Below are 57,671 nucleotides of genomic sequence, written 5' to 3' on the forward strand. Positions count from 1 at the left end.
TTGCTGGGCATAGACTTGGCTGAAGATAATTTAAGTGAGGCGATTAATGCGGAAATGGCGACAGCTACAGCCTACTTAGCCAACCAAGAAATTGCTTCATTAATTCATGCCGAAAAGATGAAAGACCCAGCTCAACTAATGGCTATGAAATTATTGGGCAACATGGGCCCACTAACGTTCTTTTCATCTCAAGAACTGTGGAAGTTGACTGTGATTAAAGCGATTAATCTTTCTCTCAAGTACGGTTTTGTAGCGGAAGGGTCTTACTGCTATTCGTGTTATGGAATTATCCTAAATTCAATTTTAGGGGATTACCAATCTGCTTATGAGTTTGGCAGGCTGGCTCTGACTCTGAGCGAAAATTCAAATAATTTGTCTCAAAATTGCCAAGATAGTGTGATTTTTGCTAATTACTTAAACTGCTGGGTGAGACCTCTCAAAACTACGGCCCAAATTAATAATGAAGGTTATAAAGTTGGCTTGCAATCGGGCAATTTGCAATGGACGGGTTATAACCGGATGTTTCAAACTATTACTTATTTCTTCCAGGGCATGAATTTGAATAGCCTCTGGGAAGATATTGACAAGTCGCTCCATTTCTGCAATCACACTAAAAATTTCTGGGCGATTGATATTATTGTTGCTAATAAGATAGCAATTTTGAATTTGATGGGGGAAGAGGATGAAGTTAGCGAAGAACAGCATTTAGAAAATTTTCATAACCGTAAAAGTATGGCAGCGCTGTGCGAGTTTTATGTTTTAAAGGCGCAGACTTTCTATCTTTACGAACAGTACAGTGAGGCGCTAGAAGCATCTGAACGGGCGGCAGGGCTGATCGATTATTTGATGGGTCATATTTCTAGTGCTCACCATTATTTTTACCGTTGTCTGATTTTAACGGCTCTGTATTCCGAGGTTTCAGAATCGGAGCGACAAGATTACTGGCTGCAATTAGAAGCTAATCAGAAGCAAATTAAAGTTTGGGCGGATAATTGCTCGGAAAGTTTTGCACATAAGTTCTCGCTGGTGGCGGCAGAAATGGCGAGAATTTCAGGTTTTGATTTGTCGGCGATGGATTTGTACGATCGCGCGATTGCTGAGGCTAGAGAGCATGATTTTATTCAGAATGAAGCGCTGGCGGCGGAATTGGCTGCTAAGTTCTGGTTGGGGAAGGAGAAAGAAGAATTTGCCCACATCTACCTGACTAAAGCCCACTATGGCTATCAATACTGGGGGGCTAAACGTAAAGTTGAGAGTTTGGAGGAAAAATATCCCCAATTAATAGTGAGAACTTCAGGGAAGACAACTACTCAAACAAAAAACCGAACAACGACGGCGACTACTAGCAGCAATTTGGGTGAGACGCTAGATTTAACTACGGTGATGAAAGCTTCTTTCGCGATTTCGGGTGAAATTGTTTTGAGTAGGTTGCTGGAAAGATTGATGAAAATTGCGATCGAGAATGCGGGGGCGCAAAAGGGTTTTTTGATTTTAGAAAAAGCGGGAAACTGGGCGATTGAGGCGGAAGGTTCGGTGCAGGAGGATGAGGTTAGTGTGCTGCAATCGCTTCCTCTCAATCCGATAGCAGCTTCTGGGGGAACTCCTTTGCTGGCTTGTGCGATCGCTAATTATGTGATTCGCACTCAGGAAAATGTGGTGTTAAATAATGCGGCTCAAGAGGGACAATTTACTCGCGATCCTTATATTGCAGCTACTCAACCGAAGTCTATTCTTTGCACTCCTCTGCTGCACCAAGGTAAGTTGACTGGCCTTCTTTATTTGGAAAATAATCTGACTGAAGGGGCTTTTACTACGGATCGGCTTGAGTTGTTAAAACTTTTATCTTCCCAAATTGCTATTTCCATTGAGAATGCTCAGCTTTACGATCGATTAGGGGACTACTCGCGAACGCTGGAACGTAAGGTTATAGAAAGAACCCAAGAACTGCAACAGGAAATTGCTGTCAGAATGCAGACAGAAGTAGCCTTGGGCAAGTCTGAGGAAAAGTTTTCTAAAGCCTTTCGTTCCAGTCCTAACCCGATCGCGATCGCCCGATTTGCAGATGGACGCTACATCGAAGTGAACGACAGTTTCCTCCGCACTTTTAGCTACTCTCGCGAACAGGTAATTGGTTTTACAGCAATTGATTTGAATTTTTGGGGTAATTTAGAAGAATGTGACAGATACAGACAGCTCTTGCAAGAATCAGGAGTGGTTCGCAATCAGGAATTCGATTGTCGTACTTCATCAGGCGAGGTGAGAAAGATGCTGGTATCAGCAGATATTATTGAGCTGGGTGGAGAAGCGTGTATTCTGTTAGTCACTAACGACATTACCGAGCGTCAAAGGGTAGAAGAAGCGCTCAAAGAAAGCGAGGCTAAATACCGTGACTTAGTTGAAACATCGCAGGATATGATTTGGTCACTTGATATCGAAGGGCGTTATACCTTCGTCAACGCTGCTGTAAAACATATATTTGGCTACTTGCCTAAAGAAATGATAGGGCGAAAATTTAGTGATTTTCAGCTACCTGAACAACTTCCAAAAGATAAAAAGATATTCCAACGTATGCTGAATGGAGAGTCTGTATTTCAGTATGAAACTATACAATTAGCTAAAGATAGTAGACCTATCAATCTCCGGTTTAATTCACTTGTATTGCGGGATTCCGAGGGAAAAATTCTCGGAATAACTGGCACAGCTAGCGATATTACGGAAAGTAAAAAAGCAGAGGCAGCCTTACAAAAATCCAAAGAAGTTGCAGATGCGGCTAACAAGGCTAAAAGCGAATTTTTATCAAAAATGAGTCACGAATTGCGAACTCCCCTCAATGCAATTCTCGGCTTTACCCAAGTGCTGGCGCGCGACTCATCCCTTTCTCAGATACAGCAGGGACAGATAGGCATCATTAGTCGTTCTGGCGAGCATTTGCTGACGCTGATTAATGACGTGCTGGAAATGTCTAAAATAGAGGCAGGTCGGATTACCTTAAATCCTACTAGCTTTGACCTGTATCATTTGCTCCATTCTCTCGAAGAAATGCTCAAAATTAAAGCGGATTCTAAAGATTTACAGCTCAGTTGGCACATCGATTCTAACATTCCTCAGTATGTAAAAACTGACGAAAGTAAATTGCGTCAAGTATTGATTAATCTGCTAGGAAATGCGATAAAGTTTACGAGCAAGGGAAGTGTGACGCTTAGGGTAGCAGCAATTAGTGCGAAACAAAAGTCCCCAACAGACAACGAACCACGGACTATTACGTTTGAAGTGGAAGACACTGGTTACGGCATTGCTCCTACTGAGCTAGATTCTTTATTTAAGGCTTTTGTGCAAACTGACGCAGGTCGGAAATCTCAAGAAGGAACAGGCTTGGGTTTACCAATCAGCCGACAATTCGTACAACTGATGGGAGGAGACATTACCGTCAGCAGTACCTTGCATCGAGGAACAATTTTTAGTTTTGATATCCAAATTAGTTCCCCAGAGATGGCTGAAGTTCAACCTCGACAATCAAGAAGGCGGGTAATTGGTTTACAACCCAACCAACCCTCATATCGCATCTTGGTGGTTGATGATAAATGGGAGAGCCGTTTGCTATTGGTTGATCTTCTCGAACCGCTTGGCTTGGAGGTGCGCGAAGCAGTAAATGGTCAAGAAGCTATTAGAATCTGGGAGACTTGGAAACCTCACCTAATTTGGATGGATATGCAAATGCCTGTGATAGACGGGTATGAGGCTACCAGACAAATTAAAGCCAAGATTCAAGATGAGGCTACCCCAATTGTTGCGTTGACCGCTAGCGCTTTTGAGGAAGAGCGAGCCATTGTTTTATCATCAGGCTGTGACGATTTTGTGAGCAAGCCTTTTCAAGAAGAAGTGATTTTTGCCAAAATGGCTGAACATTTAGGGGTACAGTATATTTATGAAGATTTACCGAACTTTACATTATCTCAGCTTGAGGGTCAAGACCTGAGTGTAAAAGCAGAGGAAAAAACTGAAAATTTAAGGACAACTTTGGCGAAAATGCCTGCTGAGTGGGTGATACAGTTACATCAAGCAGCTATCGATGCTGATGCCGACCTGATTTTAAGTTTAGTCGCCACAATCCCCGAATATAATAAGTCTTTCCCGGAGACCATCGCTGATTGGGCTAACAACTTTCGATTTGATAAAATTACTGACTTAACCGAACAAATTATCCCATGAACAGCCAGCCATTAGCATCTCATGTTGCCAATCTTTTAGTGGTTGACGATACCCCCGACAACCTGCGTCTTTTATCGACTATGCTGAGGGACAAAGGATATAAAGTTAGGGGCGTAATAAACGGGGAAATGGCATTAAAAGCAGCGCGTTCTACCCCACCAGATTTGATTTTGCTCGACATCTCTATGCCCCAGATGAACGGCTACGAAGTTTGCCAACATTTAAAAGCGGATGCCAGAACTTCGGGTATTCCAGTTATTTTCTTGAGCGCCCTAGATCGAGTGTTGGATAAAGTCAAAGCATTTGCTGTAGGAGGAGTAGACTACATCACCAAGCCATTTCATTTAGAAGAAGTTTTAGCTCGTGTCGAAAATCAACTAACTATTCAGCGTTTGCAAAAAAAAATGCACGAGCAAAATGCGCGATTGCAGGAGTCTGAGGCTAAAGAGCGGAATAAATCCCAACAACTAGAGCTGGCTCTACAACAGTTACAAAATGCACAAGCTCAGCTCATCCAAAGCGAGAAAATGTCAAGTTTAGGGAATGTCGTAGCGGGGGTAGCTCACGAAATTAACAATCCGATTAGTTTCATTAAAGGGAACCTCTCGCCCGTAAGGGAGTACACTGAAGATTTGCTGAGGCTGGTGCAACTTTACACAGAAGATTTCCCCAATCCCACAGCAGCTATCCAGGAACAACTGGAGGCAATCGATTTCGCTTTTCTCAGGAATGACTTGCCGAAGCTAATTGCTTCTATGAGCATAGGAGCTGATCGAATTGGAGAAATAGTGCAATCGCTGCGGAATTTTTCCCGACTCGATGAAGCTGAGTTAAAAGCGGTGGATATCCATGAAGGAATTGAGAGTACGCTGATGATTTTGCAGCATCGGCTGAAAGATGAAGCACAGCAAACGATAATTAAAGTGGTAAAAGAGTATGATAATCTGCCAAAGATAGAATGCTACGCGGGGCAAATGAATCAGGTTTTTATGAATGTTCTGACTAATGCGATTGAAGCGTTGCAATCCCCAAAACGTTGGGCAAATGATGTAGATGATAGCAGCTCGATCCCTACTATTACTATTTGCACGAAGTTACTCTCCGACTTTCAAGTGGGTATTTATATTACTGATAATGGCCCCGGCATAACCGAAGAGATTCAACAACGCATATTTGAGCCATTTTTTACAACGAAGACAGTGGGAACAGGGAAGGGTTTGGGGTTATCGATTAGCTATACTATTGTAGTGGACGACCACGGGGGACAACTGAGTTGTTTTTCGATACCGGATCAAGGGGCGACATTGGCAATCGAAATTCCGATTTACCACTCTAGAAAAGGTTTTTATAAAGAGGATTTGGTCGGGCTATAAGCCACACTAAACTTCAAGTATTCAAAAATGGTGTAAGATCGGGAATCGTGTTTATTTAGGAGTCATATCATGTTCGATCGATTAACCATACTATCCCGGTCGGGGCGGGTTTTTGAGATTGTCAATTATTGGCAGGTATTGTGGGTGAACCCGCCCCTACACAAATTGCGATCGAGGGGACATGATATCATTTGATTGGCAATTTTTACACAAATTTCCCTTAATGGCAAGTCGCCAACTTGCTTTTTTTTAGTAGCTGATGCACGCACTCTCAAACCCAAAATAATGATGAATTTAAACCATGATTTTTTTTCAGTAAAAACTCTAGCAATTATTTGTGTAATTGCTGCGTTTGTTGTCATTGGTGGCAAAGTTTTTGCGACAATAATCGATGATAGACCGCCATTTAAAGAGACTAGCTTTTACAGTACGACTATATCGGGTAATAACGATTTAGTTGATATTTATTATCCTAAACCATCCGATCTTAATTCTGGTAATTACTCTTTTCCCATTGTGCTTTTATTGCAAGGTGCGCTTGTAGATAAATCATTTTATTCAGATTACGCTAGCCATGTGGCACGGTACGGCTTTGTGGTGGTTGTTCCGAACCATTTGCGGCCTTCGCCCTTCAATCCCACTTCACCGCCTAATTTGGCGTCGGAAACTTCCCAAATTGGGGCGGTTTTGTCTCAAATGGCGATCGAAAATACAAAGCCCACATCTCCGATCGCGTCTGTTATCGATACGCAGCGCCTTGGTTTATTGGGTCATTCTTTTGGTGGTGCAGTGGGGTTATCGGTGATTGCTAACAAATGTCTCCCAGAATTGTATTTGTGTCAAGAGCCATTTACGCGCCCGAAAGAACTATTAGCTGCTGCATTTTTTGGAGCTAACTTGCGGAATCCTATTGCTAATGAATTTGTACCCATCGCTAATGATGGCATTGCAGTGGCGTTGATTCAAGGATCTATCGATGGTGTCGCCCTGCCCGATCGAGCTCACAGCACTTTTGACCAAATTCAAACACCACCCAAAGCTTTGATTACTGTTATGGGTGCAAATCACTTCGGCATTACCGATGTTAATAACCCCGCTGGTGCGATGCCCGATCGCAATACTGCTACCTTAGAGCGAGCCGTGGGTATTGAAACGATCGCCCGTTGGAGCGCCCTGTTTTTGCGGGCACATATGCTTAAAGATCGATCGGCATTTGATTATATTTACTCTCAAGGTGACGCCCTCGATCCGAATGTCCGTGTTACCACCGTTGCAGTTCCCAAACCATCTTCTAAGTAGCTACCTAAAAAACGTAAGATAGATTAAGGCTAATACATAGTGTGCCTAACTTTTTATTATTTGGGATCGCCGATCTGACAGACCGCGAGCACTATATTGTTTTAAGCATCTATGTACAGTAATTCTATGTACACCTAAACGTTCAGCTACATCTGTAAGGCTTTTAATCGCTCCAGTCTTTAACCAATAAAGTGCCTGAATTTTTTATTTATTAGGTAGAGTTCCCTGCTCTGACTAAATTATTTTTAACTCGTATGCTATTAAATCCATTCTTTCTTAGTAGTTTACTTTCATAAATTATTCCTCAAACTAGGTTCTTCATTTTAGGATTTTATTGGGTATAGCAAAACCATTTGATTTGTAAACAATTGATTCAATCATCACAAGCGTTTCAGGTTGTTCTACATTCACGACTCAAATAGACGTGCTATATAATATTATTATTAACTAAATTTCCATTTTCAGTAACCTCAGCCTGCCGCTTAAAGACTAGCAACGTAATATCATCAAACACTTTCTGCTTACCAATATGTTGCCGCACATCTACAATCACCGCATCCTTAACTCCTGCTGCAGACTTGTGCCAATTTTGACTAATTACTTGACACAATTGCTTTAGTCCATACTGCTTTTTGCGGATGTTATAGGCTTCTGGAATCCCATCAGTATAAAGCACCACGCCATCTCCAGGTTCTAGCTCAATCAGGACGTGACTGATGAAGTCTGCGATATCATCATCTAAAGCGATCGGGAAGCCTAACTCCATCGTGTCGATGCGCTCAACATCTCCATTTTTTCGCACCACTAGCGTTTCTTCATGCTGACCGCTGATGCTGATCCGTCCTTCGGAGTAGTTCAAAATCGCCAGCGTCAGACTTTTCTCAGAATTCATGCGCTGCACGTTTTTGTAGAGGGTACGGTTGAGTACATCCAGGAATCGAACTGGATCTAGTCCACGAATCTCTTGCAGGGTGCGAACTGAGGTTTGCGCCATCAGCATTAGAATGCCACTTTCCAGGCCATGTCCGGTGACATCACCGATCGCCAGTGTGACAACACCATCGATCTGTAGCACGTCGTAGTAGTCCCCTCCTACTTCATCGGCGGGTTCCATGTATCCGGCGATATCTAGTCCCTCAATTTCCAGTTCATGAGGGTTAGGCAAAATCATTTGCTGGATCTGACGCGCCACATTCACTTCTGCACCTAAACGGAGGTTGTCTACTTTGAGTTTTTCGTTGAGGGTCATGATTTCCTGATTAGCATTAGCGAGTTCTGATGTTCGTTCTTTAACTTTGTCTTCGAGGGTTTCAAATGATTCTTGAATTTGCCTCGCCATGCTGTTGAAGGATCGTGCTAGCAGACCAATTTCGTCTCGCGATCCCATCTTCACACGCATATCTAAGTGACCCGCCGTAAACTGGGCAACCGCTTGGGTGAGGTAAATCAGAGGCTTGGTTAATAGTTGTGCGATCGCCAAAGCGATGATAGTTACAATTGTGGCGATGATTGCTAATAAAAGAAGTGCATCCTGTATTTGTTTTTCTACAGGTGCTAGGGCAACGGCAATGGGTTGTGCGAAAAGAACTGACCAAGGTTGATATTGCAGGCGGGCGATCGCTAAGAGGCTTAACTCATTATTACCCGTAGCTGTCAATCGTGTGATTAGATAAGGCTGTTTAGTGTCTAAAGCCTGCTTGATGTCGGGCAAATTGATTGCAAGTTCTTCCGTTATATTTTTAGGCAAACGCCCTTCGCGTTGCAGTTTCACTACAACATTGGGTGACAAAGGTACAATTGATTTGAAAAGGAGTTCCGGTGTAGTGCTATGTGCCAGATGGATATAGTTCTCATCTAAAAGAACGGCTAACGATTTCGCACCTGCACGTTCAGTTTTCCGACTCACCAACTGCTGGACAGATGTGGCATTGTATGTCACCCGCAATACACCCAATATATTTCCCTTCGCATCGCGAACAGGACTGCTAAAGAAGAGCGTAACGAGGTTGGGAATTGTCGGCGATTGCCTAATGCTAGAAACAAAAGATAGTTGAGTTTTGAGCGGTTCTTGGAAGTAATCTTGACCGGATTCATCTCGTCCCACATCCAGTGTATTCGTATCGAGTACATTCCGTCCCTTTAAGTTGAGCAAGGCATAGGAGATAATATTAAGCGTATCTTTGCGACTGAGCCTGGTTAAGGTTTCAGTCGCTAACATCTCTTGGGGACTACCATTTCGCCGTTCTGGAGGTATGCCCAGATAGGCAGCCAAACCTGGTAAAATCGCTTCTACGCGCACGGCATTGAGATTCCCATCGATAAACCCATCTATTCTGTAAGCGGTTTCGTTAGCCGCCGCAGATAGCGCTTGTCGTGCGTTGTCGGTCAATGCCTTTTCAGTTGTCTGCTTGTTGACAAATGCTAGCAACAGCAACGGAATCAGAGCAACGACGAGAAACGACACGATTAACTTTGTACGAATGCTGTTGAAAAACAATCGCTTCATGGTTTGAGACTAGGAGGGGGGGGTTAAGAAAGAAGAATTGAACAAGGTTTCTAGATTGGGAAGGCGCGTCACATTGCCAGCGCGAATAAAAAAGTCCGTATATTTTTTGGCAGTTTTGTAGATATAATTATGACTGTTTGATTGAAATAAATTTTGATTGTCTGCAAAGTCAGTAAAGTCTATTCCGTCGAAAGAAATGGTATTGATGGGCATATTCAATGCTTTGCTGACGATCTCCTTTCCTTCGGTAATATTTGCTTCCCAATATGACAAGCCTTGAAGCCAGCCTCGCACAAAGGCGCGAATATCTTCGGGGCGATCGCGTATCACCTCACCCCGAAACGCGATTAAATCCAAAATTAAGCCTGGGGTTTGTTTGCTTGTAAACAGGATATGCGCCCCTAATTTTAATGCTTCAGAAAGATAGGGTTCCCAAGTGTGTCCTGCTTGGATAGCATTGTTTTGTAAGCGATTGGGAACTTCAAAAGTCTCGACTTTAACCAGTCTAACATCATCGCTTGTCAGCTTAGAGGTTTTCAACATCTCAGTAACGAAAACCTCGCTAAAGTCGCCTAGAGTTGCACCAAGCTTTTTTCCTTTCAAGTTAGGGATTGTTTTAATATCCGATTGCGCGACTACCACATCTGCCCCTGTCGATTCATCCACAACCATCACAGCTTGCATATCAGGATATGTGGCACTCAAAATCACAAAATCGCCCAAGGTCAATGCGATCGCATCATACTTCCCTGCACTGAAATCCGCGAAAAGCAATTGTGAGTGCTTTATATAGCTGAGTTCCACGTCTACCCCTTGCGCTTTGAAGAATCCTTTCTCTTGAGCAATGATCAGAGGTGTATAGCCAACAAAAGGAACACAAGATACTTTTAGGGCAGGAGGTTTTACTTTTAGAGGTGCCGAAGACTGACAAGCAAACAGCAGCCAGCAGGTAATAAATATACAGATGTAATTGAGTAATTTAGACATACTAGCTAGAGGATTCTTGGTGTAAAAAAGCCGACTCATATTTTCTTGATCCCGATCGACCTAAGTGCATCTTCCGCAATAGCCACTAAACTTGTTCCGGCGGCGATATCTAGAACAAGCTTGCCCGATCGCACTTTGACCAATTCTACTAACCGAGTTGCAGCTTGTTTGTGAAATTCATTTTCCTAGTCGGGGCGGTTGTTGAAGTCATTGATAATCTGCGGTTTGTAGGCACTTAGCGAGTCAGTCAATCGATTTTCGATTTTCGATTTTCGATTTTAGAATTGAAGCATTGACTTGTGCGAGATAAATTCGGGGGATCCTTTATCGGATACAGGTTTTTTATTTCTGGACGGATGAATCACGTGGCGGGTATCCTCGATGCTTTCAGTCATGGCGAATTATTGGTTTAACTTTCTACATTGTGGCAGTTATGGTCGATCGCGACTCTAGTCGCAGGTGACATCACTCAGCAATCTCTACAATGCCCGCCCATGTATGCAAAACCGCTACCGAGTATCAACTCTCCGGCAACAAACACCCGCCCAATTGGGATCGCGAAGCTGTAATCCGCTACAATCTGTGTTTGGTAAAGAATTTTTACAAGTTCACAGCCCATTACAGCCTTTGCGGCTTGTACTACCCAACCTGCCTGAAAATATGGATTTTGCTACTCTTGCTGCCCAGCTAAATGCTGGAACTATCTTGCCAGAGGGAATTGTCATCATCACCCTCTTGGTGGTTCTCGTCGGCGATTTAATCGTAGGCCGCAGTTCATCTGGTTGGACTCCCTACGTTGCCGTTGCGGGTTTGCTAGCCGCCGTCGCTGCCTTGTGTTTGCAGTGGGATAACGTTGATACCATCTCGTTTCTAGGCGGTTTTAACAGCGATGCCTTGAGTTTAGTGTTTCGCGGAATTATCGCTTTGACTGCGGCTGTCACTATTTTGATATCCGTCCGCTATGTACTGCAAACTGGTACTGCTTTAGCGGAATTCATCGGCATTTTACTCACCGCTACTTTGGGGGGAATGTTCCTCAGCGGCGCTGATGAATTGGTGATGATTTTTATTTCGTTGGAAACTCTGAGTATCTCGTCTTATTTGCTGACGGGTTACACAAAACGCGACCCGCGTTCCAATGAAGCTGCTTTGAAATATTTGTTAATTGGGGCTTCTTCTTCGGCGGTGTTTCTCTACGGGATTTCGCTGCTGTACGGATTGTCGGGGGGCGAAACTCAGTTAAGTGCGATCGCTGCTAACCTTTCTACTGTGAACGAAGGTCAATCTCTCGGTTTGGTGATTGCTTTAGTTTTTGCGATCGCCGGCATCGCCTTCAAAATCTCTGCGGTTCCCTTCCACCAATGGACTCCAGACGTTTACGAAGGTTCTCCTACACCCGTTGTTGCCTTTCTTTCTGTCGGTTCCAAAGCAGCCGGTTTTGCCCTAGCAATCCGCTTGTTAACAACTGCTTTCCCCGCACTTATCGAACAGTGGCACTTCGTGTTCACGGCCTTAGCCATTCTCAGCATGGTGTTAGGAAATGTGGTTGCCCTCGCCCAGACTAGCATGAAGCGGCTTTTGGCTTATTCGTCGATCGCCCAAGCCGGTTTTGTGATGCTGGGTTTGATTGCAGGAACAGAAGCCGGTTACTCCAGCATGATATTTTATCTGTTGGTTTACCTGTTTATGAACTTGGGCGCTTTCGCCTGCATCATCCTGTTCTCGCTGCGGACTGGAACCGACCAAATTAGCGAATACTCCGGTTTGTACCAAAAAGACCCGCTGTTAACTTTAGCCTTAAGTATTTGCCTGCTTTCTCTCGGTGGAATTCCGCCCCTGGCTGGATTTTTCGGCAAAATCTATCTGTTCTGGGCCGGCTGGCAAGCAGGACTTTACGGCTTAGTTATTCTGGGATTAATTACCAGCGTAGTTTCGATTTACTACTACATCCGCGTGGTCAAGATGATGGTAGTAAAAGAACCTCAAGAAATGTCAGACGCGGTGAAAAATTATCCCGAAGTTCGCTGGAACCTTCAGGGAATGCGGCCTTTGCAAGTCAGCGTTGTACTCACTTTGGTGGCGACAACATTGGCGGGAATTTTGTCGAATCCTTTGTTTAATTTGGCCAATGATGCTATTACCAAAACTCCCATGTTGCAGTCGGCTTTGAGTCAGGTGCAACCTGTTGTGGGTGCGAAAATTGACTCTAATTTGGTGTCTAGCCGGGATTAATTTTTCCTGTTTTTGAAATAGTGGAAAACGCCTGACTCTTTGCAGTTGGGCGTTTCTTTTTTGTTGTGATATACTGTTAATTATGATTTTTAACCGCAGATGTAGGCAGATTAACGCAGATAAAAGTTAGTACAGAGGCAACAATGTTAGTACAAAGTAAGGCAAAGTTTTATACTCCAGATGAGTACCGGGAGTTAGAGGAAACTGCTGAGTTTAGAAATGAATACCGCGATGGAGAAATTGTACAAATGAGTGGTGGTAGTATTAATCACAGCCGGATTATCCGAAATTTGAGTAGAGTCTTGGGAAATTTGCTTGAGGGGCAGCCCTATGAGCTTTTTCACAACGATTTGCGGTTGTGGATTCCTCGGTATCGACGGGGAACTTACCCGGATGTGATGGTGATTGAAGGGGAGCCAGTTTTTACCGAGGGACGCAGTGATGAGATCCTCAATCCGATGCTCATCGTGGAAGTGCTTTCTAAGTCTACCAAGGATTTCGATCGAGAGGATAAGTTTCGGTTTTATCGATCTATCCCTGAATTCTGTGAATATGTGTTAGTCAATCAATCTGAGTTTTTAGTCGCACAATATATTAAAACCGAACCAAATGAATGGTTATTTCGGGAATATGAGGGAGAGACAGCAACAGTTTCTTTTGCTTCCTTGGGAGTGCAAATGTCGATGAGCGAGATTTATGCAAAAGTGGTATTTGAAAGCCCGGAAACGGAAGTGCAGCAGTAAACTTCATGCTATGGGGTGAAGCAATGTCTAGCTTGGTAACAGTAAAACAATAATAACTTGGTGGGTGGTGAGGACTTTAGTCTTCTAATTTTTATGAGGGAAGATATGGATAACTACCGAATTGTCGAAACTTTGACCGAAAGCCAGGTTTCCGACTTGATGGATTTGTACAAAAACGAGTTTTGGAGCGACAAGCGGACGCGGGAGGATGTTGTGAAAATGCTGGAGGCAACTGATGTTACCATTGGTTTTGTCGATGAGACCGATCGACTAATTGGCATTACCCGCGTCATTACCGATTTTGTCTACAGAGCCATGATTTTTGATGTCATCATCAAGCCGACACACAGAAAGATGGGACTGGGTGCGAAGTTAATGGATGCAGTTTTAACTCATCCCAAATTGCAAGCTGTCGAGCATTTTTATCTTAATTGTTTGCCGAACATGATGCCGTTTTACGAGCGTTGGGGTTTCTCGGATGATGTGGGCGAACTTAAGTTTTTGCGGCGAACAACTGGCTGAACTTAGCCCCTTGAAAGCTCCAATTTTTCTCGAATTACGTCTTCTTTGAAACCTACTAAAACAGCCGTTCCATCTTTAACGAAAAGAGGACGTTTCAGCAGCATCGCATCCTTAGCAAAAGCATCTACCCACTGTTCGCTAGTCCAATTTTTCTTGTCATCGCCCAAAGCGCGGTAAGATTGACCGGAAGTATTTCGCATGGGTTCAAAACCTAAAGCAGCTACCCAGCTTTGGATTGTTTCGCGAGTCGGCGGCTGTTCTTTTGTGTTAATGAACTCGTAATTAACATCGCTATCTTTGAGCCACTGGAAAGCTTTTTTGCAGGTTCCGCAGTTGGGGATTCCGTAAACTTGAATTGACATAATAATGACTACTAACTAATGACTAATGACTAATGACTACTGACTAATCTAGCTTGTTGAACCCATTTTTGCACGCGATCGACTGAAGGAGTCAAGTCATTGCGCTGCATTGTCGCTACGTGCAGCCTTAAAACTTGTTGGTGCAATCTCTCCACGGGCATTTGAGCCAATTGAGCCGGAGAAGCAACGCCGGCGTGCAGTAACAGCCCGCAATACTGACACCCTACACTTGGAATTCCAGCCAAATTTGCCATCGCTACCCATTTATTAACATATTGAATGTTAATCTGTAATTGATTGGCTAGCAACACTTTCGCCGCTTGCGTTTTCGTCAGGCGAATTAGTTGTCCGGTTGTGGTGATACTGCACTCTTCCAGTTGAGATTGGTTTTCCTTGCTCAATCCCGGTAAATGTGCGATCGGCCAATCGCGTAGTTGCACAGAAGTTTGAGGAGCTTTATGAGAAATTTTCATGTTTTTTCAGTGAATTTTACTTATACTTTAAAGTCTAAATTATAAAACAGTCAATAGAGGATATCGCTCACGTCACCCTATCAACAAAAACCAGACCAAGGAATTTGACTCATTGCGGGTGTTGTGATAATTATGCTAATTTCCTACAAAGTAGCACTTTCAGCCGGTTTTCCTGCCTGTGGCTCAGGCTTACTGCTTAACCACATCATCCGGGCGATGACGACAAAGACTATAAAAAAGACAGCCTATAAATGCTAGCAAAAAATAAGTGACAGATGAGAATTTTCTCAAAAATGGCTGCCAAATTGATCGTCAGAATTTTAGGGCTTTAATGCTGAGAATGCAAAAACTTGTGGCTGACTGTAAACCCAACTCAAAATTATAGGTTTTTACCCATGACAATTACACAAGGTGATGATTTGTTAACTAATATTCTACACCAACGGCGGCAAAAACTGGCCAGTTTAATTAATTTTCCGGTAATTTTATGGTCGGGGCGCAGCATTCCTCGCAATTATCCGGCACTTACTTATCCCTTTCGTGCCAGCAGTCACTTTCTATATTTTGCTGGTTTGCCCTTAGAAAATGCTGCCATTCGCTTAGAATCGGGCAAATTAGAATTGTTCTTAGATGACGCACCTGCTAGCAGCACCCTTTGGCACGGAGAAATGCCGAAAAGAGCAGAAATTGCCGCACTAATTGGCGCTGATGCTGCTTTCCCAATGGCCGAATTGAAAGCGCGATCTACAAATGCAGCAACGATCGCAATTCAGGATTCTTGGACTCAGTTGCAACAGCGTGAAATTCTCGATCGCCCTCTCGCACCGCCCAAATCGCCAACCGGAATTGACCTAGAATTAACCAAGGCAATTATATCTCTGCGCCTGAGCCACGATGCAGCCAGTTTGGCAGAATTGCGTCAAGCTGCCGCTGTCACTGTAGAAGCTCACAAAGCGGGAATGGCGGCAACCCGAAATGCTCAAATTGAAGCGGGGGTGCGCGCTGCAATGGAAAGTGTCATCATCTCCAAAAACATGACCTATGCCTATCCCAGTATCGTGACTGTGCATGGAGAAGTGCTGCACAGCGAACATTATCACAATCCCCTACAAACCGGAGATTTGTTGTTAGCAGATGTCGGTGCGGAAACATCAACGGGATGGGCGGCTGATGTGACTCGCACTTGGCCGGTTTCTGGCAAGTTTTCTCCGACTCAAAGAGCGATTTATGATGTGGTTTTGGCAGCGCACGATGCTTGTATTGATAAAATTAGTCCGGGGGTGGAATATCAAGACATTCATCTGTTAGCTGCTCGGATTATGGCGGAAGGATTAGTTGATTTAGGTATTTTGCGGGGTAATGTTGAAGATTTGGTAGACATGGATGCTCATGCGCTATTTTTTGTGCACGGTATCGGACATTTAATCGGTTTGGATGTTCACGATATGGAAGATTTAGGCGATTTGGCTGGCTATGAAGAAGGAAGAACCAGAAGCAGTCGGTTTGGGTTGGGGTTTTTGCGGTTGAATCGAGTTTTGCGTCCGGGAATGCTAGTATCGATCGAACCGGGATTTTATCAAGTTCCGGCAATCTTAAATCACCCAGAAAATCGCGCTAAATATGAAGATTTTGTGAACTGGGAGGAGTTGGAAAAATTTGCCGATGTGCGCGGAATACGCATAGAAGATGATATACTTGTCCTCGATGAGGGTAGAGAAGTATTGACAGGGAAATTGCCCACAACAGCTCCAGAGATTGAGGAGTTAGTTGCGGTAAATACGTAAGTTGAGCCGAGTTTCGATCGCACATACGCAGTTTTATCAGGTGTGAAAAAAGATAAAAATGAATAAAGGTTGGCCAAGAAATCTTTCGATATTAGTTAAAAAACTGGTTTCGCAAGTCAGAAAAATCGTAGCACTAATACTTCCACGCATTGTTCGCCAACCTATAACCTCGCGGCCTCCGATGCAAGCTGCACCTTTGCCCAGCAACGAAGAAGAGAGGCTAAAAGCACTGCACGGCTACAACATTCTCGACACAGAAGCCGAAGCAGCTTTTGACGATCTAACAGCTTTAGCATCTTATATTTGCGGCACTCCGATTGCTTTAGTTAGCTTAATAGATTCTAACCGACAGTGGTTTAAATCCAAAGTCGGTCTGGAAGCGCCAGAAACTCCGAGAGAGTTAGCTTTTTGCGCCCACGCTATTTTAAATCCCAACGAATTGCTAGTTGTACCCAATACTCTAGATGACAATCGCTTTGTCGGCAATCCGCTAGTAACTTCCGATCCAAATATTCGGTTTTATGCTGGAGCCCCGCTAGTAACTCCTGACGGTTATCCGATCGGCACTTTGTGCGCGATAGATACAGTTCCTCGTAATCTCACCCCAGAACAGCTAGAAGCGCTGCGGACTTTAGGAAGGCAAATTATTAGTCAAATGGAGTTGCGAATTAATCTGGCTAAATTAGAGCGCGCGCAGGTGAGGCAAAAACAAGTAGAAGCAAAACTCCGCTCTACTGACGAGCAAATTGTCAATTGTTTAGAAGCAATGAGCGATGCTTTTTTTGCTTTCGATCCCCAGTGGCGATTTACTTACGTCAATTACAAAGCAGCGCAATTTTTGAATCGATCGCCGGAAGAACTTTACGGTAAAAATTTTTGGGAAGAGTTTCCCGAATTCACGAATTCGGATTTTTATAAAGAGTATCATGAAGCTGTAGCCAAACAAATTGGGGTGGCTTTTGAAAAATATTATCGTCCTTTAAAAGTGTGGTTGGAAGTGCGGGTTTTTCCTTCTCACGACGGCATTTCTGTGTTTTTTCACGACATAACTCAGCGCAGGCAGATGGAATATGCACTCAGGAAAGAACAGAAAAAAACTGAAAGTTTACTGCTAAATATTTTGCCAGAACCGATTGTCACTCGGTTGAAGCACGAACCGGGGGTAATTGCAGACAAGTTTGAAAAAGCAACAATTCTTTTTGCTGACTTGGTGAATTTCACCCAAATTTCTACTACCATGTCTGCCACTAAATTAGTGTACTTGCTGAATGAAATTTTCTCAGCTTTTGACGGACTGAGTGAGAAGCACGGCTTAGAAAAAATTAAGACGATCGGGGATGCTTACATGGTAGCAGCAGGTATTCCCATTGAACGTCCAGACCACGCAGAGGCGATCGCCGAAATGGCGCTGGATATGCTAGTAGCAATTGAGAAATTAAATGTGAAGCTAGACGCGAAATTTGACCTCCGCATCGGGATTAATAGCGGCCCGGTGGTAGCGGGGGTAATCGGCACTAAAAAATTCATTTACGATTTGTGGGGAAATGCGGTAAATACAGCCAGCCGCATGGAATCTCACGGCATAACAGGCCGCATTCAAGTCAGCCACTATACTTATGACTTACTGCAGGATAAATATGAATTTGAAGATCGTGGCGAGATCGAGATTAAAGGTAAAGGGCAAATGCAAACTTATTTGCTGACGGGTAGAAAAACAGTAAGCGATCTCAAAATTCTAGAGTAAATAAAGCTAAGAGTTGAAAGTACCTGATTGTTGAGGAAACTCTGCAGGCTGCGATCGATCGCCTCTTCGGGGCGATCGCCCGCTCGGCAGAACGGCTGCAGCAGAGCAGCCAAATAAGATTATGCTATAGACAGAGATATCGCAGCAATCCTAGGCGCGGTACTCGACGTTATAAAAATACTAAGTTGAAGTCGTCGGAGCCTTTAATAATGGTTCAATTTCATATTCAAACCGATAGCGATATTCCAGCATCCACCCAACTATTCAATCAAATCAGGTTTGCGATCGCCTCGCGACAATTTCCGCCCGGACACCGCTTGCCCAGCACCAGACAGCTAGCCATGCAGACGGGTTTGCACCGCAACACCATCAGCAAAGTATACCGCCAGCTCGAAAATACCGGACTCGTAGAAGCCCAAGCAGGATCGGGCATTTACGTCCGCGCTCAAGGCAACGAAGTTGTAGGCAACAAACTCAAATCTCCGATCCTCGAAGAATATCCCCTGGCTAACAAAATAGTACAAGGAAGTATCGATCAACTGCTGGAACAGGGCTGTACGCTCAACCAAGCGAGGGAATTATTTTTGACCGAAATTGACTGGCGGCTCAGGTGCAGCGCCCGCGTGGTCGTCACAGCCCCCACAGAAGACATCGGCGTGGGTGAACTGATGGCGAAAGAACTCGAACAAGCTCTCCGTATTCCCATACAGTTAGTGCCGATGGAACAGCTAGGTACTTTTTTGGATCAAATCTCTTCGGGAACTGTGATCACGAGTCGATATTTTATCGGAGAAGCAGAATCGATTTCGGCACCGCGTTCAGTGCGAGTTATTCCTGTAGACATCTATGACTACAGCCAGGAAATCCAGCTAGTCGGGGGTTTGCCGAAAGACAGTTATTTGGGTCTCGTTAGCCTGAGTCCGGGAATGCTACGATCGACCGAAGTCATCATCCACAGCATCCGGGGAGAGGATTTGCTGGTGATGACGGCCTTGGTTTCAGACGAGTACAAGATTAACTCGATCGTGCGATCGGCCAGAACAATTTTTTGCGACCAACCGAGTTTTGCTACAGTTAAAGCTGCCATCAATGCGGCTAGAGAAGATATTATTCGTCCCCCGCAACTGATCTGCTCCGAAAATTACATCGGATCTAAGTCGATTAATTTGCTCAAGCGCGAGTTGGGCTTGGGATGATACCATTTTCGATTTTCGATTTTCGATTTTCGATTAAAAAATTGGGAATGACTGCATAATGGTTGGGATATTCTTTAGAGTTGCATCCTTTTGGGAACTGGTATAATTCCCAATTCCTAATGGGCGTAAGCTGCCCACGGCGCACCCTAAATAATTAGGTTATTCGTCCAGGACTGAACTTGTAACTTTCAACTTCCAGTACCCGATACCGGATACCCAATTCCCAACTACCAATTACCAATTACCAATTACCAATTATCCATGACAATTGAAATCCAACCTTCAATTAATGTTAAAACGGCGATCGAAAGCCGGCGGGCCGCGCGCAGCTTCCAACCCGATCCGATTCCCCCAGCAATCTTGGCAGAGATTTTGCGATTGGGAGTGCGATCGCCCTCTGGTTACAACTTGCAGCCTTGGCGGTTTATCGTACTTCAAAACGCAGCCAGCAAAGAAAAATTAAAAACTTGCGCCTTCGATCAGCGCCAAGTGGTAGAAGCCCCAGTAGTATTAATCTGTTGTGGCGATCGGCGCGCCGGCAGCCCCGAAAACACCGAAGCCGTCATCGAATTGGGCAAAACCACAGGCGCAATGAATGACAATTTAGCAGGTTATATGCGACAAGCAATCCCGCAATTGTTCGAGAACCGTCCCTGCTTCGACTCCCTAGAAGCTTGGACAAACAGACATACAATGCTTGCAGTAGCCCACTTAATGATTGTGGCTAAAAGTTTTGGGGTAGACAGTTGTCCGATGGAAGGTTTTGTCAGCGCTAAGGTGAAAGAAGCCTTTCAAATCCCCGAAGAAGTAGATGTTTGCTGTTTGCTGCCGCTTGGTTATGCAGCCGCACCTTTCAAACAATATGGCGGGCGTTTTGACGTGACTCAAGTTTATTACAGCGAAAGTTATGGACAGGCTTTGCAAGCTGAGATTTGAGAGTTAAGATTTTGTGGCAACTTGAATTTTCCGAGTTAAGATTTGGAATGAATCGATGCCCAAGTTCAACCTAATCAAAAAACCCGACTGTTCTGCAATCTAAAATCTAAAATTCAAAATCTAAAATCGAAACTTGTGAGATAAGACAGAGGAGAAAATATGACAGCAGCAACGATCCAAAGCAACGCCCAACTTCTAGAAGTAAAATTGCAGCAACACTTGCAAGCAGCCGGATTTAAAAACTTACCGCTTTATATTAGTTGCGATTTTCGAGATGAATCTTTAACGGTTGTGGGAGAACACCCGCGCAGTTTAGTTCTCAAAGCCAAACCGACTTTTGCGGTGCTAGAAGCAGCAATTCTCGAAATAAAACCAGAATCTATTCAACAGATTGGACTTTGCCTAAAAATTACCGGGCAAAAACAGCCTTATGCTTTCCATTCTTTTACCATGCACAACCCTGTTTTGTCAAAACCAAAAACAGTGCTGTTGTTCAAAAAAACCGAGAATCCCCCTGCTGAAGAAACGGGGATAGTCTTAACAGAAAATGTGGTACAGACGGCGGATGTAGAGGAGGAGATACCGTTAGAAACAGATGAGAAAGATGCGTGGGATGAAGAATATTTCCCCAATTTTTCTGAGAGTTCCAGCAATTCCGATCCGATCGCCTTCAGCGTGCAAGCAATCCCGGCAGATATTGCAGACAATCCCTTCAATCCGCTGGATATGGAAGCGGTAACAGTTGCCCAAAAACCCAAGCAGTCACCGTTTGCGATGCTGGCTGCAGTAGGAATCATCAGTGTCGCCGCGCTAGTTTTGGCAGGCGGTTATTATATGCTGAGCCGCCCCTGCGTCATCGGAGAATGTAGTGCTTTAGCTAAGGCCAAACAGTTGAGCGAGAATTCGACGAAGACGCTGAAAACCTCAAAAGTTGCCAACAGCCCCCAAGAAGCGCAGAAACAGTTAAAACAGGCGATCGCCCTTTTGGAACCGATTCCCTCCTGGTCAATTCATCGCGGTGAAGCTCAAAGCGCCTTGGAAAGCTATCGTTCGCAAAATCAGAATTTAAACTCTGCGATCGATGCAGCGCGGCTCGCACAGTCAGCAGCCCAGAAAACCCAAAATCCGCCTTATTCTGCCGAGAAGGGGCAGGAAGCGCAAGCTCTGTGGCAAAGTGCGATCGCCGAACTCGGAGAAATCCCCGCAGACAGTCCAGTTTATCCGTTTGCTCAGAAAAAAAAGCAGGAGTACCGGAAGAATGTAGCAACTGGAAATCGGCAGTTAAGCACAGAGAAAACAGCGGAAAAAACGCTGCTCGCCGCCAAAAATACAGCCCAAATAGCAGAAGCTCGCGAAGCCGTAGCTCAGACAGCCGAGACTTGGGATCAAGTGCAATCAGGTTGGGAAGAAGCCCTCGTAATCCTATCAGAAATTCCCACGAACACGACATCTTACCAACAAGCTAAACTGTTAGTTCCCAAATACGAAACCAAACTTTCCGAAGCTCGCGAGCGCAAAAATGTCGAAGGAATTTCGGAAAATGCCTATACTCAAGCTGTGACTTTAGCAGCGGAAGCTCAAATTTTTGAGGGCAAAAACGCCTGGTTTAAAGCATCAGAATCCTGGCGAAGAGCTTTGAGTTACGCGGAGCAAGTGCCGGCGGCAACTGCCTATTCTCAGAAAGCCCAACCGCTGATCGCTTCCTACACAACTTCATTGCAGCAAGCAGAAGTAAAGTTGCAGGAAGAAAGGAACATGCAAAAAGCCCGTACTGATTTAGATAGAACTTGCAAAGGCAACCCCAAGATTTGCGACTATACTGTTAGCAAAGATTTGATTGCGGTGCAGATGACTCCAGGTTACGTGCAGAAACTCCAACAAACTTTCATTCAAGCAAACAACAACAATGCTGTGAAGACTCGCCAAGCTGTAGAAAACCACGTTCAAACGTTGCAAAAAGCTTTGGAGGCGATCGCCGAAAACGCCAAAATCCCGATGCAGGTGTACGATGGCGAAGGCAAGCGGATTGGGAGCCACGAACCGAAGTAGCCGGGATTTGAACATATTGTAGGGTTGGTTGACCGCGGCAATTCAATTAAGCCACCAATAGGTAAATATTTAACCGCGGCTAACCCAACAAATAGATTTTGGCAAGGGTATTGAGTTACTCCGCAATCAATCCAGCTTGAAAAACTTGTTGTGCCGTCAAATTCAACTCTGGAAAAGTTGACGACTCAATTTTATCATTTCCCCGAAACAAACTCACCTCATACTCGCCATCAACCAACTGATAAACCGATATCGTTGGTTGCTTGGGATTCCCGATAAACCTGCGGCCGCCCAAACCGAGATAATCCACAATCCAGTATTCAGGAATCCCGATTAGTTCGTATTCGCCTACTTTTTTGATGTAGTCATTTTGCCAATTCGTGCTAACGACTTCAACAACGAGCGGAATTGATGCGCCTTGAGTCACAGTTGAGAACTTTTGCCACAGATGTTCTGATGCTAAATTTGGGCGGTTTAATATCAAAATATCTGGAGAATAGGCTGATTCGTTTTCCCGCGGCTTAACTAATGCTTGTTTGGGGATGAAGTACGGCAGGTTTAGCCTGACAAATTCAAGAGTTAATTTCGAGGCTAAGAAACCGATAACTTCTTCATGTTTTCCCGGTGGCTGGGCTATTTCAATAATCCCTCCCTTGTGCAGTTCGTAACGTCGGTTTTCGGGTTTCCATTCCGCAAATTCTTCAAAAGTTACTGGTTGATTTGGAGTTTTAATCATGGTAAATTATCCCGATATCTTGTCCTATAAATCAATCATAATTATTGTAGGGGCGGGTTCACCGACAATCTTTAATGTCAGTCCTAGATTCCCTAAACCCGCCCCGACTAGATATTTATGTACAGATTATATGAGTTGTCAGTTATCAGTCATTTGGGCGGGGCGGGTTTATGAGATTTATCATTTTTATCGGAGATGTTGGTGAACCCGCCCCTACGATAATTCGGGTTAATTTATATTCTATCTGGTGTTCCCAATGCCCAATGCCCAATTCCCAATTACCATTTGATCAATTGTGCATCTTGATTAAAAAACTTCCGGGACAATCCCTCAGTCAACAGCAGAGTTGCGATTACAGTTGCCAGCGCTAACACAAACATAATCAAAATCTGGTAAGATGCTGCATCGAGAGGACTGACACCGCTCAGCATTTGACCTGTCATCATTCCCGGTAAAGTTACGATTCCTACCACCGTCATTGTATTTAAAAGCGGGATTAATCCAGCTTTTATCGCATCTTTGCGGTACTGCTTTACTGCTTGCTGCGGCGTCGAACCTAAACTTAAATGGGTTTCTATTTCTAACTGGCTGCTATTAACTGTACTGACAAGTCTTTCGCCCGCGATCGCCCCGGAGTTCATGGCATTGCCCAAAATCATACCCGCTAAGGGAATCAGGTATTGCGGTTCGTACCAAGGGTCAGGTTGCAAAATTAGCAAGTTTGTATAGGCAAGAGTCAAGGCCGTACTTATCAAAATTGAACCCCAAACTAAGGGCAGTAAGTTCTTGATTTTTTTGCTGATGCGGTTGCTGGCAACCATGCTAGCAGTTGTCAGCATGATTGCTAAAACTGCTAAAACCAGCCAAGGATTTTTCCCCTCCGGGTCAAATATAACTTCGAGCACGTACCCGACTAAGATTAGCTGGATCAGGGTGCGCCCCGCGGCGATCGCGATCGCCCCCTCCAATCCCAATTGCTGCCACGCCGAAAGCCCGATCGCGATCGCCACCATCCCCAAAGCCCAACCCAAATCAGTAAAATCTAGCAGAATTAACACCGGCCCACCCTTTCGATAATGTGATTGTTTGCCTGTCCAAATATAAGATATTTGAATAAAGGTTTCTGAGAAACAGTTTTGCTGCAAGAATTTGCTTTGATAATGCTTGAAATTTGTGGTGTCAAAAGTGAATAATGTTCCCCCCCTCGACTTAACCCGCCAATACGCGCTCCTTGGCGACGAAATAACCGCTGCGGTGCAAAAAGTGCTTGCCTCTGGCGGCTACGTAGGCGGCCCGGCCGTCAAGAGTTTTGAACGAGAGTTCGCCGACTACATCGGCGTTTCCGAGTGCGTTGGCTGCAACTCCGGCACCGATGCCTTGATTTTGGCCTTGCGAGCTCTCAAAATTGGCCCTGGCGATGAAGTGATTACCACTCCTTTTACCTTTTTTGCTTCGGCTGAGACAATTAGCGCCGTCGGCGCCACTCCAGTATTTGTCGATATTGACAGCGAGACTTTTAATCTGGATGTCGAGCTCCTCGAAGCGGCAATTACCGACAAAACCAAGGCAATTATGCCCGTCCACATCTTCGGCCAACCGGTAGACATGACTCGGCTGATGGAAATTGCGACTCGGCACAATTTAGCCGTAATTGAAGATTGCGCCCAGTCTGTCGGGGCCCAGTGGCAGTCTCGAAAAGTCGGCAGCATTGGCCATGTCGGCTGCTTCAGTTTTTATCCGACCAAAAACTTAGGCGCTTGCGGTGACGGTGGCGCGGTGACGACAAACGATCCAGCCCTCGCAGCTTCGATGCGAGTGCTCAAAGAACACGGACAGTCTTCTAGGTATTTCTACGAAGAAATCGGCTACAACAGCCGTTTAGATGCCCTGCAAGCGGTGATTCTCAGCATTAAATTGCGATATCTCGACAGTTGGAACGCGCAGCGACAGGAGAAAGCGGCACTTTACAGCGAATTTCTCTCCCGCGTGCCCGGAGTTGCCATCCCCAAAGAATTGCCCGAAGCAAAAGGAGTTTGGAATCAATACACGATCCGGCTGACAACTCCAGAAGACGCCCAAAATCCCTCTGGCAATTTTCGAGATTGGATGCGGGCTCAGTTGCAGGAAGCTGGCATCGGTTCGATGGTTTACTATCCGTTACCTTTGCACCTGCAACCTGTTTACAAATCTTTGGGTTATCAAGCAGGTCAGTTGTCAAAGGCTGAGCAAGTTTGTCGCGAAGTCTTGTCTTTGCCGATGTTCCCGGAACTGTCGAGGGATCAACAAGAGCGGACGATTTATGGGCTGAAAGATTGCTTGGCAAAGGCCGATCGCATCCGGTAGCTTTGGCGCGATGGCATCAGCGAGGGAAATGCAGGAGGAGAAAAGAATTGCAGGGTTGCAGTGGTGTGAGAATGTGCAGCGGTCAGTCGATTTTAGATTTTAGATTTTAGATTTTAGATTTACCCCACAGATAAATCTGGGATCTTGAACTAGGGTCTAAAATTTTTATCTCTCCACGACTTAAGTACGTAGCACGGTATCCGTTGTTGGGCTGGGTCAGGGAGAGCTGTTAAGTATTTTGACCGATCACTTGTACTTTTATGTACTATATTTAATGAAAAGAAACAAATTTAGGCTAGCAATCCGCCTCGAACGGGTGCATTTTCCGCTCGCCTAAAACTTGCAGTGCGATCGGTCAATGATGAAGAAGGAAGTTCGGCAACGGATTCGCTCGACGGATGTAACGGATTTCAGGAAGAGGGAAGAGGGAAGAAGGAAGAGGGAAGAAGGAAGAATAAAGAATAAAGAATGTTGGAACTTTCGACTTCTAATCCCCGATACCCGATGCCCGATGCCCGATGCCCGATGCCCGATGCCCGATGCCCGATGCCTGATGCCTGATGCCCGATGCCCGATGGCCGATGCCCAATTCTCAATTTAACCTGTAATTTTCAGAAGATAAGAGGAAAATAAACGAGTGCCTCAGTATCAATTCACTCAGGCTAGACGCTACGATCCACAAGCGATCGCTCAGTATTACCGCAAACGTCCTTGGAAAGCAATTTGGCGCGCAATTACCGTTATTTGGTCTTTTGCAGGCTTCGTTCTGGGGATGCTGTGGGACAGTTGGCAGCATGAAGTCGCAGCACACCAGCCGGAACGGGCCACCCACCTACGACAAATACTTACTCGCTTGGGCCCCACTTTCATTAAAGTCGGCCAAGCCCTTTCTACCAGACCGGATTTGATCCGCAAAGACTTTCTCGAAGAATTGATCAAACTTCAGGATCAATTGCCGCCGTTTGACTCGGTGCGCGCTTTCGAGATTATTGAAGCGGAACTCGATCGCAAAATTAGCGAAACCTACAGCGAAATCTCCCCCGAACCTGTCGCCGCGGCAAGTCTTGGTCAAGTCTACCGAGCTCGCCTCCTCACCGGGGAAGCAGTAGCAGTCAAGGTTCAGCGACCGAATTTGCTGCCCGTATTGAGCCTTGACCTTTACTTAATGCGCTGGGCCGCTGGATGGTTGGGCCCGTTGCTGCCGCTGAATCTCGGTCACGACCTTTGTTTGATCGTCGATGAATTCGGTATCAAATTGTTCGAGGAAATTGATTATATCAATGAAGGCCGCAACGCCGAGAAATTTGCGACAAATTTTGCCGACGACCCGACAGTAAAAGTTCCGAGCATTTACTGGCGCTATACTTCAAATTGCGTTCTGACTCTTGAATGGATTGACGGCATCAAGCTGACAGATATGGAAAGTGTTAAAGCCGCAGGTTTGGATACCGATAGTTTAATTGAAGTCGGAGTCCGCAGCGGTTTGCGGCAGTTGCTGGAACACGGATTTTTTCACGCTGACCCGCATCCGGGAAATCTGTTTGCCTTAGCGGACGGCCGCATGGCTTACATTGATTTTGGGATGATGGATCAGATGGAAGAAACAACTAAAGAAACTTTGGTTGATTCTGTCGTTCATTTGATCAACAAAGATTACTTAGAGTTAGCCAAGGATTTTGTCAAACTTGGCTTTTTGACTCCAGATACAGATATTATGCCGATCGTCCCGGCGCTGGAATCTGTGCTCGGCGATATCGTCGGCGAAAAGGTGTCAGATTTTAACTTCAAGACGATTACAGACCAGTTTTCGGAGTTGATGTACGATTATCCTTTCCGGGTGCCGGCGAAATTTGCCTTAATTATTCGCTCTCTGGTGACAGAAGAAGGTTTGGCCCTGACGCTGAATCCGAATTTCAAGATAGTCGAGGTGGCGTATCCTTATGTAGCGCGGCGTTTGTTGAACGGAGAATCTCCGGCTCTGCGGCGGCGTCTGATTGAGGTATTATTCAAAGATGGCAAATTCCAGTGGAACAGGTTAGAGGACATGATCGCGATCGCCCGATCGGATCGCAGTTTCGACTTGCTCCCCACCGCCCAACTAGGCTTGCAATTTTTGCTGTCCGAGGAAGGCTCGTTTTTGAGACGCCAGCTAATGTTAGCTTTGATTGAGGACGATCGAATCCACACCGAAGAAGTTCGCAGCCTGTGGAACTTAGTCAAGGAAGATTTGCAGCCCAGTCGCCTGTTCAACGTTGCTCTAGGCGCTTTGACGGAGTTTTCCACAGCAGGGGCAGCCGCGCTAACTCGATTTTAATTAGAAGGAAGTTCGGCAACGGATTCGCTCGACGGATGTAACGGATGTCAGGAAGAAGGAAGAGGGAAGAAGGAAGAGGGAAGAAGGAAGAAAAATAATTCTACTCTTGCCAATTCCCAATTCCCAATTCCCAATTCCCAATTCCCAATTCCCAATTCCCCATTCCCCATTTCCAATTACCCAAATTAAGGAATTATTCGTGTATTATTTTCCAGAACCTCCCTATTTTTTAATGTCGGCTGGATTACTAGCAGGTATGGCTTCCGGCGTAGCATTTGAAGCAACTCTCAAACAATCCGTACAACAATGGTCTAAAAATCGTTCTACTCGCACCTTGGCTAACCTGCCAAGGCTGCAATTGGTCATACCTTTTCTGGGAATGGCGGGCGGTATTTGTGTATTTTTAGCTTCGGGGATGGAGATTTTTGGCTTCCCCAAACTACTTTGTTATGCCCTAGCTTTGCCACTGACGGTACTCACTGGCTGGCTAGTTTGGACTCAGCTAGGTAAGCTTTTGATCGAGTTAGAACGCGGAGGTTCCCAAGCGCTGGATTTAGATTCTTTTGAACAATGAAAGTTAACTATCAACCTCTTTTTATCAGAAGGAAGGGGGTTGATAGTTATCTAGGATTATCCTATTTGATGCTTTTTGAACCGCAGAGAACGCAGAGAACGCAGAGGAAGACAAAGAAGAAGATGACAAGTTAGGCAATAATTTGTGTAAAATTTTTAAAATCTAAAATCTAAAATCTAAAATCGAATGAGTATTTTAATTGTTACAGGTGCGGCGGGATTTATTGGCTCTAACTTAGTAGAAACTCTTTTAAATCGAGGGGAGACGGTAATTGGTGTTGATGAGTTCAACGATTATTACGATCCGGATCTCAAGCGCAAGAATATTGCACGATTTGAAAAGTATCCGGGTTTTGAATTGGTGGAAGGCGATATTTTGTCTCTAAATTGGCGTGGTCTTTTATCTGATGCTAAGGTGATATTTCATCAGGCGGCGCAAGCAGGAGTTCGTGCTAGCTGGGGCGACGGTTTTCGCAGCTATACGGAACGCAATATTAACAGCACTCAAGTATTGTTAGAAGCGGCAAAAGATGCGCCAAGATTGCAAAAGTTTGTCTATGCTTCTTCTTCTTCAATTTACGGCAATGCTGAATCTTTTCCCACGAATGAAAACGCTTGTCCGCAGCCGGTTTCTCCCTACGGAATTACGAAGTTAGCCGGTGAACGTTTGTGTGGGCTTTATTACAAAAATTTTGGTCTTCCGACTACTTCCCTGCGCTATTTTACTGTTTACGGGCCGAGACAGCGCCCCGATATGGCTTTTCACAAGTTTTTTAAGTCGATTTTGTTTGATGAGGCGATTTCTATTTTCGGCGACGGATTGCAAACGCGGGATTTTACGTTTATCAGCGATTGCGTTGCGGCGAATTTAGCGGCGGCTGAGGTTCCTGAAGCTGCGGGGGAAGTTTTTAATATTGGTGGGGGAAGTCGGGTGGTTTTGAAGGAAGTTATTGATACAATACAAAGGATTGTCGATCGACCTATTCGCATAGATTTTACCGAAGCTGCGAGGGGAGACGCGCGGCACACTAGCGCAGATGTGTCTAAAGCCAAGAAAATCTTAGGTTATCAGCCGCAGGTTTCTCTAGAAGAAGGATTGAGGCGCGAATGGGAGTGGATTCAGTCTTTGTACAGTTAGATACTATTTATCCCCAAAATTCCGCAACTTAAATTGAACATTATTAAGTTTTCTCATTCCCCAACTTTTGAGATTTCTCCCCAAGCGAACCAACACATTTGGAGGCACGAGTTTTGGCTGTGTTTCCGACGAATTCAAATAGCGGTAATGCAGAAATACATCTCGGTAAGGAATCTCCACATCTTCACCAGCACACAAGCGAGTAAACTTTGCAGCCGAAATACTCATGTAATGCAAATAAGTAAGCCGCCGTCCTTTATCATATAAAACATCATCTATCACATCAAATTGAGAAGACCAATGATTTCCCGTTACCTGTTCGGGTTCAGCATATGCAAAGTTGTAAAAAGATATTTTGCTGCGGGCGACTAAATAGTTAAGTAAAGATTGGTCAGCCCCCCGCAAAGACATAATTTCCGCCTCTCCTGATGTTAATTTTTCTAAAAATTGAGAGCAATTATTTCGATTTAAAACCCCCGCTTTTGACGCAAACCAACCCGCACAAAAAGTATGAGATTGCAGTCCGTCAATATTTAAAATTTGAGGTAATTTGGGGGAGGACAAATCAAATATATAATTGAGGTCGGATTTGTATTGAAAATCGTTTGCTACCCAATCAAAATCATCAAGTTTTTGATAAATATAATCTAGAGAACCCATTAACAGAGTGTCTGCATCAAAATAGATAAATTTATCAAAAGGGCCGTCGAAACAACATAATTTTCGGTGCATTTCCAAACATTGAACTGGTTCCCAACCTTGAGATTTCCATACTTTTTGAGCTTTTGCATGAGTTTTCCAAACTTGAGTCGCAAAGTCTTCCCATAAAATGATGGAATCGGTATTTTCAAACAGGGTGACATGAGGACGAGTTGCAATTTCTACTTGCACTTTTTTCATTCTGTCATCATAGGGAATGATGCAAACAGGAATATTTTTTGCCCCGTTGACTTCGAGACTGTTCAATAAAGCGACTAAGTGGTCGAAAACAACATCGTTTGCCAGAATATAAATGCCATCAGTCATCGGATTTTAGATTTTAGATTTTAGATTTTAGATTGAAGAATTATACTCATTCAAACCTTGTTTGGCATCAAAAACACCACCAAATTTAGGAATTGTGGAACAGGCATCTTGCCTGTTCTTCCAAGCTTGTTTGGTGTCAAAAACACCACCAAATTTAGGAATTGTGGAACAGGCATCTTGCCTGTTCTTCCAAGCTTGTTTGGTGTCAAAAACACCACCAAATTTATGAATTGTGGAACAGGCATCTTGCCTGTTCTTCCAAGCTTGTTGATAATGATACAACATATGAGTTTATCCTCACCTACTGAAAGCCAGAAATATTTTTTGCACTAAATTTGGTTTTTCCTCATTGAGATAACGATAATGTTTCCAAAGTTGCCAATAAGGACTACCCGATTTAATCGGTATTCCAGCCCAGTGAATATATTTTAACCTTTTGCCTTTGTCATAAAGAACATAATCTATTTCTTGAAAATGTTTAGAACCAGCCCAGCTTCCAGGTTCGGTTGCTGAATCTTTAACCAGGTTGCAGCGTTTGGGAATCAGTTTAAGAATGATATAATTTAGTATAGGTTGATCGGTGACATTTTGAGTAAAGTCAAAATATTCTCGATGCTGCGAACATTCTTGCAAAATTTCATACATTTGCGATTCTGTAATCGTTCCTTTTCTCGAAGCCCAAAAGCCGCTGTTGAATACATCTTGAAGCTGTGAGTCTGTAAAGATATTTTGTTCTTTTACAGCGGGTGAAAATACATTTCGCAGTTTTTCGCTGAGGTGGTGATAGTCGCAGCAAAAAAAGTCTACTTCTGATAGTTTGTTTAAGTTGGCTGCGATATCTTCAAAGACGATGATATCGGTATCGATGTACAGAAATTCGTCAAGGGGGCCAAACCAGGCGGCGAGTTTTCGCATTTTGTTGGGGAGGGCTAAAAAGTTGCGATCGAACATTTGGCCAATTTCTCTGGTAAACTGTTCCACAAACTCCAGATTTGGGAACAATTGCACACCGTGGAGACTGCTGAGTGCGGCTGCGACTTGCTGATAATTGTCGTCGAAGGGAATCAGAAAAACAGGTACTTGACAATTGTACAGACGTATGCTGTTTAGAAGGGCGATCGCACTTTCGATCACCTTATCATTCGCAACAATATAAATACCGCGATTCATACATTTATCCTCAACCTTCTCAATACCCTGGTTAACAAATTCGCCCCAGAAACCTCAGTATAAGACTTGGGCGCTTGGGCAAAAATCGGACGCTTTGACGGTTCGCGGAGATAGCGGTAATGCAGGAACAAATCGCGATAGGGAAACTCAATATTTTCCCCCGCACAAACTCTCCGAATTAAATCCGGCGGCACACCAATATAATGAATGTAAGTAAGTCGGTTTCCCTTGTCGTACAAAATCTGATCTTGCTCTTCAAAATGTTTAGAAGTGACACTGCACCCAGTTTTTTCGCCATCCGGGAGGCTATAAGCAAAATTATAGCTATTCATCCCCGTTTTCATCACCATATAATTGAGCAACGGCTGTTCTCCCGCACCTTTATAGAGAATTTCCGCCTCGCCCGATTGCAGTTGAGCTAACAGCCATTCCCTAGTATCTTGCTCAAACAATCCTTGCTTGCTGGCGTAAAATCCCGAACAAAATATTTCCGAGTCTATCCGATTTTGCTCAAAAACTTCGAGCAGTTTTGGCGACTGAATATTGTATACTTTAGTTGGATCGCGAAATTGAAAATCATAAACCACAAAATCCGATTCCTCTAACTTCAGAAAAACCGCATCAAGGGAATTCATCACCAAAGTATCGGCATCCATATAGATAAACTTGTCAAAGGGGCCGTCGAAAGCGCAAAAGCGCCGGTGTGCGCCGTAAAGCCGGAATTTTTTGCGGTTCAAACGCTCTGGTGCGGCTGCTTGCATGAATTTGTCCCATCGCTGAATAGATGCGCTATCTTCATAAATAAAGACGTTGGGACGGTTAACAATTTCAGCTTTGATTTGCTCTATTTGGTCGTCGAAAGGATAAATGCAGACGGGAGTATTTGAGCCTAAGATAACTTCAATACTGTTGAGCAAGGCAATTAGTTGGTCGTAAACTGTATCGTTGGCAAGCGTGCAAATTCCATTCATATCTATAGTCTCGCGAAGGCGGAATTTGTTTGTATAGTTGCGGTTTCAACCGCCGAATCAGTTAGTAAAATGGTAGAGGAGGGCGATCGGGGGAAAATTAGGAGGAGGGAGAAAGCGATGTCGCCGCAACGCGAAAACCCCTACCGGGCTTCCAAAGAAGATCCGTCGCTCCCGACCTGCGATTGGCACTGCGGCAATCGACCGCATAGTTGTAACAAGAACCGCCACGCTGCACGCGGCAATCATCTTTACCAGTTTCCCAGGAACTTCCGTCAGTGGGTGCGCCATTATAGTTCCTATGACACCTATCGCTGCACCACTCCCAAACATTGCCGTGCATATCGTACAGTCCAAAGGCATTGGGGGGAAAACTCCCGACATCGGTTGTTGGTTGGCGGTAAAGTCCTGTGGGGACTTTTGCGTAGGGGTTTCCCTTATAGTTGACTAAATCCGGGGTAACGGTTTTCCCAAAATGAAATGGGGTTGTTGTACCGGCACGACATGCGTATTCCCATTCTGCTTCACTCAGAAGGCGATATTTTTTCCCGGTTTGTTGCGAGAGTCTGCCACAGAATGCGACGGCATGATACCACGGTACATTGTTTATAGGACGTTTTTCACATTGGAACTTCGAGGGGTTATTTCCCATCACTGCTTGCCACTGTCCTTGGGTGATAAGATATTTGGCTGCATAAAAAGCGGGTACTGTTACTTGATGCTGCGGACTTTCATCATATATACCTGATTCTGTTGCTGGGGAACCCATCATAAAAGTTCCTCCGGGAATATAAACCATTTCCAGTACAATTGCGTTCCCTAAGTCTTCGGGAAAAAAGCGAGCATAATGACGGCTGCGACTATTTTCTTTTCCTTCAGCATCGACTGTGATGACATCAAAGTCAAATGTAGGGAGATAGTCTTGAGGGAAAAGGGGTTTAAGCTTTAAGTCATCTCTATCTTTCAGCAGTGAATAGGCAGCTAATTTTACTTGCATCGATTCATCTTGCAGTGCCGCAATTATTAAATCTAAGCCAGCCTTTCCATATTTCAGCGCTTCAGACAGCGCAGCAATTTTCACCTCGACAATCGGTGAAGCCAAACGACTCTTAACACCGCGAATGCCACCTAAGACGGCTGCACCCAATGGCACTTGAGATTGACCGCCGAGTACGGCATCATATTCTCTGGGTTGATTTGGGTTTTCTGCCATTGCGCTATTTCCTAAGATACAAAGTTAGACAGCCAATTGAGCAAGTTCAATTCGTGGAGAATGATTTGTCTGGCTTCGGCAATTTTATCCCTGGCTTCATGCCAATAATCCGGCGTAGCCACAACCTCTTTAATAAATTCTACTCCTTTCTCATCCAAACTCGGCAGCCGCAGAAAACTCCCCGCCGGCAACAACTTATCCGCCGCCGAACCGCCGTAATAAATTGGCAAACACCAAGCTAATAAGGCATCCCAAAGCTTCTCGCTGACATACCAATCGTTTTCTGCATAATTTTCTATAGCTAAGTTGTAATAGTAGGGTGCAACGGCGTGCCATTTATTGTTTACAGTGCCGTTACCGCGCGCCCAAGTTGGCAAGTTTCGCCCGTAAAGGTCAAAATCTAATTCTTGTGATTGCAGCAATTTGATAAAGTCTAATCTGTGGCGGTGATTGGCGCTGCGGCTAACACCTGAAGTAATCCAAGAACAGGATTTAGTTTTAGCTGGTGGCGGCATTTCATCCAGTTCTCGAAACGAGTTAGAGTGATACCAAATCGCGGGCATATAATCGGGTTTTGGTGCGAAATTGTCTGGCCCGGAAACGTAACCGCAATAAAGTTTGGCTTGTTCGTAGTTGGCTTTGGTAATTTCAATAACTTCTGGTAATGGCGGCTCCCGGATCAGGTAAATTATGCGTTCCTTGGGGACACCGCGCAATTTGTCTCGAATGTCATTTTCTGGGTTTTGAGGGCTTGGACGGCGGATTTTATCGAGCCAGGATTGCTGTTTTGGCGATCGGGGAAAGTCGAATTGATACATGAGTAAAAAGTCTGGTTCGGGGTGGTTGGCGAGCATTTGAATGTTTCCCCATTTGCCGAAGTTTTGGGGGGTTTGTTGCCACAGCCAGTCGCTTTGACTCATGCCTGGATAGGTGGTGATTGTGCCGATAATTTTTGGGTTCATTTTTAATAATAAATATGGTTTTCTGATGTGGGCAGGGCGGGTTTATGAGATTGTTTATTTTAGGCAATTATGGTTGGTAAAACCCGCCCCTACGGGATTTTAAAATTATCGGATGAGGATTAATGAATAATTTGCGATCGCACTGACTCTTCTACATAACCCATAATTTTCTCTATCCTATTTTCCCACGAAAATTGCTTGACAAAATCCATTGTTTCTGCATAGCCTTCGCTTTTCCTCGGATATTTAGTTAAACAATCTCGAATGCTTTGCGCGAAATGGTGCGGGTTATCCGGTTCGCACCAAGTGGCTGCTATATTTCCCGATTTAAATTCCATTAAAGATGCAATCTCCGTCGCTACAATCGGAGTTCCCGATGCCATGTAATCAAAGAATTTTAAAGGAGATGTGAACGTCGCGGCCTCTGTCAAACAGTGCGGGTGAGTCAAAACATCGGCTGCTTGCAGCAAGCTAGCTAGTTGATTTTGAGGCAGGTAGCCGAGAAATTTAATGTTGTTAACTTGCTGGGATTTGGCTAATTGCTGGTAGGCTGTTACTTGGGATGAATCACCGCCTGCGATCGCAAATTGAACCAGCGGCAATTCCTTAGCCACATCCACCAACATATCAACACCTTTAAATGGGTAAAGTCCGCCTGCATAAACTGCTAAATGCTGTCTGTCATCTTCTAATAATTGCTGTCGCCAATTCTGGGCTGCTTCTGTTTGTCTGGCGAGAAACAAAAGGTTAAAACCGTTGTGCAGCGTAATTACTTTTTCCGGCGGCATCCCATTCTTAATCATGCTGTCTCGCACTGTATCGGCAACAGTTACAGCAATTTGAAACAGAGGATTGCGGACAATTTCTGATTCAAATTGCTTGTCTTCATGGTGGTGCTGTTCGTAGATAGCGGGAATTCCGTTTTTAACTGCTGCTTTGACAAAGTTCCAGTCGCGGGTGTGGACAATTTTAGTTGATTTAAGCAGGTGAATTGGTAAGTAGTATTTTGATACTATTGTACTCGAACTCGTCCACTTGCTGTCCCAAAAATCGATCGGCCACGGCATCGGTAAATCTGCTACTTTTAATTTTTCCTGAATATTGTAAATTTGGGCAAGTTTTTCATCGGGTTTCCTGGGTTGAAAAGGAAAAAGCAAATCAACCGGATTCAATGCACTCCAGCCTTGGCGGAGGTATACCAAAACTGCTGGTAAACCGAGATTTGCTGCGGCATTGGCAGAGTGGGCAACTTGAACTAAGCTCGCTACATTGGGTTGCGGCAAGATATTTCTGGTAAAAAATACATAATATTTGGACATGGTAATTGGTAGTTAGTAATTGGTAATTGGTAATTGGTAATTAGTAATTGTTGACTGTTGACTGTTGACTAATGACTACTGACTACTGACTAATGACTAATGACTACTGACTACTGCCAACTGACTACTTTTTAACTGCCTGACGCTTAATAGTATTTTCTATAAATTCTAAAGTCGTGAAAATATTAGCAGCAGAGTGAAATGATTCTCGGATTAACTCGTCTCTTTCTTCGGGAGAGTCTACCATTTCATCTACTAGCATTTTGAGGTAAGCTATCATGGGAGTCAGGCGAGTGCGAATTTCGTAAGAACCTCTAATTAGAGCTTCATCGCGAGCGGTTTCTTCGGCAAATTGCACTGAATACAAGCGAGTGTAGTATCCTCCTTTTGCTAGCAATTCTTCGTGGGAACCCATTTCTACTACTTGCCCGCGATCGATCACGGCGATTTTGTTGGCTTTTTGGACTGTGGAGAGGCGGTGGGCGATGACTAAGGTGGTGCGATCGCAACTCAATTTCTCGATCGCCGCTTGTACGTACCTTTCCGAAACCGTATCCAGCGAACTCGTTGCCTCATCTAAAATTAAGATTTCCGGGTTTTGCAGCAGGGCTCTAGCAATTGAAATTCTCTGACGCTGCCCTCCCGATAAAATCACGCCCCGATCGCCAATTTGAGTATCCAACCCCTCCGGCAACAGTTGGATAAACTCGTAAGCATTAGCTCCCTTCGCCGCTTCCACAATTTCTTCCTCAGTCGCTTGAGGCCTAGCGTAAGCAATATTTTCGCGCACTGAAGCATTAAACAAAAACGTATCTTGGCTAACAATACCCATCGCTTGTCTGAGACTTTTCAGCTCAAATTCGCGCAAATCTCTACCATCGATCGAGATATGACCTTCAGTTGGATCGTAAAATCTCGGCAGTAAATCTGCCAAAGTTGATTTGCCAGAACCCGAAGTTCCTACCAAAGCTAAAGTAGTGCCGTGAGGTAGAAATAAATCAATTCCTTGCAGAACTAAATTCTTGTGATTGGGATAACTAAAAGATATTTTATTAAAATGAATTCCCGATCGCAAATGAGTGTAAGGCACAGAACCGTTCAGCATAAATGGCTTGTCCTCGCAGCTCAAAAAATCATTAACCACCTCTACACTAGCCGACGTATTAGCAAATTGACTGCGCCCGCTATTCAACTGTGAAATTAAAGGAATTAACCTAAAAAGTACCAATAAGTAGGTTAATAAAATTGTAGCAATAGACTCTATCTCATTCGCAAATATGGTGCGGCCTATAAATACAATCAGAATTATAACTATCAAATTAACAACTTCGTTAATTGGGGCGATCGCCGCATAATTTACCTGAGCCTGAAAATCCGCTTGTTCTCGCCTTTGAATTAAATACTTGATCCGCTGATACTCCCTTTCCTCGTTCCCAGTTGACTTGACGAGCCGAATCCCCGTAATGGTTTCCAGCACCCTAACCGAATAATCTTTCGACATTTCAGAAAGCAGGTGGCCAAAATGCTTGGAACGGTTAATAATATATTGATTTGCCCAAGCAACTAACGCCAGCAAAACTGTAGCTGTCACCGTCAGTTTCCACGAGATAGAAAGTAGCAGGCCCAGAAACACCAAAACCGTGATTGACGTAGTAAACATTCCGATGGCCGTACCAACTGCACTAGCAGTCCGACCAATCTCTCCGCCCAATCTATTAATTAAATCCCCGACTTTTGTTTTAGAGTAAAAATCTAAATCTACTTCTAACAACAACCGCAAACCTGCTTCTCGCAAATCAAAAGTCAGAGAGCGCGTCAGAGAAGTAGCTACTAAAGTATTGATATAACTCGCAACATTTTTTAAAAAAATTGCCAGCACAACCGCCCCGGTCATCAACATTAAACGCTGATTTCCGGGCATTCCCTCAAAGGGATACATCAAAGTTTTAATTAGAGGTGGAGCACCCCGCAGCTCGATAGTTTCCTCTAAAAAACTTAAAAGCACTGGTACAATCAGAGTAGTGCTGATACCGTTGAATAAAGCGCCAGAAAAGCCCAGCATCACAGTTAAGAGAATCCTGCCGGGATATCGTCTGGCAAATTTTAGGAGTAGCTTATTGGCAGACATGAAGCATTCCCAGCTAAACAGTACGGCATCTTAAAATATTCTTTAATAACAGCCAGCTTTTCTTCCTCCATTGAGTCGTTTTAAAATAACATTTACATACCTGCGATTATCTCTGAAAGTATCGGTTTCATTGCTTGAATACTATATTTTTTCACACATCTTTCCCTAGCTTTCATTCCTTGTAAATTAGCCGCTGTCAAATTTTGAAATATCCATTGAATTTTTTGTGAAATTTGAGCGAGAGAACTCGGATCGACTAAATAACCCGTTCCTCCTAAAATTGATGGAATATCCCCCACTCGCGTAGATAAAACAGGCTTAGCCATTGCCATACCATCTGTCAGCTTGAGCGGAAACTGAGCCACGGCTGTGAGAGTTTCTCGCTGAGGAACAACGACAACATGAGCCGCCGCTACAACCGACGGCATCGTCTCCACTGGAAACCTTGGCAGTTTAATAATCCAACGTCCCCATTGTTTCACAAGTTTATCATCATAATCATCATAAGGACTCCCGCCGACGATCGCTAATTTTAAATCGGGTTCATTTAACTGTTCGAGGGCCATCAAAACATCCTCAACACCTTTGTGAGGTCGCGGCGCACCGGGAAACATTAAGATTCTATACCCGGACAAGCCGTAACGCTGTCTGCTCAATTCAGGATTGTATTTAGCAGGGTCGAACATTGCAGTATCCTTACCATTAGGCAAATATACACCACCAAAACGCTGTTGTAAAAACTCAGTATCAACGGTGACTGCATCCGCACGGTGAATGAGACCTTCCATCCACTTGAGATAGAGGGGATGATCTGGTTCTCTCAATTGACCGTTATGTTTAAAAATATCTCGATAAAGTTGTTTGAAAGAGGGACGGTATTGCCATTCATCTCCCCCGTACCAGCTCAGTTCCCAGTCGTCTATATCTAAAATTATAGAGTGGCGAGTCGCCAGTTTTTTTAGCAGTGATAATCCAAAGCTTGTAGGTTTAGGTTTAACTGCATAAATAATATCCCCATCTATTTTTTTCCAAAGTTTTTGAGCATCCATTAAAAACCCCGGATAATTTTTCCCCGGTATCGCACATACCGGGATGTCTCTGGGAGGAGTAGCGTACAATTCCTTGCCAAACTGAAATCCAACAACTTCTACATCACATTTAAGCTCTATCAAGACTTGAGCTAATAAAAAAGCACGAATTGCACCTCCTCCTGACAAATCGCTCACTACTAATGAAACTTTCACTGAGTATTTTGTTTAAAACATTTGTTTAATTTTCCTGCTTAACCGAGCTTTTGTCAAGGCGATGGGGACTCACGCACTCCCGACCAAAGCAACCAGGTTTTTAACCACGGGAAAGGGCAGCAACGCGTCTTTTGGTAAAAAAACACAATAATGAACCCAAGACTGTTATTCAAGCCAGCAATAATTCTTCTAGGTAAATTTTCGGATATGTTGAGGCTAATTTTTTTGTGTTTGGGCAAAACTTTGTTGCTTTTGATGCAGTTTGCCAACAAACTTTAATTATTTTAAACGCCAGGGATTGTTAAGTTGATTTGGTAAAAATATTTTAGCCGTGCGATCGACTATTCTAGTAAAGAGCGATCGCGTCACGTTCTTCGCGTACTGAGGGCGGTAAGGATAAGTGCAGTGCATTACTTTAATCGGTTTGTCGATCGTATAAACATCTTTCCACTTATCCAAGTAGTTGTAAACCGGGGACAAAGTTGTCATTTTCGGTTTCACTGATTCAACAGCCGCCGCAAAAGCTCCCTGGTCTTTCAACAGTAGCACATTTTGATGCGCCACTACCATCTCGAAATATTTCTTAAAGTTTATAAACAATTCCTGAGTTTTACTGCTTTTCGTAAAACCGATAAATCCGCCATTGTATTGAACGCTATTTTCATTTAGCGGCAACCCGACAGACTGCAAAGTTGACAGAATATCCTGCTTGACTCTTAATAAATTTGCAGCTTTAGCAATCGCAGGCTGCACATCTTCTGTTATCAGCAAATCTACTTCATCAAGATAGTCAAAAACTTCATATATTGGCGATAGCAAACAAATATCGCAGTCCAGATAAATAGTTTTCTCAAAAGGAGATTGTTGATACAAAGCCAGCTTAGCTAGCCGCGACGCTAAAACAGGATTTTCGTGAGACGGTGCAGGTTTCAATATGACATTTCCAAACACCTGAAGTAAAGGATATAAAATTAGAGGGACTCTATCTATTAAAATAATAATTGGTTCGCGGTGAAACTTCCTGACTGAAGCTAGAAAATGTATGCAGTCTTGAAATGAGTACAATCCAATTAAAATGGTGATAAATCCTCTATACATCTCTTTTCTCTAGCGATAGTAAAAATTGAAATTTAATAAGGCAATTAACTGTGTTTTTAATAACCTATAGAGATATTGCCAATGCTCAAACTGCAATTTATCCCAAACTTTATCCCAAAAGGTTCTTACTTGATTTTTTTGCCAGTCCCAATGAGCAAAAGAATGCTCCATACTTTGAGCGAGTTCCTGCCACCCGTCATTACGAATATTCCACCCAACTTTAGCAGTTGCTAACCCAATGGGATTACCGTCTTTTGTTTTGACTTTTTGCACTTCAAAAAATCTTCCAATCTTTCCCCATTCTTGAATAAACTGAATTTCTTTCCCATTGTCTCTCGCAATTACGAACAAATTTTCTTGAACAAAACTTACAGGTTCCAATGGTATTTCTAGCTTTTTTGCTAATTTATCAATTGCCTCTTTTCTACCTGGCAAAGATTGATTAGGTGGATGTTCTAGAATGGGAATAAACCCTTTACAAGTAATTCCTGACATCCATTCTCTCTCCGGCACTTTTCCTATGATTCTTGTATCTGCATCCACAAAGATTGCCACTCGGAATAATTCTAAGGCTTTTTTTAGTGCAAATCGTTTATCATTATAACAATAATCTACACCTTCGCGACTTTTTTTAAAAGCAAAAACATTCGTCAAATTCTGAAAGTCATTTGGGTAGTCAGTACAAACAACTAGCATCGTCCCTAGAGAATGAGTTTCTAAGTCTGCTGCTAGTTGTTTGGCTAATTCGCAATACTTTTTCCCAAAAGCTAAGGTGCAAAAACAAAAATCTTTGTGACTGTTTAACATTATTTTAGACTCAATTTTTGCACTTTTTTTATTTGAGTTTATGCTAAGTGTGACGCTTTTGATGCCACTGCCAAGCATGGGAGATAATATCCTTAATGTCGGGATATTCTGGAGACCAACCCAAGATTTCGATCGCCTTTTTGCTGCTGCCAACTAAAGCAGGCGGGTCTCCTGGACGCCGATCGCACTCAACAGCCTTAATCTCTTTTCCAGTCACTTGGCGAGCCGTTTCTATCACCTCTTTCACCGAAAACCCGCCCCCATTGCCCAAATTAAAAAAATCTGATTTGCCACCATTTAGCAAATATTCTAATCCCAAAATGTGAGCAGATGCCAAATCGTTAACGTGAATGTAATCCCGAATGCAAGTACCGTCAGGAGTATCGTAATCCGTGCCAAAAATCGCGATCGAATCTCGTTTACCCAAAGCCGCGAACAACACCAGCGGGATCAGGTGAGTTTCTGGATTGTGATCCTCTCCTAACAACCCGTTCGGGTCAGCCCCAGCCGCGTTAAAATAGCGGAAACAAACAGACTTGAAATCATACGCAGCGTCAAAATCCGACAAAATCCGTTCTACCATTAACTTAGTAGCACCGTAGGGATTGATCGGGTTTTGCGGGTGGTCTTCTGTGAGCGGGATTTTCTGCGGTACACCGTAAGTCGCGCAAGTAGAAGAAAACACAAATTTCTTCACGTCAGCAGCGATCATTGCTTCCAAAAGCGTAATAGTGCCGATGACATTGTTGCGATAATATTTAGCTGGGTCGGTAACAGATTCGCCCACGTAAGCGTAAGCCGAAAAGTGCATTACCGCATCAATCTTGTGCGTAGCAAACAAGTTATCGAGAAGAGTGCGATCGTTCGTGTCGCCAACTACCAACTCCACCTGCAAAGCCCGATCTACTAAATCTCTGTGACCGTAAACTAAATTATCCAAAATCACCACACCGTAACCGGCGTTTTTCAGCGCTAATACTGCGTGAGAGCCAATATATCCAGCTCCGCCCGTCACCAAAATAGTTGGTTTGTCTGCACTCATTTTATTCTGCCTGTTTTTGTAGCTGGGATTGCTAAGAGCCTTGTTAATTTGAGACTGCCACAACTGACGCCTTCACACTCCGCGTGAGCCGGAGAATTCAAGCGAAATATATAGGCTTTGCTGTGCCCGACGGGACGATCGCACTCCTAAAAAACGCTTTTTATACTCCAGATAGATGCTGACTGTGCAAGTCTTTGTTTTCAATCGATAAACTTGAGGCGACCAATTTGGATATAATCAAATATCCGATTGATTTGATGTCGATCCTCTTCTGAAATTTTATCATCTGACAGGATAGCCGAAGTCAAAACTAAGTGTTCCCTGCGAGTTATCTTACCAGACGCTACAATCCGATCGACTTTTTGAGAAATTGTTAAGTTTGATTTGTTGTGAGATGTTCGCATTTATTCGATCGCTTTTATGCCAAAATAGTTAAAGCCGATTGTAGTTATTGACTCAAAAATGGTGCGTACTCGACCGCAAATCAATTTGCTGGCACAGCAGAAATAACGTATCCGAGTTTTACATCCCAAGTTTTACATCCCAAGTTTTACATCCCAAGATAGATATGCGGACTTAATAAATCTGCAATCAGCCTTCGGATAGCGTTCAGAGTAACTTAATTATATAATATTTTTCCGAGAGAGGCACTTTTCTATGCAGGTTTATCGGCTTCCGGTACTGTCCGACAATTACATTTTTTTACTGCACGACCCCGATCGCCACACCGCAGCAGTCGTCGATCCAGCACGATCGCAGCCAGTATTAGAGCAACTGCGATCGCTCGGAGCCGAATTAACCGCAATTTTCATTACCCACCACCACAGCGACCACGTAGGCGGCAATCAGGAACTGATCGATCGCTTTCCCCAAATTAAAGTTTATGGTGGCGCAGAAGATAGAGGCAGAATACCCGGACAGCAAGTGTTTTTACAAGCGGGCGATCGAGTTTCTTTCGCCAACAGAACCGCCGAAGTCTTCTTCCTACCCGGCCACACAAAAGCTCACATCGCCTACTATTTCCCCCCCAGCAACCCCAGCGAAACCGGCGAATTGTTTTGCGGCGACACCTTATTTGCCGGCGGCTGCGGCAGGCTCAAAGAAGGCACTCCCGCCCAAATGTTAGCCTCTCTGCGGCAACTCCGAAACCTGCCCGATAGTACGAGAGTCTGGTGCGCCCACGAATACACGCTGAACAACCTGCAATTTGCCTTGAGTGTGGATGGCGACAATCCCGATTTACAGCAGCGCTTCGCCGAAGTCAAGGAAGCGCGCAGTCGATCGCAACCTACAATACCATCATCGATCGGCATCGAAAAAAGCACAAACCCATTTTTGCGCTGGGATTTTCCCAACCTCCAATCAGCCACCAACACCTCCGATCCAGTGCAAACCTTCGCTCGATTGCGCGGCATGAAAGACCAATTTTGACCCCCTCGCATCCAGGATACCCGCCACGTGATTCATCTCGCGCAAGTCAATGCTTCAATTCTAAAATCTAAAATCTAAAATCTAAAATTGATTGACCTTAACGTTTTTGTTTCTTCAGGTAACTCTTAAACTTGGTTGTCGGTTCCCTCAACCACTGGCCAAATGCTCTGTATTTTATCTTAAATCTCGACAACCAATTAAAATTCTTGGGAATTTTTTCCACTTCGTCCTTAAACGGTGTCTGAGACAACATATCGAGCCATAATTGATTGGGGGTTGAGCTTTCCCACGGTTTCGGTCTTGACATAAAGTGCATCACTTTACTTGACATATCATCAGTCTTGTGGTTGTTCCAGATTTGGTCTAATTGCTTCCACCTTCCCGCTAAAACAGAATTTAATGCACCCTGATCGTGATCCCCCCAAAGGTTTAATCGAGCGTTTTCCATCAACTTTTCGGACAGTTGCTCTTCCTCCCAAAGCTTCATGTTGTAAACTAAAACACCCGTATTGAAATAAGGGTTTCGATCTTGAGAATTGTTCGTATTTCCCCAGACATTGGGTGCGGCTGCTATCGGCATTGTTTGAAGATCGAGGTTCCACAGTGGATCTAAACTTCCCAGAACGATCGTGTCGCTGTCGAGCCAAATCAGCCTTTCTGTTTCCTTGGTATATTTTTCAGGCTGCAATTTAACGTAAGCAAGTTTAGAACCTGACAGAGAAAGAAGTTGGTCGTAACTAGATTGCAATTCTTGCCATTCAATCTGGTATTTGCAGCAATTCTGTAACTGTTCCTTTTGCTGTGGAGCTATGCCGGTAGATACAATGGTAATTTTTACCTGCTCCTGTCCCGATTTACTAACATTCAAATCTATAGACTTAAGAAGTGCTGCCAACCCCAGAATATAGTTGCGATCGCCGGCGGTGAATATGTGCATAGGATTAAGTTTGTGAAATTAACAAAGGTAAAAGGCGCGCGGTCAAACTTGACACAAACGTCGGCACGGGAGGAAGCAGGCTGCCCTGTATTGGGTAAATACGATCGCCCGTTTACCGTTGAGACGAACAGAACCTTGCCTAAATTTACCATCTGGTTAACGCAAAGAAACCGGGTTTTTAAGTAGGTAGGCGCAAATAAAGTTTACCACAATGTAACAGAAGGTAACGCGGGCGTAACCAGAGCGATTGCTTCGTTTCACTCGCTGCAAGAGAGGGCTTATTTATTTTCCAGCTTAATCTACTTATTTATCTGTGTGCAAGTGCCATCTGTTCGCGCGAAAACCAGCAACAGCAATGGGTAATATGCAGCAACACGGAAAACTGATGAGACGGACTAACCTGGTATTTGAAACAGCCAGAAAATTCCCCGTCGCCTCTGCCGAATCCCGCAAATGGTTCAGACGTGGGACTCTACGATAAAATAAATTGTCTAGATATCGATATTATTACCGCAGAACGATCGACATCCATCTTAGGTTTGAAGTGTCACCCTGCTCAAGTCAAAAGTTCCTCTGGTTATTTCCCTATTATTGCTCGCGATTTGCTTTTCCAAAAGTAAAATAAGCGTTGTTAGAAACCGATGCAAAACCCACGCAATACTGAACCCCAAGCAAAAATCGACCCCTCTGTTTCAACGGATTCTAACAAAGCGTTCTACCCAGCCCCGCCTTTGCCAACTGATGTAGGGATGGTTCTGCAATTGGCAGATGGTAGCATTCAGGGGTGCAATTGTCACGCCCAGGAGCTGTTGGGGATGACAGCAGAACAGATGCTCTTATGCACTTCAATCAACAGTCGCTGGCAGACTCTGCGTGAAGATGGCTCGGATTTTCCCGGCGAGACGCATCCGGCGATGGTGGCGCTGCAAACCGGGCAACCATGTTTAAATGTCATCATGGGCTTTTATCGGCCACAGGGAGAATTGATTTGGTTGACGCTCAATTCTCAACCTTTATTTCAGGGAGATCGATCGACTCCCTATGCGGTAGTAACAACCTTCACTCCTATCGCTCAGCCTCAACCCGAACCAGTCTGTAACGCGCCCGCGGCCCAACTGTCAGACACCCTCGAAAGTATTTCGGACGGGTTCTTTGCTTTGGATCGAGACTGGCGATTTACCTACCTCAATTCGCAAGCGGCGCGGTGGCTGAATCGACCCTCGAAAGATTTGATTGGCAACAGCATTTGGGAAGAGTTTCCCGAATCAGTGGGCAGTTTGTTTGAGATCGCATCTTGCACCATTCTCAAGAACGGGCAAGATGCCCGTTTCACAAAAGATGAATTTTCTTCTTGTGGAACAGGCATCTTGCCTGTTCGGGAACAAATTACGGTGAGTTTTGAATTTTTTGATCCGCCACTCAATGCTTGGTATGCGGTACGAGCTTATCTCATCCCATCGGGACTTGCCGTTTATTTTCAAGATGTCACCGAGCAGAAAGCGGATCGGGCTGATTCAATTAAACAAGCACAAACTTCGCAGCAACAACTAACAGAAATCGAGGCGATTTATGCTAGTGCGCCGATCGGACTTTGCTTCCTCGATACCGAGTTGCGGTTTGTCCGCATCAACGATCGGCTAGCAGAAATAAACGGAGTTCCAGCCGCCGCCCACATCGGCAAAACATTGCGCGAAATCTTGCCAGAAATGGCAGATGATTTAGAGCCACTTTACCGACAAGTTATTGAAACTAAAGTTCCACTTCAACAGCTCGAACTTAGCAGGACGAACTCAGCACAGCCGGGAGTCGATCGCGATTGGCTGTTGAGTGTCTATCCACTCAGGGCCGAGGACGATCGCGTCCTGGGAGTGAATGTGACGGTGCTAGAAATTACCGATCGCAAAGCTACCAAAAAAGAAATTGAACGGCTCAACCAAGAACTAGAGCGACGAGTCAATGAACTGGAATCGATACTTGATGCTGTACCCGTTGGCATTACGATCGCCCGCGACCCACAGTGTAAAGTAATTCGCGCTAACCGATTTGCCCAGTCGATGTTGAAAGTGCCGCCGGATACCAATGTTTCTGGAACCGGAGAGCAAGCCGCAACCCTTCCCTTTAGACGATTCCGCAACGGAGAAGAAATTCCAGGAGAACAACTCCCAATGCAACTAGCTGCGGCTTCCGGCGTCCAAGTGCGAGATGTGGAAATTCAAATGGTGCGCGAGGACGGGGTAGCCTTTGATTGGTTGGTGAATGCGGTGCCGTTATTTGACGAAGAGGGCGCAGTTCGCGGCTGTGTGGCGGCGTTTATGGATATTAGCGATCGCAAACAAGCTCTTGCTGCTTTGGGTCGTTCCGAGGAACGCTATCGCACTTTGTTTGAGTCCCTAGACGAAGGTTTTTGCGTCATCGAAATGCTGTTTGACGCCAACGAAAAGCCGATCGATTACCGCTTTTTGGAAGTCAATCCTGCTTTTGTGAAACAAACCGGACTCGAACAAGCTACAGGTAAAACGGTGCGACAGCTCCTTCCAAATCACGAAAATTATTGGTTTGAGATGTACGGCAAAGTCGCGCTCACGGGGGAACCATTGCGCTTTGAACACGGCTCGGAAGCCATGAACCGCTGGTTTGAGGTTTCGGCGTTCCGCACTCCTGAGCCGGACAGCCGCAAAGTTGCCATACTTTTCAAAGACATCAGCGATCGCAAACAATCGGAGAATCTGCTGCAGCAACAGTCCGAGCAACTGCGACTGTTCGTCAAACATTCGCCTGCGGGGGTGGCGATGTTTGACTGCCAGATGCGGTATATGCTGGTGAGCGACCGCTGGCTGGCAAGTTACGGGCTCGGCACTCAAAACATTGTGGGCCGATCGCACTACGACATCTTTCCCAATTTGCCCGATCATTTCAAACAAATCCACCAGCGCTGTCTGGCGGGAGCAGTCGAAACCTGCCCTGAAGAGCAGTTTCCCCGCCCTGATGGCTCGATCGACTGGGTGCGCTGGGAAATTCACCCTTGGCGAACCAACACTAATGAGATTGGCGGCATCATGATTTTTTGCGAAATCATCACCGAACGCAAAAACGCTGAACTCGCGCTCTCTGGGGCCAACCAACAAGTCAGCAATATTATAGAAAGTATTACCGATGCCTTTATCGCGATCGATTCACAATGGCGCTTTACCTACGTTAATGCCACAGCAGAAAAACTGCTTTCTCGATCGAGAAACGACTTGCTAGGTCGATCTATCTGGGAGGTATTCCCCGCCGAAAAAGAATCCTATTCAAGGGCATATCAAGAATTTCATCGAGTCGTTAACGAGCAAGTTTCTGTCAAGTTTGAAGAGTTCTCGCCCTCGCTCCAAATGTATATAGAAGTGAGCGCCTATCCTGCGGCCGAAGGACTTACGGCTTATTGGAGCGATATTAGCGATCGCAAACGCACGGAAGAAGAACTGCGACAAAAAAATGCGATTTTGAACGTAATTAACGAGTCAGCACCCACGCCCATTTTTGTCAAAGATCGAGAAGGACGGATTATTTATGCCAATCCAGCCACGCTGGAAATAATGGGCAAATCTGCTTCTGAAGTAATTGGTGGTCGCGATATCGATTTATACCCAGTAACAGAACTTGCAGTCGCAGTCACGGAAAACGATCGGCGGATTATGGAGTCGGGACAAACAGAAGTCCTCGAAGAATCTCACGATGGCATTCGCACATTTCTGGTAATGAAAGCTCCCTACCGCAATCAGGCGGGAGAAGTCATCGGCCTGATTGGCATCTCCAGCGAAATCACAAATCGCAAACGAGCCGAAGTCGCCCGGGAAGAACAAACTAAGTTACTGCAAGTCATCATTGACAGCATTGGCGATGGTTTAATTTTGGCAAACCAACAAGGGGAGTTTGTGTTGTTTAACCAAGCCGCAGTCGGGGTATTCGGTCAGCTATCGAATGAAAAATCTTGTGAGGAATGGTCGAACACCTACGGACTATTTTTGGCAGACCAAAAAACCCTTTTCCCCGCCGCTGAACTACCTCTAGCCAGAGCAATAAAAGGTGAATATGTCAATGATGTAGAGGTATTTGTCCGTCGCCAAGATGCTGAAGGTCGCTGGATCAGTATCAGCGGTTATCCGGTAGTTGATACTAGCAACCAAATCAAAGGCGGAGTGATTGTCTGTCGGGATATCACAGAACGCAAACAAGCTTTATCAGCGCTGCAAGAAAGCGAAGAACGATTCCGCACTATGGCTAACAATGCTCCTTTTATGGTATGGGTAACAGACTCCACAGGCTATTGCACTTTCTTGAGCGAAACCTGGTATGAATTCACAGGTCAAACTGAGGAAACAGGTTTAGGATTTGGTTGGATAAACGCGCTGCATCCAGAAGACCGCGAACAGGTCAAGAACGCATTTTTTACCGCCAAGGAACGCCAGGAACGGTACAGCGTTGAATATCGCGTCGGGCGCAAGGATGGCGGATATTCTTGGGCGATCGATGCGGCGGCTCCCAGATTTTCCGAAAGCGGACAATTTGAGGGTTATATCGGCTCTGTAATCGACATTACAGAACGCAAACAAGTGGAAACCGACCGTGATATAGTTCTCCAATTAGAACAAACTGCCCGCACGGAAGCCGAGCGAGCTAACCGCATTAAAGATGAGTTTCTGGCTGTGCTTTCTCACGAGTTGCGATCGCCCCTGAATCCGATTTTAGGCTGGTCGCAACTGCTCGTCGGCGGCAAGCTGAACGCCAGTCAAAGTGCCAAAGCTTTTGAGACTATTGAGCGCAACGCCAGACTGCAATCTCAATTAATCGAAGACTTGCTTGACGTATCTCGGATTCTGCAAGGAAAACTCAGATTGAATGTTGCTCCAATGAATCTGGCAACCATTATTCCATCTGCTGTGGAAACCGTGCAATTAGCAGCGGAAGCTAAAAAAATTCAAATCCAAACAATCTTAAATCCCGATGTCGGGCAAGTTCTCGGTGATACAAGTCGCTTGCAACAAATTGTGTGGAATTTGTTATCAAATGCTGTGAAATTCACGCCAGAAGGCGGTCGAGTAGAAGTTCGATTAGGGCAAATCGAACACCAAGCTCAAATTAAAGTTACGGACACGGGTAAAGGTATTCTTCCCGATTTCTTGCCTTATGTTTTTGACCATTTCCGACAAGAAGATGGCGCAACAACTCGCAAATTTGGCGGCTTGGGACTGGGATTGGCGATCGTTCGCCAACTGATCGAACTTCACGGCGGAACGGTGTTTGCAGAAAGCGCAGGAGAAGGTCAAGGAGCGACGTTTACGGTGAGATTACCGCTATTAAATGATGATTCTAGAAGGCAGGAGGATGAAGCCCTCAATTGGTCTGCTTGTCCCGCTCTCTCATCCTTGCCCCTAGCTGGATTGAGAATTTTGGTGGTAGATGATGAACTCGACTCGCGAGATTTTGTGGCTTTCGTGCTTGAGGAAGCGGGTGCAGAGGTGATTTCCCTGTCATCTGCTGCTGAGGCGCTAGAGTCGATCGAACAAACTGCACCGGATTTGCTCGTCAGCGACATCGGAATGCCCCAGATGGACGGATATATGTTGATCCATCGCATCCGCACTCAGCTTGCGCCTGAGTATCGGCAGTTGTTGGCGATCGCCTTAACGGCCTATGCTGGAGAAGCCAACGAGCGCCAAATTTTGCAAGCCGGATTTGACAAACACTTAGCCAAGCCGATCAATTCGACCCAGTTAGTTGCTACTGTAGCGCGATCGATCGCCCGTGAGCGCCTTGAAAATAAAGCCTGAGCGATCGGTAAGACATGGCACTGTAGTTGATTTAGCTCATTACAGCACCCGCGTTTTGCGTAATTTCAAACTGAATTTGCCCCTTAAAAATATTATCCCTGTTTCTTCCCTCGAACGTCGAATCTCGAACCTCGAATCTCAACATCCATCCATTAAATCCGTTAAATCCCTTACATCCGCTACATAATCCGTTGCCGAACTCCCTTGCGATCGCCCCTAAAACTTCGCTATTATAAAAAGTTGCAGTTAAAACCCCACAACCCACGATCATGGCCAAGCGCGTTCAATTAGTTTTAAATAAAGATGTCAGCAAACTCGGCAAAGCTGGCGACGTAGTAGAAGTAGCCCCAGGCTACGCCCGCAACTACCTAGTACCCCAAGGCATGGGATTTAAAGCCACTCCAGGCATTCTCAAGCAAGCAGAGCGCCGCCGTGAAGAAGAAAGACTGCGCCAGCTAGAGCTCAAGCAGCAAGCTGAAGTCCGCAAAACCGCCCTCGAATCGGCTGGGCCTTTCATCATTTCCAAGCAAGTTGGCGAAGCTGACGCGATTTTTGGTACTGTTACCAACCAAGAAGTAGCAGAACTGATTTTCAACTCTACCAGTCAAGAAGTCGATCGGCGCGGCATCACTCTGCCCGAAATTCGCCAAACTGGTACATACAAAGCTGAAATCAAACTACATGCAGAAGTTACTGCCGAAGTTGATATTCAAGTTGTTCCGATGTAATTAAGAGTTATCAGTCATTAGTTGTTAGTCATTAGTCATTAGCTAACAACTAAGCACTGCTAAGTAAGGACTCAGTAACGCTAACTTGCAGATTGAGAACCGGAGCATCTCTGCAGAGAGTAAGAAGCATTTTTTCAGGAGTGCGAGATCGAGAGAGCGTGAGTCTGGTATAAACGCGAGCTCGCGACAGATCGCACTCCTACAAAACCTTACACTGATAATAACTAATGACCCCGCCGGAAAAACGGACACAAGCCCCGACGCTCCTGATGGTCGAACCTACAATTTTAGGATATTGTTCAAGCTCCCAGATTCATCTGTAGAGTAAATCTAAAATCGAAAATCGAAAATCGAAAATCTACAACCTAAAACCTAAAATCGAAAATCTACAACCTAAAACCTAAAGCCGAAAATCTAAAACCTAAAACCTAAAACAGAAAATCTAAAATCTAAAATCTAAAATCTAAAATCGACTGACTGAGGACTATTGACTAATGAGCGATTTGATGCCGACAAATATAGAGGCAGAAGAAGCAATTTTGGGCGGGATTTTAATTGACCCCGAAGCTATTTCCCGAATTGCCGAACTGCTGCGCCCGGAGTTTTTTGCCATCACCGCTCATCAAGTCATTTATCGATCGGCATTAGGGCTATTTTTACAGGGCCAACCTACCGATTTAATGACGGTAACAACTGCGCTAACCGACCGCAACCAGTTAGAGCAAGTAGGAGGACTAACTAAATTAGCACAATTAGTCGATCGCACAGTTTCCGCAGTCAACATCGACCAATATGCAGTTTTAGTTGAAGACAAATATCAGCGCCGCAAATTAATCGAAGCTGGCAACAACATAGTACAATTAGGTTACGAGACAGCAGTACCGCTAGAAACAGTCTTAGACCGCGCCGAACAAGAAATTTTCAGCATAACTCAAGAACGCCCGCAACAGGATTTAGTGTCGATCGGCGAAACACTAAACCAAACATTTCAAGACCTAGAAAATCGCAATGAAGGCCTCACACTTCCCGGTATTCCGTGCGGTTTTTATGACTTAGATGCTATGACAGGAGGCTTTCAGCGATCGGATTTAATCATCGTTGCAGCCAGGCCGGCGATGGGCAAGTGCCAAGCAGCCTCTACCGTAATAGTAGAAAGTGATGGAACTGTTTCTAGTATAGAACAAATCTATCAAAAACGTCAAGCTGAATTACTAACATTAGGAGAAGATTGGCAATTTCACCTAACTAGACCATCAGCTTTTATAGATGATGGAATTAAGCCTGTATTTCGGGTTACAACAAGACTGGGACGATTTATAGAAACTACAATTACACACCCATTTTTAACAATTAAGGGCTGGCGGCAGTTGAGGGAAATACAAGTAGGCGATAAGATTGCTGTTCCCCGCAGGATGAATGTTTTTGGTAAAGAAACCATCCGAGACTGTGAAGTTAAATTATTGGCTTATCTAATTGGCGATGGGTGTTTGACACGCAGCGCGCCACACTTCACCAATGGAAATACTGCTATACTACAAGATTTTGCTGAAGCTGCTACTAGCTTCGGAGGTCTTAAGCTGCGATTTAACGATAAAGGGAGACGCGCACCAGAATATTATGTCATGGGCGATCGAGAAAGTTACACAGATAGTATAAAAAACTTTGGTTATAATTTAGAACTAATCCTTTTAAAACGAAATTTTGACTCTAAAAAATTAGCGCTAGAATTGAAAGTTCCACCGCGATTAGTCCGGTCTTGGGTGGAAGGAATAGCATTTCCCAATCAAGAATTATTTAGTGGCATTTGCAGAGTTTTAAGAGTAGATCCAGAACACCTTGCCGATGAGGGAATGGATGTTATTAATACAAGTCATAAAAATCCCCTGAGAAATTGGTTAGAAAAGTTAGGTCTGATGGGAAAAAATGCTCATGAGAAAACCGTACCGGACATAGTGTTTAGATTGCGGCGATCGCAAGTTGCCCTTTTCCTCAACCGCCTCTTTTCAACTGACGGCTGGGCAACCCTACTTACCAGCGGTCAATCTCAACTAGGCTACTGTTCTGTCAGCGAAGGACTAGCCAGACACGTACAGCATCTACTGCTGAGATTTGGCATCATTGCAGCCCTCAAAAAGCGTTCTGTCAAATACAAAAATACTCGTAGACCAGCTTGGCAAATCGATATTACTGATGCAAAATCAATCAAAACATTCATATCAGAAATTGGCATTTTTGGCAAAGAGGTAGCCTTATTCAAAGTAAAAGAAGCATTAGAAAATAAAGAATCTCACAATAACCGCGATTTGATTCCTGTAGAGGCGTGGGAATACCTAGCATTAGCAAAAGGCAACGAATCTTGGGCATCCTTAGCAAAACGCGCAGACATCAAAGGTCACTCAAATATCCACGTTGGTAAACGTGCGCTGTCCAGAGAAAGATTTTTAGTTTTAGCAACGGCTTTAGATAATTTATGGCTGAAAAAACTGGCAGATAGCGAGGTTTACTGGGATGAAATAGTTTCTATCGAACCGATGGGAAACAAGCAAGTTTACGACTTAACTATCCCGGAGACACACAATTTTGTGGCTAACGATATCTGCGTTCACAATACAGCTTTCTGTACCAACATCGCCCATCACATCGCCGCCGGACAGCAAAAATTGCCGGTTGCCGTTTTCAGCTTAGAAATGTCGAAAGAACAGCTAGTGCAGCGTATCCTGTCGAGTGAAGCCAAAATAGAAAGCAACAGGTTGCGATCGGGTAGAATCAGTCAAAACGAATGGGAACCAATCAGTACAGCCATTGGCAATTTATCAGAACTACCACTATTTATTGACGATACTCCCAATATTACCGTCACAGAAATACGATCGAAAGTCCGCCGCCTCCAAGCAGAACAAGGCGGAAGCCTAGGATTAGTCTTGCTAGATTACCTGCAATTAATGGAAGGTACTAGCGACAACCGTGTGCAAGAACTATCTCGAATTACCAGAAGTCTTAAAGGTTTAGCCCGCGAACTCAACGTGCCGATTATTGCCTTATCTCAGTTGAGTCGAGGTGTGGAAGCGAGGACAAACAAGCGGCCCATGATGTCTGATTTGAGAGAAAGCGGCTGCTTAACAGGTGATAGTTTGGTAATGCTAGCAGATACTGGTGTGCGCGTACCAATTCGTGAATTAGTAGGAAAATCGGGCTTCACAGTTTGGGCGCTCAATGAAGCCAGCATGCAGTTAGAAAAAGCCGTTGTTAGCAATGCCTTTGCTACAGGTGTTAAGCCTGTACTAGGGCTGCAAACTCGTTTGGGAAGGGCAATTAGAGCCACTGGCAATCATAAGTTCTTAACCATTCACGGCTGGCGGCGATTGGACGAGTTAAAAATAGGCGATCGCATTGCCCTACCTAGATACATATCAAGTTCCTTCATCCAATCGATGGACAATGCCGAAATAGCCTTGCTAGGACACATGATTGGAGACGGATGTACTCTACCTCGACACGTTATTCAATACACTACTAGAGAGGAAGATTTAGCCAATAAAGTTGCAAATCTTGCAATAGAAGTCTTTGGAGAGCGAATCATACCTCGTATTTGTAAAGAACGTGATTGGTATCAAGTTTATCTTCCTGCCGCCTATCATCTCACACATAATGTGAGGAATCCTGTAACTGAATGGCTAGATGCTTTAGGTGTTTTTGGTCTGCGTTCTCACCAGAAGTTTGTCCCTAATCACATATTTGAGCAGCCTCAAGAAGCAATAGCTTTATTTTTACGCCATCTCTGGTGTACTGATGGTTGCATAAAAACAGGTAGAGATAAATGTCATTACCCTAGTGTTTACTATGCTTCCAGTAGTGAAAAATTGGCAAGAGATGTTCAGTCACTCTTACTCAGACTTGGTATCAATGCCCGCTTATTTTTAAGCCCCCAGCCAGGGAAAGGGCGAGATCAACATCAAGTTTGGGTAACAGGAAGACCTGATTTAGATAAGTTTATTCATTTGATTGGTGCAGTAGGTAACTACAAACAGCAAGCTCTGACAGAAATTGCAGAATACATTGAAATTCGTTCTAGCAATACTAATAGAGATGTCATACCGCGTGATGTGTGGAAAATGTATGCTGTTCCTGCTATGCAGCAATTTGGTTTAACTACACGCCAGATGCAAGCACAGCTTGGCAACTTATATTGTGGTACAACCCTTTACAAACACAACCTTGGTCGGGAACGAGCCTTCAGATTAGCTACAATTGTTAAATCTGATGAACTTGCCATCTTATCTAAGAGCGATATTTACTGGGATGAAATCGCCTCAATAGAAGTTGATGGTGAAGCTGAGGTTTACGATTTAACCGTGCCTGCACTGCATAATTTTGTCGCTAATGACATCATAGTTCATAATAGTATCGAGCAAGACGCAGATTTAGTAATTATGCTCTACCGCGATGAATATTACAACCCTGACTCGCCCGATCGCGGAATTGCAGAAGTAATTATTACCAAACACAGAAACGGGCCCACAGGAATCATCAAACTATTATTTGACGCCCAATTTACCTGCTTTCGCAATCTGGCATCTCCGAAGCGATCGTAAATCAACCAGAACATACACAGAAACCCGGTTTCTTAAAAAAAACCGGGTTTCTAAATACCGTAAAAGTTTTACGTTGAATGAGATTGAGCTACCTAGCCACCGATTCTCAACAATTCCACATCAAAAATCAGCGTAGCATTAGGAGGAATCACCCCGCCCGCACCGCGAGCGCCGTAACCGAGTTCAGGGGGAATAATCAACTTGCGCCGGTCTCCAACTTTCATCGTACCGACACCTTCATCCCAACCCTTAATTACTTGACCCACGCCAATTTTGAACTGAAAAGGTGAATTGCGATCGCGCGAACTGTCAAACTTCGTGCCATCCTCCAAAGTTCCCGTGTAGTGTACGACAACCGTCTGCCCGGTTTTTGGAGTCGCCCCCTTACCCTCTGTCAATTCAACATATTTCAGACCTGAATCTGTGGTGACAGTTTTCTCAGTATTAACAGTTTTCTCAGTATTATCAGTCATGTTATTGCCAGCGATAGTAGCTGGTACCTTCGGTAAAGTAGCATCAGCTACTAGCAAGCTATTTTCATTCAAAGACGGCGCTGACAACTTCTCAATAGCAGTCTCGGGTAAAAGATTGTTCAATTCGGCTGCAACTGCTTGGGACCCAGAACCGCCCATTTGAGCGACTATCAAAAACAAAAAGCAAACCAGCATTACTCCCAAGCTGACTAGAACTCCTCGCAAAATTAATCCTCCTAATACTTTTAACCGCGATATCTCAGATATCTAAGACATCTAGTACAACAAGAACTACCAAATTTTATCTGAACTTTTCCACCAAAAAACGGCAGGTACCAGATAATTTTAAAGGCAAAAGTATGAAGTCAGAATGTTTGTAATTCTACATAAATGGCTTCTACATAAGTGCCTTTTTTAGCCTTCTGCCTTCGGGTGACAATCTTATCACAAGATAGCAGCGAACTTCTCACGGGCGTTAGCGAAGCTTGCAGAAGAGGATCGAACTCAGCGCCAGTTACGGTTTTCTAAATCCCGCATCTGACGTTCCAAACGATCGAGCCTTCCCCGCAACTCATCCATTTCGGACTGTCGGGGGACTCCCATATCTTGCAGCATATTCCGTAGTTGCCGCTGCAACTGCGTCTCCCAATTCCCCTGTTCAGACTTGATGTGCTCGGTCATGTCATCGACAAAGGTTTTGGCTTGCTCAGGATTGATTTTGCCATCTTTGACCCATTGCTCGCTGACTTCCTGCAATTTCTCTGCCACCAGGGAGGTAGTACCAATGCCCAGCATTACCAGTTGTTTGAGTAAGTTGCTATTGTTATCCATAGATTTTTCCTAATGTTTGCCCTTTGATACCCGATCGGCTCAGGTCGCCTGCAGTCGCTGCGAAACCATCTGTAAACTTAAAGTTACATCAGCGCACACCTACCTTTCTATTTTGGAGCATCCAGCCGCCTGATGGCGAGGCGATCGCCCATTCTCGGCGTTCGGAAAACCCGCTAATGAGCCTACCCACCACATTACCCCATCACCCTGCTGTCTATGCCTGATTGCCCCCGCTGTCACCAACCTGTAGACGCCCAAGCGCTCGCCTGTCCACACTGCAAAATCCCCCTCAAAGCTTTCGGTCATCCGGGTATCCCTCTTTATCGATCGAAACCCGAAGAATTTCTGTGCGCTACCTGTATTTATCACGAAG

General features: G+C 44.5%; 44 protein-coding genes (1 of these 44 running past the window's edge). 21 read left to right on the forward strand and 23 right to left on the reverse strand.

Features of this window, described 5'->3' with window-relative positions; genetic code table 11:
• The 3 genes from QUB51_RS21240 to QUB51_RS21250 form a co-directional block, all read left to right on the forward strand.
• Positions 1-4,209: PAS domain S-box protein (locus QUB51_RS21240; protein ID WP_333393080.1), on the forward strand; the 4,209-nt coding region annotated here is incomplete at its 5' end.
• Positions 4,206-5,582 (forward strand): response regulator, encoded by a 1,377-nt coding sequence (locus tag QUB51_RS21245; RefSeq protein WP_333053796.1) that lies wholly within the window; start codon positions 4,206-4,208, stop codon positions 5,580-5,582. The genes QUB51_RS21240 and QUB51_RS21245, both read left to right, overlap by 4 nt.
• Before the next feature lie 195 nt (positions 5,583-5,777).
• On the forward strand, positions 5,778-6,881 hold the full coding sequence (locus QUB51_RS21250; RefSeq protein WP_333298321.1) for a poly(ethylene terephthalate) hydrolase family protein: 1,104 nt from the start codon (positions 5,778-5,780) through the stop codon (positions 6,879-6,881).
• A gap of 45 nt (positions 6,882-6,926) precedes the next feature.
• Here the strand turns inward: QUB51_RS21250 and QUB51_RS21255 are convergent, their stop codons facing one another.
• The 3 genes from QUB51_RS21255 to QUB51_RS21265 all read right to left on the reverse strand — a co-directional run bounded on the left by QUB51_RS21255 (position 6,927) and on the right by QUB51_RS21265 (position 10,374).
• Positions 6,927-7,082 carry a helix-turn-helix domain-containing protein gene (locus tag QUB51_RS21255; protein ID WP_333053959.1) on the reverse strand — a complete coding sequence of 52 codons (156 nt, stop codon included), beginning with the start codon at positions 7,080-7,082 and terminating at the stop codon, positions 6,927-6,929.
• A gap of 226 nt (positions 7,083-7,308) precedes the next feature.
• A complete protein-coding gene (locus tag QUB51_RS21260) occupies positions 7,309-9,387 on the reverse strand; it encodes a SpoIIE family protein phosphatase (RefSeq protein WP_333053798.1) in 2,079 nt (692 codons plus the stop codon).
• 9 nt (positions 9,388-9,396) lie between these two features.
• A complete protein-coding gene (locus tag QUB51_RS21265) occupies positions 9,397-10,374 on the reverse strand; it encodes an ABC transporter substrate-binding protein (protein WP_333053799.1) in 978 nt (325 codons plus the stop codon).
• 660 nt (positions 10,375-11,034) lie between these two features.
• Between QUB51_RS21265 and QUB51_RS21270 the strand changes: the two genes are divergently transcribed.
• The 3 genes from QUB51_RS21270 (at position 11,035) to QUB51_RS21280 (ending at position 13,871) form a co-directional block, all read left to right on the forward strand.
• Positions 11,035-12,606, forward strand: a complete 1,572-nt coding sequence (locus QUB51_RS21270; RefSeq protein WP_333053961.1) for an NAD(P)H-quinone oxidoreductase subunit N — start codon at positions 11,035-11,037, stop codon at positions 12,604-12,606.
• A gap of 143 nt (positions 12,607-12,749) precedes the next feature.
• Positions 12,750-13,349, forward strand: a complete 600-nt coding sequence (locus QUB51_RS21275) for a Uma2 family endonuclease (RefSeq protein ID WP_333053801.1) — start codon at positions 12,750-12,752, stop codon at positions 13,347-13,349.
• A gap of 105 nt (positions 13,350-13,454) precedes the next feature.
• Positions 13,455-13,871: a GNAT family N-acetyltransferase gene (locus QUB51_RS21280; protein WP_333053802.1), complete on the forward strand. Its 417-nt coding sequence runs from the start codon at positions 13,455-13,457 to the stop codon at positions 13,869-13,871.
• Between the two features lie 2 nt (positions 13,872-13,873).
• Here QUB51_RS21280 and QUB51_RS21285 read toward each other — a convergent pair whose 3' ends face one another.
• Together QUB51_RS21285 and QUB51_RS21290 are read right to left on the reverse strand one after the other, a co-directional pair.
• Complete coding sequence (locus tag QUB51_RS21285; RefSeq protein WP_333053803.1) at positions 13,874-14,233, reverse strand: Spx/MgsR family RNA polymerase-binding regulatory protein; 360 nt, start codon at positions 14,231-14,233, stop codon at positions 13,874-13,876.
• Between the two features lie 29 nt (positions 14,234-14,262).
• Positions 14,263-14,706 (reverse strand): DUF4332 domain-containing protein, encoded by a 444-nt coding sequence (locus tag QUB51_RS21290; RefSeq protein ID WP_333233072.1) that lies wholly within the window; start codon positions 14,704-14,706, stop codon positions 14,263-14,265.
• A gap of 395 nt (positions 14,707-15,101) precedes the next feature.
• Here QUB51_RS21290 and QUB51_RS21295 point away from each other — a divergent pair, with 395 nt between their 5' ends.
• From QUB51_RS21295 to QUB51_RS21315, 5 genes are all read left to right on the forward strand, one after another.
• Positions 15,102-16,490, forward strand: coding sequence for an aminopeptidase P family protein (locus QUB51_RS21295; RefSeq protein ID WP_333263194.1), 1,389 nt, complete (start codon positions 15,102-15,104; stop codon positions 16,488-16,490).
• A 58-nt stretch (positions 16,491-16,548) separates the two neighbouring features.
• Positions 16,549-18,234: an adenylate/guanylate cyclase domain-containing protein gene (locus QUB51_RS21300; protein WP_333263197.1), complete on the forward strand. Its 1,686-nt coding sequence runs from the start codon at positions 16,549-16,551 to the stop codon at positions 18,232-18,234.
• A gap of 209 nt (positions 18,235-18,443) precedes the next feature.
• Positions 18,444-19,430 (forward strand): GntR family transcriptional regulator, encoded by a 987-nt coding sequence (locus QUB51_RS21305; RefSeq protein ID WP_333053807.1) that lies wholly within the window; start codon positions 18,444-18,446, stop codon positions 19,428-19,430.
• A gap of 261 nt (positions 19,431-19,691) precedes the next feature.
• Positions 19,692-20,366: a nitroreductase family protein gene (locus tag QUB51_RS21310; RefSeq protein ID WP_333053808.1), complete on the forward strand. Its 675-nt coding sequence runs from the start codon at positions 19,692-19,694 to the stop codon at positions 20,364-20,366.
• A gap of 159 nt (positions 20,367-20,525) precedes the next feature.
• Positions 20,526-22,415, forward strand: coding sequence for a hypothetical protein (locus QUB51_RS21315; protein WP_333053809.1), 1,890 nt, complete (start codon positions 20,526-20,528; stop codon positions 22,413-22,415).
• Positions 22,416-22,530: 115 nt separating this feature from the next.
• Here QUB51_RS21315 and QUB51_RS21320 read toward each other — a convergent pair whose 3' ends face one another.
• Together QUB51_RS21320 and QUB51_RS21325 are read right to left on the reverse strand one after the other, a co-directional pair.
• Positions 22,531-23,151 carry a Uma2 family endonuclease gene (locus QUB51_RS21320; RefSeq protein ID WP_333263201.1) on the reverse strand — a complete coding sequence of 207 codons (621 nt, stop codon included), beginning with the start codon at positions 23,149-23,151 and terminating at the stop codon, positions 22,531-22,533.
• A gap of 278 nt (positions 23,152-23,429) precedes the next feature.
• Entirely contained in the window at positions 23,430-24,209 is a 780-nt protein-coding gene (locus QUB51_RS21325; RefSeq protein WP_333053811.1) for an ABC transporter permease, read from the reverse strand.
• Positions 24,210-24,336: 127 nt separating this feature from the next.
• On the opposite strand from QUB51_RS21325, the gene QUB51_RS21330 reads away from it, so the two are divergent.
• The 4 genes from QUB51_RS21330 to QUB51_RS21345 all read left to right on the forward strand — a co-directional run bounded on the left by QUB51_RS21330 (position 24,337) and on the right by QUB51_RS21345 (position 29,519).
• Positions 24,337-25,494 carry a DegT/DnrJ/EryC1/StrS family aminotransferase gene (locus tag QUB51_RS21330; protein WP_333053812.1) on the forward strand — a complete coding sequence of 386 codons (1,158 nt, stop codon included), beginning with the start codon at positions 24,337-24,339 and terminating at the stop codon, positions 25,492-25,494.
• Positions 25,495-26,131: 637 nt separating this feature from the next.
• Positions 26,132-27,808, forward strand: coding sequence for an AarF/ABC1/UbiB kinase family protein (locus QUB51_RS21335; RefSeq protein ID WP_333263203.1), 1,677 nt, complete (start codon positions 26,132-26,134; stop codon positions 27,806-27,808).
• Between the two features lie 199 nt (positions 27,809-28,007).
• The gene (locus QUB51_RS21340) at positions 28,008-28,382 is read left to right on the forward strand and encodes a hypothetical protein (RefSeq protein WP_333047934.1); all 375 of its coding nucleotides are present in this window, start codon (positions 28,008-28,010) and stop codon (positions 28,380-28,382) included.
• Between the two features lie 186 nt (positions 28,383-28,568).
• Positions 28,569-29,519, forward strand: a complete 951-nt coding sequence (locus QUB51_RS21345; protein ID WP_333053814.1) for an NAD-dependent epimerase/dehydratase family protein — start codon at positions 28,569-28,571, stop codon at positions 29,517-29,519.
• A gap of 3 nt (positions 29,520-29,522) precedes the next feature.
• On the opposite strand, the gene QUB51_RS21350 is transcribed toward QUB51_RS21345, so the two are convergent.
• The 13 genes from QUB51_RS21350 to QUB51_RS21410 form a co-directional block, all read right to left on the reverse strand.
• Complete coding sequence (locus tag QUB51_RS21350) at positions 29,523-30,545, reverse strand: Npun_R2821/Npun_R2822 family protein (protein WP_333053815.1); 1,023 nt, start codon at positions 30,543-30,545, stop codon at positions 29,523-29,525.
• A 27-nt stretch (positions 30,546-30,572) separates the two neighbouring features.
• Entirely contained in the window at positions 30,573-30,830 is a 258-nt protein-coding gene (locus QUB51_RS21355) for a hypothetical protein (RefSeq protein ID WP_333278745.1), read from the reverse strand.
• A gap of 12 nt (positions 30,831-30,842) precedes the next feature.
• Positions 30,843-31,715: an Npun_R2821/Npun_R2822 family protein gene (locus QUB51_RS21360; RefSeq protein ID WP_333053818.1), complete on the reverse strand. Its 873-nt coding sequence runs from the start codon at positions 31,713-31,715 to the stop codon at positions 30,843-30,845.
• Positions 31,712-32,686 carry an Npun_R2821/Npun_R2822 family protein gene (locus tag QUB51_RS21365; RefSeq protein ID WP_333263206.1) on the reverse strand — a complete coding sequence of 325 codons (975 nt, stop codon included), beginning with the start codon at positions 32,684-32,686 and terminating at the stop codon, positions 31,712-31,714. Before QUB51_RS21365 ends, QUB51_RS21360 begins: the two co-directional genes overlap by 4 nt.
• Positions 32,687-32,783: 97 nt before the next feature.
• The gene (locus tag QUB51_RS21370) at positions 32,784-33,896 is read right to left on the reverse strand and encodes a formylglycine-generating enzyme family protein (protein WP_333263209.1); all 1,113 of its coding nucleotides are present in this window, start codon (positions 33,894-33,896) and stop codon (positions 32,784-32,786) included.
• Positions 33,897-33,907: 11 nt separating this feature from the next.
• Positions 33,908-34,858 carry a glycosyltransferase family 10 domain-containing protein gene (locus QUB51_RS21375; protein ID WP_333263213.1) on the reverse strand — a complete coding sequence of 317 codons (951 nt, stop codon included), beginning with the start codon at positions 34,856-34,858 and terminating at the stop codon, positions 33,908-33,910.
• A gap of 119 nt (positions 34,859-34,977) precedes the next feature.
• Positions 34,978-36,177 carry a glycosyltransferase family 4 protein gene (locus QUB51_RS21380; RefSeq protein WP_333263219.1) on the reverse strand — a complete coding sequence of 400 codons (1,200 nt, stop codon included), beginning with the start codon at positions 36,175-36,177 and terminating at the stop codon, positions 34,978-34,980.
• A gap of 124 nt (positions 36,178-36,301) precedes the next feature.
• A complete protein-coding gene (locus QUB51_RS21385) occupies positions 36,302-38,305 on the reverse strand; it encodes an ABC transporter ATP-binding protein (protein ID WP_333263222.1) in 2,004 nt (667 codons plus the stop codon).
• A 92-nt stretch (positions 38,306-38,397) separates the two neighbouring features.
• Positions 38,398-39,549, reverse strand: coding sequence for a glycosyltransferase family 4 protein (locus QUB51_RS21390; RefSeq protein WP_333053824.1), 1,152 nt, complete (start codon positions 39,547-39,549; stop codon positions 38,398-38,400).
• Positions 39,550-39,828: 279 nt separating this feature from the next.
• Positions 39,829-40,647: a hypothetical protein gene (locus QUB51_RS21395; RefSeq protein ID WP_333053825.1), complete on the reverse strand. Its 819-nt coding sequence runs from the start codon at positions 40,645-40,647 to the stop codon at positions 39,829-39,831.
• Between the two features lie 9 nt (positions 40,648-40,656).
• Positions 40,657-41,532: a hypothetical protein gene (locus QUB51_RS21400; RefSeq protein ID WP_333053826.1), complete on the reverse strand. Its 876-nt coding sequence runs from the start codon at positions 41,530-41,532 to the stop codon at positions 40,657-40,659.
• A complete protein-coding gene (gene galE, locus QUB51_RS21405) occupies positions 41,498-42,496 on the reverse strand; it encodes a UDP-glucose 4-epimerase GalE (protein ID WP_333053827.1) in 999 nt (332 codons plus the stop codon). The genes QUB51_RS21400 and galE overlap by 35 nt, the downstream gene beginning before the upstream one ends.
• A 200-nt stretch (positions 42,497-42,696) precedes the next feature.
• Positions 42,697-42,900 (reverse strand): hypothetical protein, encoded by a 204-nt coding sequence (locus QUB51_RS21410; RefSeq protein ID WP_190659093.1) that lies wholly within the window; start codon positions 42,898-42,900, stop codon positions 42,697-42,699.
• A 253-nt stretch (positions 42,901-43,153) separates the two neighbouring features.
• Here QUB51_RS21410 and gloB point away from each other — a divergent pair, with 253 nt between their 5' ends.
• Entirely contained in the window at positions 43,154-43,927 is a 774-nt protein-coding gene (gloB, locus tag QUB51_RS21415; RefSeq protein ID WP_333053828.1) for a hydroxyacylglutathione hydrolase, read from the forward strand.
• Positions 43,928-44,024: 97 nt separating this feature from the next.
• Here gloB and QUB51_RS21420 read toward each other — a convergent pair whose 3' ends face one another.
• Positions 44,025-44,864 carry a glycosyltransferase gene (locus QUB51_RS21420; protein WP_333053829.1) on the reverse strand — a complete coding sequence of 280 codons (840 nt, stop codon included), beginning with the start codon at positions 44,862-44,864 and terminating at the stop codon, positions 44,025-44,027.
• Between the two features lie 407 nt (positions 44,865-45,271).
• On the opposite strand from QUB51_RS21420, the gene QUB51_RS21425 reads away from it, so the two are divergent.
• From QUB51_RS21425 to QUB51_RS21440, 4 genes are all read left to right on the forward strand, one after another.
• Positions 45,272-45,484: a hypothetical protein gene (locus tag QUB51_RS21425; RefSeq protein ID WP_333263225.1), complete on the forward strand. Its 213-nt coding sequence runs from the start codon at positions 45,272-45,274 to the stop codon at positions 45,482-45,484.
• A gap of 21 nt (positions 45,485-45,505) precedes the next feature.
• Complete coding sequence (locus QUB51_RS21430) at positions 45,506-50,674, forward strand: PAS domain-containing protein (RefSeq protein WP_333263228.1); 5,169 nt, start codon at positions 45,506-45,508, stop codon at positions 50,672-50,674.
• Positions 50,675-50,943: 269 nt separating this feature from the next.
• Positions 50,944-51,402, forward strand: coding sequence for a 50S ribosomal protein L9 (rplI, locus tag QUB51_RS21435; RefSeq protein ID WP_333053831.1), 459 nt, complete (start codon positions 50,944-50,946; stop codon positions 51,400-51,402).
• 494 nt (positions 51,403-51,896) lie between these two features.
• Entirely contained in the window at positions 51,897-55,994 is a 4,098-nt protein-coding gene (locus QUB51_RS21440; RefSeq protein WP_333263230.1) for a replicative DNA helicase, read from the forward strand.
• 92 nt (positions 55,995-56,086) lie between these two features.
• On the opposite strand, the gene QUB51_RS21445 is transcribed toward QUB51_RS21440, so the two are convergent.
• Positions 56,087-56,692: an FKBP-type peptidyl-prolyl cis-trans isomerase gene (locus QUB51_RS21445; RefSeq protein WP_333263233.1), complete on the reverse strand. Its 606-nt coding sequence runs from the start codon at positions 56,690-56,692 to the stop codon at positions 56,087-56,089.
• Between the two features lie 279 nt (positions 56,693-56,971).
• The gene (locus QUB51_RS21450; protein ID WP_333053835.1) at positions 56,972-57,298 is read right to left on the reverse strand and encodes a phasin family protein; all 327 of its coding nucleotides are present in this window, start codon (positions 57,296-57,298) and stop codon (positions 56,972-56,974) included.
• 216 nt (positions 57,299-57,514) lie between these two features.
• On the opposite strand from QUB51_RS21450, the gene QUB51_RS21455 reads away from it, so the two are divergent.
• A protein-coding gene (locus tag QUB51_RS21455; protein ID WP_333053836.1) for a zinc ribbon domain-containing protein crosses the window boundary here: on the forward strand, positions 57,515-57,671 show its 5' portion. It continues 200 nt past the right edge of the window; 157 of the gene's 357 nt are visible here — the first part of the coding sequence; it begins with the start codon at positions 57,515-57,517; its stop codon lies off the right edge, out of view.

Source organism: Microcoleus sp. AT8-A3 (assembly GCF_036705675.1).
In the GTDB taxonomy this organism is placed as follows: Bacteria; Cyanobacteriota; Cyanobacteriia; order Cyanobacteriales; family Microcoleaceae; genus Microcoleus.

What these genes read in the sequence shown, in the direction of transcription:
- QUB51_RS21260 (WP_333053798.1), bottom strand. Translation starts at nt 9,387, where the DNA reads ATGAAGCGATTGTTTTTCAACAGCATTCGTACAAAGTTAATCGTGTCG.
- QUB51_RS21360 (WP_333053818.1), bottom strand. Translation starts at nt 31,715, where the DNA reads ATGAATCGCGGTATTTATATTGTTGCGAATGATAAGGTGATCGAAAGT.
- gloB (WP_333053828.1), top strand. Translation starts at nt 43,154, where the DNA reads ATGCAGGTTTATCGGCTTCCGGTACTGTCCGACAATTACATTTTTTTA.
- QUB51_RS21295 (WP_333263194.1), top strand. Translation starts at nt 15,102, where the DNA reads ATGACAATTACACAAGGTGATGATTTGTTAACTAATATTCTACACCAA.
- QUB51_RS21375 (WP_333263213.1), bottom strand. Translation starts at nt 34,858, where the DNA reads ATGAACCCAAAAATTATCGGCACAATCACCACCTATCCAGGCATGAGT.
- QUB51_RS21320 (WP_333263201.1), bottom strand. Translation starts at nt 23,151, where the DNA reads ATGATTAAAACTCCAAATCAACCAGTAACTTTTGAAGAATTTGCGGAA.
- QUB51_RS21400 (WP_333053826.1), bottom strand. Translation starts at nt 41,532, where the DNA reads ATGCTTGGCAGTGGCATCAAAAGCGTCACACTTAGCATAAACTCAAAT.
- QUB51_RS21305 (WP_333053807.1), top strand. Translation starts at nt 18,444, where the DNA reads ATGGTTCAATTTCATATTCAAACCGATAGCGATATTCCAGCATCCACC.
- QUB51_RS21365 (WP_333263206.1), bottom strand. Translation starts at nt 32,686, where the DNA reads ATGAATGGAATTTGCACGCTTGCCAACGATACAGTTTACGACCAACTA.
- QUB51_RS21395 (WP_333053825.1), bottom strand. Translation starts at nt 40,647, where the DNA reads ATGTATAGAGGATTTATCACCATTTTAATTGGATTGTACTCATTTCAA.
- QUB51_RS21345 (WP_333053814.1), top strand. Translation starts at nt 28,569, where the DNA reads ATGAGTATTTTAATTGTTACAGGTGCGGCGGGATTTATTGGCTCTAAC.
- QUB51_RS21440 (WP_333263230.1), top strand. Translation starts at nt 51,897, where the DNA reads ATGAGCGATTTGATGCCGACAAATATAGAGGCAGAAGAAGCAATTTTG.
- QUB51_RS21275 (WP_333053801.1), top strand. Translation starts at nt 12,750, where the DNA reads ATGTTAGTACAAAGTAAGGCAAAGTTTTATACTCCAGATGAGTACCGG.
- QUB51_RS21420 (WP_333053829.1), bottom strand. Translation starts at nt 44,864, where the DNA reads ATGCACATATTCACCGCCGGCGATCGCAACTATATTCTGGGGTTGGCA.
- QUB51_RS21385 (WP_333263222.1), bottom strand. Translation starts at nt 38,305, where the DNA reads ATGTCTGCCAATAAGCTACTCCTAAAATTTGCCAGACGATATCCCGGC.
- QUB51_RS21310 (WP_333053808.1), top strand. Translation starts at nt 19,692, where the DNA reads ATGACAATTGAAATCCAACCTTCAATTAATGTTAAAACGGCGATCGAA.
- QUB51_RS21355 (WP_333278745.1), bottom strand. Translation starts at nt 30,830, where the DNA reads ATGTTGTATCATTATCAACAAGCTTGGAAGAACAGGCAAGATGCCTGT.
- QUB51_RS21450 (WP_333053835.1), bottom strand. Translation starts at nt 57,298, where the DNA reads ATGGATAACAATAGCAACTTACTCAAACAACTGGTAATGCTGGGCATT.
- QUB51_RS21290 (WP_333233072.1), bottom strand. Translation starts at nt 14,706, where the DNA reads ATGAAAATTTCTCATAAAGCTCCTCAAACTTCTGTGCAACTACGCGAT.
- QUB51_RS21280 (WP_333053802.1), top strand. Translation starts at nt 13,455, where the DNA reads ATGGATAACTACCGAATTGTCGAAACTTTGACCGAAAGCCAGGTTTCC.
- QUB51_RS21370 (WP_333263209.1), bottom strand. Translation starts at nt 33,896, where the DNA reads ATGGCAGAAAACCCAAATCAACCCAGAGAATATGATGCCGTACTCGGC.
- QUB51_RS21350 (WP_333053815.1), bottom strand. Translation starts at nt 30,545, where the DNA reads ATGACTGATGGCATTTATATTCTGGCAAACGATGTTGTTTTCGACCAC.
- QUB51_RS21380 (WP_333263219.1), bottom strand. Translation starts at nt 36,177, where the DNA reads ATGTCCAAATATTATGTATTTTTTACCAGAAATATCTTGCCGCAACCC.
- rplI (WP_333053831.1), top strand. Translation starts at nt 50,944, where the DNA reads ATGGCCAAGCGCGTTCAATTAGTTTTAAATAAAGATGTCAGCAAACTC.
- QUB51_RS21285 (WP_333053803.1), bottom strand. Translation starts at nt 14,233, where the DNA reads ATGTCAATTCAAGTTTACGGAATCCCCAACTGCGGAACCTGCAAAAAA.
- galE (WP_333053827.1), bottom strand. Translation starts at nt 42,496, where the DNA reads ATGAGTGCAGACAAACCAACTATTTTGGTGACGGGCGGAGCTGGATAT.
- QUB51_RS21270 (WP_333053961.1), top strand. Translation starts at nt 11,035, where the DNA reads ATGGATTTTGCTACTCTTGCTGCCCAGCTAAATGCTGGAACTATCTTG.
- QUB51_RS21245 (WP_333053796.1), top strand. Translation starts at nt 4,206, where the DNA reads ATGAACAGCCAGCCATTAGCATCTCATGTTGCCAATCTTTTAGTGGTT.
- QUB51_RS21315 (WP_333053809.1), top strand. Translation starts at nt 20,526, where the DNA reads ATGACAGCAGCAACGATCCAAAGCAACGCCCAACTTCTAGAAGTAAAA.
- QUB51_RS21410 (WP_190659093.1), bottom strand. Translation starts at nt 42,900, where the DNA reads ATGCGAACATCTCACAACAAATCAAACTTAACAATTTCTCAAAAAGTC.
- QUB51_RS21300 (WP_333263197.1), top strand. Translation starts at nt 16,549, where the DNA reads ATGAATAAAGGTTGGCCAAGAAATCTTTCGATATTAGTTAAAAAACTG.
- QUB51_RS21430 (WP_333263228.1), top strand. Translation starts at nt 45,506, where the DNA reads ATGCAAAACCCACGCAATACTGAACCCCAAGCAAAAATCGACCCCTCT.
- QUB51_RS21265 (WP_333053799.1), bottom strand. Translation starts at nt 10,374, where the DNA reads ATGTCTAAATTACTCAATTACATCTGTATATTTATTACCTGCTGGCTG.